The following is a 55,596-nucleotide window of genomic DNA, read 5'->3' as shown; positions in this document are numbered from 1 at the left end:
CAAGGCCGCGGTCCCGGCGGATCTGAACGGACAGACGGTGCAGCTCAGCTATAACACCGGATCGGGCGGCACCATTGCCTTCGCCACCGACGGCCGCTCCCTCACCTACACCGCCGCGGGCACCGGGCGGCAGACCAGCACCCCGGTCGCGATCGAGCCCATCGAGGCGGGCATCTTCCTGGTTACCTGGACCGACGACACCGGCGCGGTGGTCAGCCAGGTGCAGGACTATCGCACCGGCAAGGTCGAGGGCACCTGGACCCGCCGCGACGCCAGTGGCCAGGCCGTGATCGAAACCCGCACCGGATCAGTCCATTTGACGGACTGACCGGCGGGCGCACCGCTGTTCGGGGTGGTGAACGCCGCCGCTTCGGGCGGCGAAACCGATTCGGTGGTATCGCTTAGCCGAGGCAACAGTTATGGTCCGACTGTGAGCGAAGCAATTGCCCAGCCCGAATCCCAGCCCGCCGCCGCGCCCGTCAAGGACGCTTCCACGGTGATGTTGATGCGCGACGGAGCGCACGGGCCCGAGGTGTTCCTGCAGCGTCGAGTCGGCGGCATGGCCTTCGCGGCCGGTATGACCGTTTTTCCCGGCGGCGGCGTCGACGCCTCGGACGCGTCCATCGCCCTGGACTGGGCCGGACCCGAAGCCGCCTGGTGGGGAGAGCGTTTCGGCATCGACGCGGGCCGCGCGCAGGCGCTGGTGTGCGCGGCGGTCCGCGAGCTGTTCGAGGAGTGCGGGGTGCTGCTGGCGGGACCGACCGCGGACACCGTGGTCGGCGACGCCTCCGTCTACGCCGAGGCGCGCGGGCAGCTGGAACGCCGCGAACTGTCCTTCGCCGAATTCCTCACCCGCGAGAACCTGGTGCTGCGCGCCGATCTGCTGCGGCCCTGGGACAACTGGATCACGCCGGTGATCGAGCCGCGCCGCTACGACACCCGCTTCTTCGTGGGTGTCCTGCCCGAAGGACAGCTGGCCGACGGCGCGACCTCCGAGGCCGAGGTCGTCACCTGGTGCACTCCGGCCGAGGCCATCGACCGCTGGCATCAGGGAGTGGACGTGCTGCTGCCGCCCACCTGGACCCAGCTCGCGGCCCTGGGCGAATTCGCCTCCACCGCCGAGATTCTCGCGGCCGAGCGCACCATCGCGCCGATCATTCCGGTGTACGACCCGTCGGGTGGCGGTCCGGCCCTGGCCTTCCCGAACGCCGACCGCTACTTCGCCGAACTGCCCGACAACTCGCGCATTCGCGGCTCGCAGCGACCGGAGTGAGCCGAGTTCGATACCCCGGCTAGGGTGATCGGCTGTGGCCGAATTCGTGACCGTGGACCGGGGTGTGGCGCAGGGGATTGCCGTCCTGCGCATCGCGCGCCCGCCGCTGAATCTGATCGATCTCCAGGTGGCGTTGGAGGTAGCGGGTGCGGCCGAGGAGATCGCCGCGGATCCCGGAATCTCCGCCGTGGTGGTCTACGGCGACGAGCGGGTTTTCTCCGCCGGTGACGAAATGGCCGAGCTGGCGAAGTTCACCCCCGAGCAGGCGCAGGCCATGGTCGCGGATTTCCAGTCGGCATTGAACTGCCTGGCCCGGCTGCCCCAGCCGACCGTCGCCGCCATCAGCGGATACGCCCTGGGCGCGGGCCTCGAACTGGCGCTGGCCGCCGACCGCCGCGTCATCGGCGACAATGTGAAACTCGGCCTGACTCAGATCAAGGCCGGTCTGATTCCGCTGGCCGGGATCCGCCGCCTGAGCCTGCTGATCGGCCCGTCGCACGCCAAGGATCTGGTCTACAGCGGCCGCTTCGTGGATCCGAAGGAGGCCGCCGCGCTCGGTCTGGTCGACGAGGTCGTCGCCCCCGACGATGTCTTCGCCGCCGCCCTGCGCTGGGCCGAGCAGTTCACCGGCGGCCCGCGGCTGGCTCTGGCGGCCGCCAAGCGGGTGTTCGAGGCGGGCACGCACGGCCACGATCGCGCCCGCCGCGAGTGGGCCGAGCTGTTCGGCACCGAAGATCAGCAGGTTGGAACACGTTCCTATTTGGTCGACGGTCCGGAAGCGGCCCGGTTCACCGGCCGTTAAGCGGCCCGATAACACCGTTCACCGGGGTATTCATTAGGCTGCCCTGCATGACAGTTGGTCCTGAAGACCCCGCGCCGAACCCGCACGCCACCGAGGCGGAGGTCCAGGCCGCATATAGCGACAACAAGCTGGCCCAGGTGCTGTACCACGACTGGGAGGCCGAGACCTACGACGACAAGTGGTCGATCTCCTACGACGAGCGCTGCATCGAATACGCGCGCGGTCGTTTCGACGCCGTCGCCCCCGCCTCCGAGGTGCCCTACGACCGGGCCCTCGAACTCGGCTGCGGCACCGGCTTCTTCCTGCTGAACCTGATGCAGGCGGGGGTGGCCAAGCGCGGTTCGGTCACCGACCTGTCGCCGGGCATGGTCAAGGTCGCCACCCGCAACGGTCAGAACCTGGGCCTGGACGTGGACGGCCGGGTCGCCGACGCCGAGACCATCCCGTACGAGGACGACACCTTCGACCTGGTCGTCGGCCACGCCGTGCTGCACCACATCCCCGATGTGGAGCTGGCGCTCAAGGAATGCCTGCGGGTGCTCAAGCCGGGCGGGCGCTTCGTGTTCGCGGGTGAGCCGACCACCATCGGCAACCTGTACGCGCGCAAGCTGGGGCAGCTCACCTGGAAGATCACCACCAACGTCACCAAGCTGCCGTTCCTCTCCGACTGGCGTCGCCCGCAGGAGGAGCTCGACGAGTCCTCCCGCGCCGCCGCCCTCGAGGCCGTCGTCGACCTGCACACCTTCGACCCGGCCGACCTGGAGCGCATGGCCACCAGCGCCGGTGCGGTCGACGTGCTGGCCAAGACCGAGGAATTCGCCGCCGCCCTGTGGGGCTGGCCGGTGCGCACCTTCGAGGCCGCCGTCCCCGACGAGAAGCTGACCTGGCGCTACCGCATGGCCCAGTACAAGGCCTGGCTCGCCTTCTCCGCCCTCGACGAGAAGGTGCTGCGCCACGTGGTGCCCCGCCAGTTCTTCTACAACGCCATGATCACCGGCGTGAAGCCCGGCATCGCCGCCAAGTAGGCCCACCCCCACGAATCCCCGTGGCCTACACCTTCTCTCACGACGACATCGCCTACCTCGCCAGTGCCGCCGGCGCGGCCGCCCTGGCGCAGGTGGGCGATTTCGCCCTCACACCCGCCACCCTCCTCAAGGACCTCGAGCGACTGCGCCGCACCCACGGCGACCACGCCCCGGCCCTGGTCGAAACGGTCCGCCTCCGCCGCCGCGCCACCGCCAAACTCGATGGCGCACAGGACTGGTTCTTCACCGACGACGCCCTCCAGCAGGCGACCCCGTCGGCCGTCGCCCGCCACCGCGCCCAGCGCCTCACGGGCCGCGCCGTCCACGACGTCACCTGCTCCATCGGCGCGGAGCTGTCCGCCCTCGCCGAAACCTGCCCCGCCGTCATCGGCAGCGACCTCGACCCGGTCCGCCTGGCCATGGCCGCCCGCAATCTCGCTCGATCGCGAAATGTGCTGCTGGCCAAGGCCGATGCCCTCGTTCCGTGCAGCATCGCGGACGTCGTGATCGCCGATCCCGCGCGCCGGGCCGACGGACGCCGCACACATGATCCGGCGAAACTGCAACCGCCGCTGCCGGACCTGCTGAGCGCGTACGCCGGGCGGGATCTCGCCGTGAAGTGCGCTCCCGGACTGGATTTCGACAGGCTCGGGTGGGCGGGGGAGATCGAGGTCGTCTCGCTGGACGGTGCGGTGCGCGAAGCCTGCCTGTGGTCATCGGGGTTGGCGGAGTCCGGTGTCACTCGCCGGGCCACCGTCCTGTCGTCGGCGGCCGATCCCTGGACGCTCACCGATGCCGATCCCGACCACATCCCCGAGCGTGAGCCGGGGGAGTGGATCATCGACCCCGATGGCGCGGTCGTGCGCGCGGGTCTGGTTCGTCACTACGCCGCGAAACACGGTCTGTGGCAGTTGGATCCGCGCATCGCCTACCTCACCGGCGATCAGTTGCCCGAGGGGGTGCGCGGTTTCCGCGTCCTCGACCGGATGGAGTTCCGGGAGAAGCCGCTGCGCGCCGAATTGCATCGGCGCGACTGCGGCCCCCTGGAGCTCCTGGCGCGCGGCGTGGACATCGATCCGGACGCGCTCCGCAAACGCCTCAAACCGCGCGGCTCCCAACCTCATACGCTGGTTGTCACCCGAATCGGCAGCACGGCAACGGTTTTCCTCTGCGCTACGCCCTGACCGCCCGGCTCTGGTCGGTTCAACCCTGGTAGGTGGCGTGGGTGGGGCGCATGACCAGGACGCCGCGGTCGGGGTGATCGCCGACCGGTTCGGTGTAGGGCAGGCCGTAGCGCTGGGCCAGGACATCGAAGAACTCGCCCTCCGGGTCGTGTCGATGCGTTCGATGACGCCGCGGACCTCGAGGTAGCGGTAGGGAGACTCCGGGTCGTTGATGCTCACCGCCACGTGGGGGTCATGAGAAGTGTTGCGGTGCTTGGCTCGGGTGGTGGTCGTGGTGAAGCGGAGGAATTCGCCGTCCCAGATCTGCCAGATCGGGGTGACCTGCGGGGTCCCATCGGGATTCAGGGTAGCGAGGTGGCCGAAGAGCGGGCGGGTGAGCAGGTCGGTGTACTTCGCGGGGATGACGGTCATGGGGTGCTCCTTCAGAGCTGGGAGATCTCGACGATGCGGAAGCCGGCGGGGGTGCCGGTGCCGTAGGGGCCGTTCTTGTCGAATTGGGAGACCGTGATCAGTGCCCGGTCGCCGGTGTGCGCGATCGCGGTGGGGATGTCGAGGGCGGGGTCCGTGACGCGGTGGCGGGGTTCGGCTTTCGTGCCGTCGGCGGTGAGCTGCCAGCGGGAGACGGCATTGCCCTTGTTGTGGACCACCCAGAGCGTGTCCGCGTGCAGTTCGAGTCCGTCGGCGTCGAGTGCGTCTCCGCCGGTGAGCGTGACACGGTGTACGACCGGCTGCGGTTCGGTCGTGACCCGGTACAGGTCGCCGTCGGTCATGTCGGCCACGATCAGGTACTCGCCCGCGTCATCGGCGGCAATCCCGTTGAGGGTCATGGGGTTCCGTGCGGCCGGATCCTTCGTCGCGCTGAGGTCGGCGTAGTCCCGCAGGGTGCCTCCCTGTCCGCCGTGGGCCAGGGCGTCGGCGAGCTGCTCCGCTCCGACGCGGTAGACCACGTTGCGCACGTGGTCGATGACCCAGAGTCGGCCGTTCGCGTCGACCTTCACCCCGTTGGCCGTCGTGCGGCCGTCCGCACCGGCCGGGAGAAAGGTCTCCGCCGCGGTGGTGCCGGGCCTGCCCCGATACACCGTGCCGGTGCGGAACGAGCTCGCGTAGATGTCCCCGGTGCGCGGATCGACGGCGATGCTCTCCGGATACGCGCGGTCGGGCAGTTCATACGCACCCCGCACGCCTGGCACCGCAATGTCCTCGAGGCCCGGCTCACCGACGCCGGTCGAAAGGTCATGCACGCCGCCGACAAACGGGCGGTCCCGGTGGAACGCGCCCTCGCCGCCGAATTCACCGACGCCGAGCGCGAAGCGCTGATGGGCATGCTCGAACGTGCCGTGCAGGTACTCGATTCGGTGCGGCCGGACTGATCGGGTTCCGCTGGACTGATTCGGTACCGTATGTCGGCGCGCTGCTCGATCGCGGCTGGATCGTCGAGGACGCGGCGAGCCGGTACGCGCTCACCCCGGCGGGCATCGACGCGCACGCGAAACTGTTCGCGCGCATCCAGATTCAACGCACCGCCGCCACCGAGGGCCTCAGCGCCGACGACTACCGCACGCTGCTGGATCTCCTGCGGCGCGTATCGGCCAATGTCGACGCCTTCGCGCAAACTCTGCGTTGACCGTCCGCGCAGCACCGCGAGCTTCCCGTAGGACTTCTCGAGACCGCGCACGCGGATCGCCGCGGCGGGAATCGATGCGGTCGTCATGATTCGCCTCCCTCCTGGAAGAGCCGTTCCTCGCCATGAGGAAGGCTCCCGAAATCAGGATGGAGGGTTGACCCAGGGGCAAGGTCAAGCGTGAAATCGCGCCCGCTATTTCTCGGGCTTGAAGACGAACAGCTCGCCGATGCGGGTGGTCACCACGACCTCGCCCTTGTCGCCCACCGCGGTACCGACGGTGGTGCCCTCCGCGCCCGGCAGCTCATTGGACTGCACGGTCGCGCCCGTGCGGGTGTCGAAGGTGACCAGGGTCAGCTTGTCGCCGATCGGCGCGACCGTGTACCCGGTGCCGCCCGCGGTCTGCACCGGCCGCCCCCGCAGCTCCAGATCCTTACGCTCCCAGGCGATCTCGGCGCTGTCGCCCTTGTCGCGCAGCGCGACCAGGTGCCCCTCGTCGCCCGCGGGCACCAGCAGCCCGTCGGCCACCGAGATCCCGCCGCGCGCCGGGAAACCGAGGTCCTGCGTCCATTTGGTGCGCCCGGTCGCGGCGTCCACGGCGATCAGCCGGTTCGTATTGTCGCCGACGTAGACGGTGTTCCCGTCCGCCGAGAGCGCCGGGCTGGTGGCGCTGCCCTCGTTGAGCATCTTCGCGTCCCAGTCGACGCGGACTACCTTGCCGTCGTAGGTGAGTGCGAGCAGCGCCGCGGTGCCGTCGCCGGGCTTCCACAGCGTCGCGTAGAACCGTCCCGACTTCTGGTCCACCGCCGACACATTCGCGACCGGGCACTGCGGCCCGCCGGTCGCGCAGTCCTCCAGACCCTGGCTGTCCGGCGGGCGGTTCAGCGACGGATTGGCCAGGAAATCCGGTTCACCGAGCAGCTGGAAGGTGGGGACCTCGCGTTCGCCGGTCTGCCGCGCGAGCACGTCGATCTGCCCGGACTGCGTCACGGACAGGACCTTTCCGTCGCCGGTGAACTGCACCGACACCGGCGTCCCCGCCGCGGGCGTGCGCCAGCGCGGCTGACCCAGATTATTGAAGGAGTTCACCGCGCCGTCGTCGCCGACATAGATATTGCCGGTGCCGTCCACCGCCGCGCCGCCGTCGATGGCGCTGGGACCCAGCGGATTGCAGAAGCGCTTGCGGCCGGTCGGCATCTGGAACGACAGAATGTTGCACGCGGCGGTGCGGGTGGTGACGTACAGCTGCCCGTCGCCGCCCACCATGACCGGCTGCGCGACCGGACCGCCCACCGGCCGTGACCAATTCAGCGCCAGCTTGCGCGATCCGGTCACCGGGCTGGACCCGCTGTTGTGGGCGTCGCGGAAGGCCAGCGGCCAGCCCTTGCCGGGCCCGACGCCGATATCGTCGACCTTGGTGCTGCCGTAGGTGCACGCGCTGAGCGTGAATAGCCCGGCCGCCGCGGTGGCCAGCACCTTGGCCCCGGTCCGGGTCCGTCGTTCACGTCCGGTCTGCCGCCTGCCGTTTCGCACCTGCTGGTGTCCCTTCTGCCAGTACGGAAGTCTGTAGATTTACCCCGGGCCGCTACAGCCGGAGCACAGCCTACTTTCACGCCCCGCGAAGGGGACGGATACCCTCATCGAAACGACCGGTGAACACAGGGAGCAGTACGTGACGAGCATGTGGGGCGCACCGCTGAGCGCGCGTTGGCGGGGTTCGCGCCGCCGGGATCCGGAGCAGGCCCGTTTCCTCACCCCCGCCTCGCTCAAGTGGGTGCTCGCCAACCGCGCGTACACGCCCTGGTATCTGGTCCGGTACTACCGGCTGGCCAAGTTCAAGCTGGCCAACCCGCACGTGGTGTTGCGCGGCATGGTGTTCCTGGGCCGCAATGTGGAAATCCACGCCACCCCCGAACTCGGGCGTCTCGAGATCGGCCGCTGGGTGCACATCGGCGACGGCAATGCCATTCGCTGCCACGAGGGTTCGCTGCGCATCGGCGACAAGGTGGTGTTCGGCAAGGACAATGTCGTCAACACCTACCTCGATATCGAGATCGGCGAATCCACCCTGGTCGCCGACTGGTGCTACATCTGCGACTTCGACCACGTCACCGACGACATCAATATGCCCATCAAGGATCAGGGCATCGTGAAGTCCCCGGTCCGGATCGGCCCCGACACCTGGATCGCCGCCAAGGTCACCGTGCTGCGTTCCACCCTGGTCGGCCGCGGCTGTGTCCTGGGCGCCCACGCGGTGGTCAAGGGCGACATCCCCGACTACTCCATCGCCGTCGGCGCCCCCGCCAAGGTCGTCAAGAACCGCAAGGTCACCTGGGACGACGCCGCCGAGAAGCGCGCCGCCCAAGCCGCCGCCCTCGCCGACATCGAACGCAAGAAGAACGGCGTCACCGCCTCCTGATTCCGTCACCCCGCGCAGGTAGCTTCTAGCCCATGCACAGCTACGCCGCCTTCCTGCGCGGGATCATGCCCTCCAACCCCAATATGCGCGGCGAAAAACTCCGCGGCGTCTTCGAGGGCCTCGGCTTCGAGAAGGTGAGCACCCTCCTCTCCAGCGGCAACGTCGTCTTCCAAACCCGCGAGTCGAACGTCCCCGCCCTGGAATCCAAAATCCAGCAGGCGCTGAACACCGAACTCGGCATCCCCGGCGGCACCCTCATCCGCACCCGTTCCCAACTCCAAACCCTGGTCGACTCCGACCCTTTCGCAGGCCTCACCCACTGCCGCGAGACCTACCTCGTCGTAACCTTCCTCCGCGAGACCCCCAACTCCCTCCCGAATTTCCCCGCCGACGACACCGGCACCGTCCGCATAATCCGCTTCGACCCCGAAGCCGCGGCCCTCCTCTCGGTAATCGACAACACCAACCCCAGCACCACCAACTTCATGGCCGTAGTCGAAAAGACCCTCGCCAAAGACATCACCACCCGAACCTTCCTCACTGTCCAGAAGGTGCTGAAGAAGATGGATGCTTGATCTATTTCGCTCTGCGGAGTCGGAATCACCGCGCTAGCGTGAGCCCGTGACTCGCGGATTTCGAGCTGTGCTGACCGGTTTGGCGTCCGTCGCGCTGGTGGGAGCGTGCACCGCGACCGCACATGCGACGCCGTCGAGCGGGATCACCGCGGTGATCCTGTCGCAGACCACCATCGGCGGCAACGAATACATTCTGCGTGAGATCACCATTGCGCCAGGGGGTTCCACGGGGTGGCACTATCACGACGGCGCCTTGTACGCGTATGTGCGGCAGGGGCAGACCGCCCACTATGACTCGACCTGTGCGGTGGATCAGACCGGTGGGCCGGGTACCGCGTTCGTAGAGCGGGCCGGAACCGGCAATGTTCATATCGAACGGAATCTCGGCAGCGAACCGCAGATTCTCGACGTGTTGTATGTGCTGCCCGCGGGCAGTCCGCTTGCCGAGGACGCCTCGAACCCGGGCTGCGACTTCAACTGACGCCTACCCGGTTACAGTGCCGCGCAGATGGCTACGACTCGTCTCGGAAGAGCTCGTCCACCTCGACGGCGGTCGTGGCCACGTCCAGCCAATTCAGCAGACGCTCGGAATCCGCACAGGACATGATCCGCGTGCGTGCGTCGGCGGATACGGCGATTCCGCGGCGATCGAGAGTGTGAAGAACGGCCTGGGCGAGCCCTTCGGTACGTCCTTCTACGAGCCCTTCGCTGCGGCCCTGGGCACGGAGGCGTTGGGATGTCTCGGAGCGGAAGAATGAGAGGTCCACGGTCATCAACTGTCTCCGGGGTTGCCAGCCGGGCTCTTGCCCAGTCCGAGTTCGGTGAGTTCGGCGAAGATCAGGGCGTCGTCCTCGTCGATCTTCTGCAATGCGGTGGCAAGCGTCTTCAGTATGTCACCGATATTCGCATCGTTGGCGTGAGTGATGGCGGAGAGAGTGGTCAGCGGGATGTCGTTGACAGCGTCACACACATCGGTCACCGGAGCGACGTTGTGCGGGCCCAAGACCAGAGGGTGCACGACGAGGCTGGTCCACTGGCGCGGGCCGATGCGAAGCGGCCCTGTGGCCCAGGCTGCGGTCGCGGTGTCCTGACAGACGACAAGCAGGACCGGATGCAGATCGTACTTCGCATACACGTGCGCAAGGTAGTAGGCCCACGAGCTCGGCTTCCGCTTGTCGTCGCGGCCTTGAGCCTCTACCAACAGGAGGAACGGTCCCTCGTCGGTGTCGACGCGCAGTAGCGTGTCCACGCGTCGTTCCAACGGCTCGATCTCGGTCAGGTCGTTCGGCAGCAAGGCGACCGAAAGGGGTTTGGGGAATGGGAGATTCAGCGCGGTGAAGGCCCGCTCGAATACCTCGGGATGGCTCTGGAAGAGCCGATGCATCGCCTCGTGCTTCGAACTGACCATCTGCTGACGGTATGACCATGAATCGAAAATATGTCCGAACCGGATGAGCTGGTCCGAACTCGCCCGATTCACCGCCCGGGTCGGCGGGCCCCGGGCACGATTCAGTACGGCTGGTTCGGATCCCGTTCCGGCAGTGGGCGTTCCGAGATGGCGGGGCGGCCCAGTGGAGTGCGGACGCGGCGCTTGGCGGACTGGTAGACCAGGGCGGTCTCCTGTGCGACCACGTCCCAGGCGAAGTCGGCGGTCAACCGTTCGCGGGCGGACCAGGCGCGGTCCTGGGCGGCGGCCGGGTCGTCGAGGACCGAGATGACCGCTTCCGCAACGCCGTTCACGTCGGCCGGTTCGAAGGACGCGCCGGTGACGCCATCGGTGACCAGGTCGCCGAGACCGCCCGCGGTGGAGGGGACCAGTGGGGTGCCCGCGGCGGCGGCTTCCAGGGCCACGATGCCGAAAGGCTCGTAGCGCGAGGGCAATACGATCGCGTCGGCGCTGTGCAGCCAGCCGAGGAGGTCGGTGTGGTCGAGCTTGCCGACGAAGCTGACGGCGCGGGCCACGCGGTGGGCGCGGGCACGCTCACGGAGCCAATCGAATTGGGTGCCGATGCCCGCGACGGTCAGAGTGGTGCCGGGGTGGGCCTTGCGGATGCGGGGGAGGGCGGCGATGGCGTCCTGGATGCCCTTCTCGTATTCGAGGCGGCCGACGTAGAGCAGACGCGGCGGGCCTGAGCGGGGGGCGCGCTCGCGGAAGGTCCACGCGCCCACGTCGATGCCGTTGCGGATCACCGTCATCGGGACGCGTTCGGCACCGTAGAGCCGGTGCACCTCGTCCTTCATGGACTCCGAACACGTGATGAGCGCGTCGGATTCGTGCGCCAGCCACCACTCGACCGAATGCACCTGACGGTTCACCCGCCCCGAGACCCAGCCGGAATGCCGTCCGGCTTCGGTGGCGTGAATGGTGGAAACCAAAGGCACGTCGTAATACTCGGCCAGCGTGATGGCCGGGTGCGCCACCAGCCAGTCGTGGGCGTGCACGACGTCGGGCGTCCAGCCCTCGCCGATGCCCGGCTTGTTCAGCGCGATCCCGGCCCGCACCATGGCGTGGCCCATGGCCAGCGTCCAGGCCAGCATGTCCTCGCCGAAGTCGAAGGCGGGCGGGTCCTCGGCGACCGCGACCACCAGTACGCCCTCCTCGATGAAGGAGTGCGTCGGGTGGGTGGTGGCGTCGGTGCCCATGGGCCGGCGCGCCAGCACGACGACTTCGTGCCCGGCGGCGGCCAGTTCGACGGCGAGGTGATGGACGTGGCGGCCCAGCCCACCGACAACAACCGGTGGGTACTCCCACGACACCATCAAGATCTTCATGCGGGTCCTTCTGAGGCGGGGCCGAGCCTGCGCGCGTCGAGCGCGGGGAAGAGTCCGTCGGCCGCGTACCATCCTGCCGCCAACTGCCCCGCTTTGGCGAGTTGCCCGGCGGCAACCGCCGCGGCGATCTCGCGCACTGCGTGGGCGTGCTGATGGGCTCGGTCACGTGCGTACCCGGCCGCGGAATCCTTGGACACCATGAACGCCCAGTCGCTGGAGACGGCGAGAATCGCCTCCCGCAGCAGCTGATCGGCAACGCTGTCGCGCAGCCCGGACGCGTCCACGCGCATCTTGTCCAGGGTGTCCAGCGCCAGCCGCACCACCTCGGCGTTCAGCTCCACCAGATCCGCGACCTGGTCCCCGGCCCACACCCGCCAGTCCTTGCCCGAACCCCAGGAGGAGTCGGCCAATTCGACCGGTTCGCCCACGTAGCCGCGGGCTCGCGCGTCGGCGAGGGTGCCGACGGTGACCCCGGCCTCGGGCAGGGCGCGCAGCACCTGCGCGAGCCACTGCGGGCCCTCGTGCCACCAGTGCCCGAACAGTTCGGTGTCGAAGGCGGCCACCACCAGAGCCGGGCGGCCGATGCGCGCCGACTCCGAGATCAACCGCTCGCGCACCGTCGCCACGAAGTCCGCGACATCCTTCTCGATGGCCGCGGCGGCGAGTTCGGGATCGTAAGGGGCCTTGTCGGGACCGGCGACGGTCTTGCCCGTGACGCGCGCGGGTTTGAGCCCGGTGGCGTGATCGTAGTGATGGAAATCACGGTAGTAGGGCTGCCCCGGATACCCGGATTTCGGCGACCACACCCGATAGCTGACGGTCAGATCCCGCCCGAAGGCGACCACATCCGAATCCCAGACCGGCCGCCCGAGCGTGGTGTCGCCGCGCAGCGCGGGACCGTCCACCATGAAGTGCGAGATGCCGACCCGGTCGTAGGTGCGCTCCATGCCGGGCGTGAATCCGCATTCGGGAGCCCAGATGCCGGCGGGCGTGTGCCCCCACCGCGCCCGCGCGTCCGCGAGTCCCTCGACCAGCTCGTACTCCCGCAGCCGCGAGTCCAGCAGCGGCTGGAACGGATGCGAGAGCGGACCGCCCAGCAGCTCGATGGCCTCGGCGTCGATGAGTTCGCGCCACACCGGCGAGGCCCCGTGCATCCACCGCGTCTCGAAATCGTCCAAGGCCGCATCGGCGAGCCGATGTTCGTGCCCGCCGAGCGCGGTATTGCCCGCCATGGACGCCTCGTCCGCGCGCAGCCGCCAGTTCCCCAGCCAGTGATGCATACCCTTCAGACAGTGCGGATCGTCCAGCTGCGCGGCCAGCACCGGCGTGATCCCCAGGCTGAGCAGATGCGAACGACCTTCGGCCGCAAGGGTTCTCAAGACCTTCGCGACGGGCAGGTACGACGCCGCCCACGACTGGTAGAGCCACTCCTCGCCGACCGGCCAGCGCCCGTGATGGGCCAGCCACGGCAGGTGCGAATGCAGCACCAGCGTGAACTGGCCCGGCACCTGGGAAGCGTTGTCGCTCACGGCTTCACCGCTGTGACTCACGGCTTCACCGCGATGGCCAGCAGATCCAGGCTGGCATCGATATCCCGCTCGGAGTCGGCGACCAGCTCGAAATCGTCGATGCGCACGGCAGCCACATCCGCCGCCAGATCCGCGGGCCACGGCTCGCCCGCGAGCGCCCGTTCGATCTGCGCGTCGATGATCGACCCGCCCCACTTCCGGTCCAGCGCCACGAGTTCGGGGCCGTGGAAGATCCCCGCCATCAATTCGACGGTGAAACCGGCCTCGGCGAGAAGTTCGGTCATCTCCGCCGCGTTCAACTCACGGGTGTGGAAAGGGTTGAGCGGCGTGTCGCGCCCCGGCGAGAAGGTGATCCGGTTCGGCGTCGAGATCAACAGCTTGCCGCCGGGCCGCAGCACCCGCAGGCACTCGCGCAGGAACTGCGACTGATCCCAAAGGTGCTCGATCACTTGGAAGTTCACCACGATGTCGACCGAGGCGTCGGCGAGCGGCAGTTCGGCCAGATTGCCCTGCACCATCTCCACCCGCGGGTACTTGGCGCGCACGTGCGCGACCGCGCTGTCGTCATAGTCCAGGCCCGTGACCTGCGCCGCGACGCCCGCGATCATGTTGGCCCCGTAGCCTTCTCCGCTGCCCGCCTCCAGCACGACCTGGCCCGCGCACTGCTCGAGCATCCGCACGTAAGCGATCTCGTGCCGCCGGAACCAGTAGTTTTCCTCGGCGATGCCGGGCACGGTCCGCTCACCGGTCAAAGGCAGGGGATCGGTGGGGTTTTCAACAGGACTCACGGCGTCACTCACCGCTCCGACGTTAGCGGTTGCGCATATCACACCCGCGACCGGATCAACCGATGCAGAAACTCACACCGTAAGTTACCCACGAGTAACTTAACGTAGGGTAATCTCCCGAACGAGCTACTTGTGGACGTACGGCGAACGATCGTGCGACCGCCACCCCAGTGCCACCAGAACAGGAGGTCGACGAAGACCCATGCCGAACATCGTCGTACTGATCAAGCAGGTTCCCGACACCTGGTCCGAGCGCAAGCTCTCCAGCGGGGACTTCACGCTCGACCGCGAGGCCGCCGACGCCATCCTCGATGAGATCAACGAGCGCGCCGTCGAAGAGGCGCTGTTGATCAAGGAGGCGCAGGGCGGCGAGGTCACCGTGCTGGCCGCCGGTCCGGAGCGGGCCACCGAGGCCATCCGCAAGGCGCTGTCCATGGGCGCCGACAAGGCCATCCACATCAAGGATGACGCCATCCACGGCTCCGACGCCGTGCAGACCGCCTACATCCTGGCCGCCGCGCTCGGCCAGATCGAGGGCATCGAACTGGTCATCGCGGGCAACGAGGCGACCGACGGTCGCGCCGGTGCCGTTCCGGCCATCATCGCCGAGTACCTGGGCCTGCCGCAGCTGACCCACCTGCGCAAGCTGACCGTCGACGGCGAGCGCATCGCCGGCGAGCGCGAGACCGACGAGGGCGTGTTCAAGCTCGAGGCCACCCTCCCGGCCATCGTCTCGGTCACCGAGAAGATCAACGAGCCGCGCTTCCCGTCCTTCAAGGGCATCATGGCCGCCAAGAAGAAGGAAGTTCAGACCTTCACCCTGGCGGATCTGGGCGTCGACCCGGAGACCGTGGGCGTTGCGAACGCCGGCACCCAGGTGACCGGTGTGACCCCGAAGCCGGCGCGCACGGCGGGCGAGAAGATCGTCGACGAGGGCGAGGGCGGCAACCAGATTGCCACCTACCTGGTCGGCCAGAAGATCATCTAAGTCCCCCGGGCACAACGACTTTCAGGAGAAGGAAAAATGGCAGAAGTACTGGTGCTCGTGGAGCACGCTGACGGTGCGCCCAAGAAGGTGACCACCGAACTCCTCACCGCCGCGCGTTCGCTCGGCACCCCGGCCGCCGTCGTGGTCGCCGCCCCCGGCACCGCCGACAAGCTGGGTGACGCCCTGGCCGCCGCCGGCGCCGAGAAGATCTACGTCGCCGAGGGCGACGACGCCGAGGGCTTCCTCGTCACCCCCAAGGTCGACGCGCTGGCCGCCCTGTCCGAGTCCGCCGCCCCGGCCGCGATCCTGGTCGCCGCCACCGCGGAGGGCAAGGAGGTGTCGGGTCGCCTGGCCGCCCGCATCGGTTCCGGTCTGCTCATCGACGCCATCGCCGTGAACGGTGACGGTTCGGTGCAGCACTCCATCTTCGGTGGCGCGTTCACCGTGGACGCCAAGGCCACCGGCGACGTGCCGGTGATCTCGGTGCGCCCGGGAGCCATCGAGGCCGCCCCGCAGGCCGCCGCCGGCGAGAAGGTCGCCGTCGAGCTGGCCGCGCAGGAAGAGGGCGTCACCAAGGTCGTCTCGCGTGAGCCGAATGTGGGCGGCGACCGCCCCGAGCTCACCGAGGCCGCGATCGTGGTCTCCGGTGGCCGTGGCGTCGGCTCGGCCGACAACTTCGGCAAGGTCGTCGAGCCGCTGGCCGACGCCCTCGGTGCCGCCGTCGGCGCTTCGCGTGCCGCCGTCGACTCCGGCTACTACCCGGGCCAGTTCCAGGTCGGCCAGACCGGTAAGACGGTCTCCCCGCAGCTGTACATCGCCCTCGGCATCTCCGGCGCCATCCAGCACCGCGCCGGCATGCAGACCTCGAAGACCATCGTGGCCGTCAACAAGGACGAAGAGGCCCCGATCTTCGAGATCAGCGACTACGGCATCGTCGGCGACCTGTTCAATGTCGCCCCGCAGCTCACCGAGGCCGTGAAGGCCCACAAGGGCTGATGCCCCCGCGGTGAAACGCAATTGAATGTCCCCCGGCCGGAATGGCCGGGGGACATTCGTTTTGTGCGGGGGTCGGAGTTCCTGCGCGACCTAGGTTTGGGGGCCAACGCCCCTGCCGCTGACCGACATGCCCGCGACCCCGGTGGCCACCGACACCGCGGACTCTGGTTCCACGCTGACCGGCAGCGCGTCGCAGAGCGCTCAATCGCTGAGCTTGCTGTGGTGCGTGCTGACCAACCCCCACTGCTGGAGTGCCGGGGCACACGTCGGCTAGCTGCGGTTGCCCGGGCGGCGGCGGTCGGGCACGCTGAGCCGGTGCGTGGGCGATTCGATCCTCGGCGACGGCGGGCCGAGGAGCCGGTCGCCAAGAAGGCTGATGATGTGGCGGGGCTCGGGTCCGATGCTGCCGAGCTGACCGCGATCGTGGCGGCGCTGCATTTCGATCTGGCCGAATGGCTGGGCTCGGACGCGCCGCTCAAGGTGTTCGACCGGATCTCCGGGGCGCTGGACGAGCAGTTCACCTCGGTGGTGACGACCGGGCAGGCGGTGGATCGGGAGACCTTCCTCTCCAGCCTGTGGTCCGCTCGAAATGTGCTGGCAGGAGTGCGGATCGAGGTCTCCGAAGGCTCGGAGGTCGCGCGCAGCGGCCAGTTGATCGTCGTCCGGTTCATCGCCGAGAACCGGGTGGGCGACGCCCGGACCGGTCGCCGGACCGTCACCGCCGCGCTGGTCACGGACGGCCGCACCCACCTCTGGCGCACCGTCCACGAGACCCCCCTCCCCGAGGTGCCGCAGTCGGCGACATCGCCCGAACCCGTCGGCTCACCGGCAGCCGAAATCGATGCGCCGCAGGAGGCTGTGGTCTCCGGTTCGGCCAGTGCGGAAGCCACCGACGCGGCTACCGGAGCAGGCGAGAACGGTGACGGGAGCGAGACCGCAGCCGCCCCGGAGTCACCGGAGGAGCTCCGATCCACCGACGAAGACGTCGCCGGGGCCGAAGCGGACGTCGCCGGGGCCGAAGAAGACGCGGCCGGAGGCGAGGAGGATGTGGCGGCGACCGAGCCGGAGGTCGTCGATGCGGTACCTGAACCGGCCGCCGGCGTCCGTGGTGGAGACCTCGACGACCTGGCGGGCGAGCTGGTGGCGCTCGGATTCGTCAGTGCCGAGCAGGTATTCGGGGCGGGTGGCGAGGACGGCGGCCGAGCGGGTGCCGACGCTGCGGAATAGGCCGTGTCCGGGTGGGCCCACGGAACTCGGGGCCCTCGGGAGACACGAACCAGTCCGTTCGCCGGGTGGTGCGAGGCTGCGGCAAGCTGGGCCGATGGAGATCTCACTGCCGCCCGACGTTGCCGAGAACATCGCGGAGAGTTTCGCGGGCCGCGGGCCGCGGTGGCTCGCGGCACTTCCCGGGGTGGTGGAGCGGCTGTGCGCGGTGTGGGGATTGGAGGTCGTCGGCGCGAGCTTCGGTGGTGGCACCCATTCCTGGGTCGCGCCGGTGCGGCGCGCGGACGGTTCGGTTGCCGTGCTGAAGGTTCCGGTGGTCGATGAGGAGAACTGAGGGGAGCCGACCGGGCTGTACTGCTATGGCGGGGACGGGGCGGTGCGGCTGTACGAGTTCGATCCGGAGACCGGTGCGATGCTGCTCGAGTGGGCGCGGCCGGGGACGGAATTGCTGTATCAGCCGGGGTTTCCGAGTCTCGAGGGGCGCGCGGAGAATATCGGGAGGGTCGAACAGGCGTGCGGGTTGTACCGGCGGCTGCGGCGGGAACCGGTCGCGGTGCCGGAGGGGTTTCCGGAGTTGCCGACCGCGGCGGGGATGGTCGCGGAGTGGGAGCGGATGTTCGGCGAGCCGGAAGCCGAAGTCGCCGAGGTGATTCCGGCTCGGCTGCTGGCGGGGGCCGCTCAGCGCTGTGCCGAGCTGGCGGTGCCGGACGGGCCGTTGCTGGTGGTCAACAGGGATACCCATCTGGGCAATGTCGTTGCGGCGGAACGGGAGCCGTGGCTGCTCATCGATCCGAAGGCGTATCTAGGGGAGGCCGCGTTCGATGCCGGGTTCCTGGTGATGATCCAGGTGCAGAGCGATCCGGCACCCGAGCATGCCGGGGTGGTGGTCGGGCGGACGGCCGCGGCGCTGGGGGTCGATGCCGATCGCGCCCGCGCCTGGGCGTTCATGAGGGCGATGGAGGAAATCGCCTGGGCCGTCGAGGACGAGGAGCCCGAGGATCTGCGGCTGCACCGCGCGGTCGCGACCGCCCTGGCGTGATCGGCGAATCCGGCCTGATTGCCGAAAGTTATTGCCGCCCATGTTGTTCGCGTGCGGCCCGGCGGCGGTTCCCGTCCCGCTGCACGAGCACGCCCACCGTGGTGGGGATGAACAGCGCCAGTCCCCACGGCACGGCCACCCAGATCGGCCAGAAGTAGCCCATGCCGGTGGCCAGCCAGATCACCAGGCACAGCGCGTTCACGAAAACCCATGGCGTCCACATGATCTTGACCCAGACCGGGACGCTCGCCGGATCGGTCACGGCGGCCCGGCCGGGGGCCCGTGGCACCGGCAGGTCGGACAGGATCGGCGTGAGTTCCCCGTAGGTCTTGGCCGAATACACCTGCTGCAGCCGGGAATCGAATTCGTAGAGCGTGATCCGCCCCTCGTCCATGGCCACCCGTAGCCGGTCGACGATCTGTTCGCGGTCCTTGTCGGAGGCCCGCATGCTGTCCTGCCCCACGATCTCAGCCTAGGACGGCGTGGCCGCGCGTGCCTACCCAATCGCGTGGCGGCTCAGGAACAATGCAGCGCGGCGAGCAGGGTGGTGACGATCGGGGAGGTGCGGCCCTCGCTGCGGGTCACGGCGGAGACCGGGATGCGCAGCGGGTGATCGGAGAGGCGGAGGGTGGCGATGCCCTCGGTCTGGCTGTCGGCGTAGAGGATGGTCCAGGCGTCGGGGCGGTTGATCAGTTCCATGGTGGCGGTGTGGTCGGGCGGGATGGGCGGGCCGAAGACCGGTCCGGTGGGGAGGTCGGCGAACGCGCCGCAGACGACGTTGTGCAGCAGCACCTGTTCGGACTCCGGCGGGAGCAGCAGGGGATAGGCCCCCAATTCGGCGAGGGTGACGTCGCCGCCGCGCTGGACGAGGGGGTGCGAGGTGGAGGTGCCGATGACCGGATCCTCGACCCAGAGCTGTTCGACGGTCAGCCCCGGCTGGTCCACGCTGCCCCGGATGAGAGCAAGATCACAGTCGCCGTCGGCTACGGCCTGAATGCGCTGGCGGAAGGGCTTGATGACGAATTCGATCTCCGCGCCCGGATGCGCCTCGCGTGCCGCGGCAATGGCGGAGAGCGATCTTGTTGCGAAGCTCATATTGGCCGCCAGGCGAATTCGTGGTCCGGAAGCCCGTACAGCTGCGCGAATGGCGGATTCCAGGCTCAGCATTTGCTTCGCAAGAGGAAGTAGCCGGGTGGTCGCATCGGTGGGTACGACCGATCTTGTCGAGCGCTCGAAGAGGTTCACGCCGAGGTCGCGTTCCAGCCGGGCGATCTGATGGCTGATGGCCGACTGCGAGATGAAGCAGCGGCTCGCGGCCCGGCTGAAGCTCAGCTCCTCGCAGACCGCCACGAAGTAGGCCAGTTGGCGCAGCTCCATGGCATCTCTCCAATTCATGATCAACGTAGATAAGAGTCATCTTGATTATGCGCCCTGACCCCTGGAACAAGCGCGTTCCGAATCACGGTTAGTCATGACAGAAGGGAGCAGTCATGTACAACGTGGAGGCGGAGATCGAAACCGCCGATGTCGTCATCGTCGGATCGGGCTTCGGTGGGCTGGCCGCCGCGAAGCAGTTGAACAAGTCGGGGATCCGCTACGTCCTCATCTCGGGTACCCCCGAGCATCTTTTCCAGCCGCTTCTCTATCAGGTAGCGACCGGTGTGCTGGCCTCGGACGAGATCGCCCCACCCATCGCGAATATTCTCCGGAATCACAAGCAGGGCGAGACCCGTCTGGGCAAGGTGACCGCGGTCGACGCTCCCAACGCGATCCTCACCTACGAAACCCCCGAGGGCCCGCGCAAGATCCGCTACGGCAAGCTCATCGCGGCCACCGGCGCTAGCCAGTCCTACTTCGGCCGCGACGATTTCGCGGACAAGACCTTCTCGCTCAAGACCATCGACGACGCCCGCGCCCTGCGCGCGCAGATCGAGCGGGTCTTCGAGCAGGCGAAGACCGCCGACCCGGAGACCCGTCGCCGCCTGCTCAGCTTCGTGGTGGTCGGTGCGGGCGCGACCGGCGTCGAGGTCGCCGGTCAGCTCAAGGAACTCGCGAAAAGGTATTTCCACCTGGAGGATTCGGTCACTCTCGTGGAGGGTGCGGGGGTCGTGCTGCCGCCCTTCGGCGGTCGGCTCTCGGAGTATTCGAAGCAGTCGCTGGAGAAGAGCGGCGTGGAGGTCCTGGTCGACACCTTCGTCACCGATATCGACGACGGCAAGGTCACCGTCAAGAGCAAGGACGGCGTGGAGCGCGGCATCGCCGCCGAGACCGTGGTGTGGTCGGCGGGCGTCGCCGCGGGCGCCTTCGCCCAGGTCCTGGCCGAGGCCACCGGCTGTGAAACCGATCGCGCCGGACGCCTTCTCATCAATCCGGACTGCACCGTCGGCGGCCACGCCGACATCTTCGCCATCGGCGACATGACCTTCCTCAACGGCTACCCGGGCCAGTCGCCGGTCGCCATGCAGGAGGGCCGCCACGTGGCCGACATCATCCGCGGCAAGACGGCCGCCGCGACTCCGTTCAAGTACTGGGACAAGGGTTCGATGGCGGTGATCAGCCGATTCGCCGCGGTCACCAAGATCAATGACAAGGTGAAGTTCACCGGCTTCCTGGCCTGGGTCACCTGGCTGGCGGTCCACCTGTTCTACCTGGTCGGCTTCCGCAACCGCTTCGCCGCGGTGGCGTCGTGGCTGGTGGCCTTCATCGGCAGCGGCCGCCCCGGCTTCAACGAGGTCGAAAAGAGCGCCGCGGCAAAGGATTCGGATCGGCAGCGACTAGCCGCCTGATCCACGCGTGCCAGCGGGCCGCCCGGTTCTCGGACCGGGCGGCTTTTTCTTTGTCCCCGGGACGTCCGGTAGGTGCGCCGGGCCGGGCGGGCTAACCTGCGAATATGTCTGTTCCAACAACCAGATTGCTGGTGCTCGCGGTGGTGCGGCTGCTGCAACCCGTGCACGGCTACGACGTTCGCCGCGAATTGCTGTCCTGGGACGCGGACAACTGGGCGAATGTGAAGCCCGGCTCGATCTACAGCGCGCTGAACACGCTGGAACGCGACGGGCTCATCTCGGTGGAGGGCGTCGGGCAGGAGGGGGCGCGGCCGGAGCGGCGGACGTATCGGCTGACGCCGGAGGGAGAGAAGGAATTCGGCGAGATGCTGCGGGTGTCGCTGTTCTCGGCGGACCTGCTCAAGCACCCGTATTTCGCGGCGGTGGCGCTGTTTCCGCATGCGCCCAAGGACGAGGTGGTGGCGGCGTTGAACAGCCGGATCCTGAAGTTCGAGGCGGATCTGGTGTATCTCGACCACGAGGTGGAGCGGATTCTGGCGGGCAGCGGGGATCCGCGCGAGGCGACGCCGCATCACGTGGCCGATTCGATTCGATTGGCGGCGGCCCATGTTCGCGCCGACCTCGAATGGTCACGTCAGACCCTGCACCGGATCGAGGCCGGTGAGCTCGATGCCTGGTCGGGGACCATGGGCGGTGCTCCAATCCCGCCACCGATCAGCTAATCAAGTTTTAATAGTCAAGCTTGACTAATCGGGTGGTCGTTTCTACCGTTGGACGGGTGGAAACGACATCACCCGTTCGTGGTGAACCCACCGACCCGGTGATCCGGGTACGTGGGCTGGCCCGGACATTCAAGACCAAAACCGGTGACGTGCAAGCGGTCTCCGGCATCGACTTCGACGTGCACTGCGGGGAGATCATCGGGCTGCTCGGGCCCAACGGGGCGGGCAAGACCACCACCCTGCGCATGATCTCGACCCTGCTCGCGCCCACCGCGGGCGAGGCGACCGTGGTCGGCGCGGATCTGCGCACCCAGTCGCGGACCGTGCGCTCCCGCATCGGGTACGTGCCCCAGGGCGGAGCGACCAACGAATACGAGCTGGTCGAGGACGAATTGGTGCTGCAGGCACGGCTTTTCGGGCTCACCAAGGACGATGCCCGGCGCAATGCGGCCGAGCTGGCCAAGGCCCTGGAGTTCGACGGGCTGGAGCGGCGCAAGTGCTCGCAGCTCTCGGGTGGGCAGCGGCGGCGGGTGGATATCGCGCTCGGGCTGGTGCACCGGCCGACGCTCATCTACCTCGACGAACCCACCACGGGACTGGATCCGCAGAGCCGGGCCAATCTGTGGGATCACATCCGGCGGCTGCGGGACGAGGGGACGACCATCGCGCTGACCACGCACTACCTGGAAGAGGCGGACGCGCTGTGCGACCGCATCCTGGTCATGGATCACGGCACCATCGTCGCCGAGGGCACGCCCGACGAGCTCAAACGGCGCATCTCCGGTGATGTGATCAGCCTCGAAATCGACTCCGCCGGTGCCGACCTGGCCATGGATGTCGCCGCCGAGGTGCTCCAGCTGCGCTCCCGGCTGCGCACCGAGGGGCACGAGAACGGCCATGCCGGAAAGAGTCTCGTGCACCTGACCGTCGAACACGGTGACGCCGCGGTGGTTCCGCTGCTACAGGCGTTGACCGACAAGGGCATCACGCCCGGCTCGCTGACCGTCAAGCGGCCCAGTCTCGACGACGTATTCCTCACGCTCACCGGGCGTTCGCTCCGGGAAGGAGACCGGTCATGACATTCCTGCGCGACACCGGACTGATCTACTGGTCGCAACTGCGGGCCAATCTGCGCAATCCGGTCTGGGTCATCATCGGGCTGATGCAGCCGATCATCTACCTGGTGCTGTTCGGGCCACTGGTGAAGGGCGTCGCGCCGGCGCTGGGTCCGGGCGCGGATCCGTGGAAGATCCTCACCCCGGCGCTCGTCATCCAAACCGGCCTGTTCGGTGCGCTGTTCGTCGGTTTCGGCATCGTGGCCGAATGGCGGGCGGGTGTGATCGAGCGGCAGCGGGTCACCCCGGCTCCGCGTGGCGCGCTGCTGCTGGGCCGGGTGCTCAAGGACATGACGGTGCTGACCGTGCAGGCGCTGGTGCTGGTCGGGGTGGCCACGGTGGCCTTCGGCCTGCGGCCCGACCCGCTGGGCCTGGTGCTGTCGCTGGCGCTGATCGCGGTCATGGGTGGTGGCCTGGCCGCCGCGTCCTACGCCCTGGGTCTGTGGGCGCGCTCGGAGGACACCCTGGCCTCGCTGCTGAACTCGGTGTCGGTGCCGATCATGCTGCTGTCGGGCATCCTGCTGCCGATGACGGTCGGGCCCAAATGGTTGCAGAACATCGCCAAGGCGAATCCGTTCTCGCACACCGTGGATGCCGCCCGCGCGCTGTTCCGCGGCGACTTCGGAGCGCGCGAGGTCTACATCGGCACGGTCGTGACGCTGGCCGTCTCGGCGCTGCTGGTCGTCATCGCCGCGCGCAGCTTCGCCCGGGAGAACGCCTGAGCGCCGAACGCGACGCCGATCGCTCCGGCCCGCCACGGGTCGGAGCGATTCGCGTTGTGCTCGGATTTCGTCAGGTGTTCGGTCTTCGTGACGTGTCCGGCCTTCGCTCCCGGAGAAATTCATTGACCTCGAGTGAAGTTCAGGTTTCACGATGGCGGTATGCCTGAAATCAAGAAACGCGCCCTGATCACCGGGGCGTCGGCGGGCTTCGGCCGAGCCGTCGCGCTCGCCCTCGCCGAACGGGACTGGGAGCTGATCATCGTCGCCCGCGGCGCGGACCGACTCGACAAGGTGCGTGCCGCGACCGGCGCGCACGCCATCGCGGGCGATGTCGCCGACCCGGAAGTCCGGGCGCGCATCGCGGAAGCCGTCGGCTCCGTGCGCCTGGACCTGGTGCTCAATAACGCCAGCGCTCTCGGCCCGAGCCCCCTGCCCACCCTGGACCGCTACCCACTCGCGGAACTGGCGTCCGTCCTCGACACCAATGTGATTGCGCCGCTGGCGATCCTGCAACTCACCCTCCCCGCACTCCGAGCCTCCGACGGGACCGTCGTGGACATCAGCTCGGACGCCGCGGTCGGCGGCTACGAGGGCTGGGGCGGCTACGGCGCATCCAAAGCGGCCCTCGACCAACTCACGAATGTCCTCGCCGCCGAGAACCCGTCCCTGCGGATCTACAGCTTCGACCCCGGCGACATGCGCACCGAAATGCACCAGGCCGCCTTCCCCGGCGAAGACATCTCCGACCGCCCCGAACCCGAAACCGTCGTCCCCGCCCTACTCCACCTCCTCGACACCCGCATGCCGAGCGGCCGATACATCGCGTCGGAATTGCTGGTGGCCGCCTCGCCGGAAGGCCCGGTGACCATATGACCGCCGGTCTCGACGCGCACGCCTTCGTCCTGCCCGACGAACTTTCCGCGACCAGCCCGCCGGAGGCTCGCGGTCTCGGCCGTGATGAGGTGCGGCTCATGGTGGCTGACGCCGGAACGCTGACCCACGCCCGGTTCCGGGAGCTTGCGTCGTTCCTGCGGCCCGGAGATCTGGTGGTGGTCAACAACTCCGCCATGATCAATGCGGCGGTGGACGCGCACTACGACGGTGACGCGGCCGTGCTGCACTTCTCGACCCGGCTCGACGATGGCCGCTGGGCCGTCGAGCTGCGCGATCCGGCGGGCGTGCCCTGGCGCGGTCGGCCGCTGGAATGCGGTGCGAGCGTGCGGCTTCCGGCCGGCTATGTCGCCACGGTGTGGGCGCGCTGGCTGCCCGATGGTGATCGCCTGTGGATCGCGGACATCATCGCGCCCGGGCGAACCGCGGGTGAGGACGCCCGGGTCCTGCTGGCGCGGCATGGCAGGCCGATCGCCTATTCCTATGTCACCGAGCGATGGTCGGCTTCCTACTATCGGACGGTGTTCGGCCGCGAGCCCGGAAGCGCGGAAATGCCCAGTGCGGGGCGGCCTTTCACCGAAGGGCTGGTGACCGAGCTGGTGGCCGGTGGGGTGGGGCTCGCGCCGATCACGCTGCATACCGGTGTCTCCTCGCCCGAGTCCGGCGAGCCGCCGAGTCCCGAGCGATTCGCGGTGCCGGAGATGACGGCCAGGCTCGTCAATGCGACGCATGCCGAACGCGGGCGGGTGGTGGCCGTCGGGACCACCGTGACGCGGGCGCTCGAATCCGCCACGGGGGCCGATGGATCGGTGCATGCGGCGGCCGGGTGGACGGAGCTGGTGCTGGACGGGTCGCGGCCCGCGCGGGCGGTGGACGGGCTGATCACCGGGTGGCATGCGCCCGGGGCGTCGCATTTGCATCTGCTGGAGTCCGTGGCGGGGGCGGGGGTGGTGCGGGAGGCGTATCGGGCGGCGCTCGAGTCCGGTTATCTGTGGCATGAATTCGGGGATTCGGCGCTGCTCTTGCGGGAATGAGCCCGTGTTGTTTCGGGGTTGGGCCCGTGTTGTTTCGGAGGACGGACCCGGCGATGCAAGGTTCGGAATGGGGGCGTAGGCTAGCGTCTTCCGCTCGTTGCCACGGGCTCGCGGCGCTCGCGCGTCGTTCCCGGAACGGTTCGGGAAGGTGTCGCCGAGGGCCTCGGGCCCGCTCGGTGCCCCGCCAGAATACGAGCATTTGTCCTGGTAGAGAACGTTGCGAGGCGCTCGGATGAACTCCGGGTGCGGTCTGTGTCACGTTCACCGGACTGGCATCGGCAGGTAATCCGGCGGTCGCTCCAGCGCAGTGTGGGACTGGCTTGATCAAGCCATGACCACCATGGCAGCGTCGAATTCCAGCCTGCTGGCAGCCGCGTCGAAGCCCGCCCCGGAAGCGCCCCGCACCACCGGGCGTTCCCAGTACTCCCTGGTCGTCTCCTCCGATGCCGAGCATCGCGAGGCCGCGCAGCGCCTGCGCTACCAGGTGTTCGCGAATGAGCCGGGATTCACCATCCCCGACAATGGAACCGGGCGCGATGCCGACCGGTTCGACGAGCACTGCGATCACCTGCTGGTGCGCGACGAGCTCACCGATCAGTTCGTCGGCTGCTACCGGATGCTGCCGCCGGACCAGGTGGCCGCGGCGGGCGGGTACTACACCGCCACCGAATTCGATTTGGCCGCACTGGATCCGGTCGGCAACCGGATCGTCGAGATGGGCCGCGCCTGCGTGGTACCCGACCACCGCAACGGCTCGGTGCTGACCCTGATGTGGGCGGGCATCCTGCACTACATCCAGCTCACCGGCTACGACTGGGTGATGGGCTGCGTGTCGGTGCCCATGCGCATGACCCCCGAGGACGAGCCCGGCGTGAACGTGCGCGGCGTGCGCGACCTGCTGCTGCGCAAGCACGCGCTGGAGTCCGAACGCCATGTGCGCCCGTACAACCCGGTGATCGTGGACGGCCGCGGCCTCGACGAGCTGACCGCCCCGGCCCGCCCCAAGCTGCCGCCGCTGCTCAGCGGCTACCTGCGCCTGGGCGCGCAGATCTGCGGTGAGCCTGCCCACGACCCGGACTTCGCGGTGGCCGACTTCGTCGCCCTGCTCGGTCTCGAGACCATCAATACCCGTTACCTGGAGCGCCTGCAGGGCGCGGCCAACAGCCTGGACGCCCGGTGATGCCCCATGATGCCCGCTCTGCTCTCCCCTGAGGCCGGATCGCTGTCCTGCCCGCCCGCCCAGGCCGAGGCCCACGCCTGGATGCCCCACAGCCCTTGCGGCCCTTCGTGTGTCGATGCTCCCGCCACGGCGGGCACGCTGCGCGTGGCGGCCCGCGTCGCCGGGATCGCCGGTGTCCTGCTGAGCTTCCCGGTCGCCCACCTGGCCACCCCGCGCCGCCGCCGCGCCGGGCTGCAGCGCTGCTATGCGCGAGCCCTGCTGGCCTGCTGCGGAATTCGGGTGCGCGTGGTCGACAACCGCGGCGACGCGGTGCCCGAAGGCGGACTGCTGGTGGTGGCCCGCCACGTCGGCTGGACCGACATCATCGCGCTGACCGCCGTGGAGCCCATGGGTTTCGTGGCCCGCGCCGACCTGATCGACTGGCCGATGCTCGGCGATGTCGCCAAGCGGGTCCGCGTCATCCCCATCGAACGCGAACGGCTGCGGGCGCTTCCGGCCGTCATCGACACCATGGCCCGCCGGGTCGTCGCCGGTGAGCGGGTCGCCTTCTTCCCGGAGGGCACCACCTGGTGCGGCCGCGCCCACGGCACGCTGCGCCCTGCCCTGTTCCAGGCCGCCATCGACGCCGACACCCCGGTGCAGCCGCTGCTCCTGCGCTATCTGGGCCGCGACGGCGAATTGTCCACCGTCCCGGGCTTTGTCGGCGTCGACTCGCTGGCGGACTCGATCCGGCGGGTGCTGCGCGCCAAGGGCGTCGTCGCCGAGATCACCCTCCAACCGCTGGAACAGCCGGGCACGGACCGCTTCGACCTGGCTCGCCGCTGCGAGCGGGCGCTCGAGGACGGCACCGTGAACCGCGCGTTCACCGATGTCATCCACGGCAGCGAGCACCTCGAGGCCGTCGGCACCGGTGCGGTGCGCCGCACCACGGTGACGGAATCCGTTCACGCATAAGGGTTTCCGTGCGGGCCGCCCGTCCTCGGGCGGCCCGCACGGCTCAGCTCACGTAGGACAGGATGCTCATCATCCCTGCCTCGCCGTGATAGGCGTTGTGGCAGTGGACCATCCACTGTCCGGGGTTGTTCGCTTCGAAGTCGGCCTCGACGGTCTGCATGGGCCCCACGATGGAGGTGTCCTTGCGGGCCCCGGTGCCGGCCGGGTTCACCACCTGGAAGGTGTGGCCGTGCAGGTGCATCGGGTGGAACATCATCGTCCGATTGGCGAAGCGGAGCCGGATGCGTTCGCCCGCGGCCACATCCAGCATCGAGTGGTCCGGGTAGGACTTGCCGTTGATGCTCCAGACGTACCTGTGCATGTCCATGCCGAGCGCCACGTCCAGCGTGCGGTCGGGTTTGCGCGCGGGTAGTCGCACCGACTCGGCCGCGACCAGCCGGTCGCCGGTGAGCGGCGGCGCGGACAGTTCGGCCGGGCGGATATCGGCGGCCGGGGCGGTGCCGCCGCCGGTGCGGATCAGCGCGAAGGCCTGGCCGGTCTTGCCTTCCGCCGAGGCCACCAGCGGGAAGACGCCATCGGCGAGATCGATGACGGCGTCGTAGCGTTCGCCCATGGCGAGCACCAGGCTGTCGGTGGTGACTGGCTGCACCGGGAAGCCGTCGCCGTGGGTGACGCGCAGTTTGTGGCCGCCGACGGCCACCCGGAAGGCGGTGTCGGAGGCGGCATTGATGATGCGCAGCCGCAGACGCTGCCCGGGGCGGCCGGTGAAGGTCACCGGGTCCGTGCCGATCCGGCCGTTGAGCAGGTAGTAGGGGTAGTCCTTCACATCGCCGGGGTCGGAGCCGAGGGGCGCGTCGGGATCGCCGCCCATGCCCATGGAACCGTGGTTCATGCCGCCCATGTCCATGCCGCCCATGCCCATCCCGGACGTGCCCCGCTCCTGGAGCTTGCGCAGCTGCTGGTCGGGATCGCGGCCGTTCACGCCGTCGAGCCAGTCGTCGAGCACCACAACGGCTTCCAGGCCGTAGTCCCTGCCGTCGGCGGGGTCCTCGACGATCAGCGGGGCGTACAGGCCGCGGTCGAGTTGCAGGCCGACGTGCGGATGGAAGAAGTAGGTGCCGGCATCGGGCACGGTGAACTCGTAGCGGAAGCTGCCGCCGGGCGCGACCGCGGGCTGGGTCACCCCGGGCGCGCCGTCCATGTCGTTGCGCAGGGCGAGACCGTGCCAGTGCACGGTGGTGGGCGCGGGCAGGGCATTGGTGAGATCGGCGCGCAGCACCTCACCCTTGGCCAGCCGAATCTCCTTGCCGGGCAGCGCGCCACCGTAGGTCCAGGTCGGTACCTGGACGCCGCCGAGGTCCACGGTCGTGGGCTCGGCGCGCAGCGTCACCTCGCGGGTGGCCGCGCCCGCGATACGGCGGGCCTGCTCGGCGGCGCGGACCGGGTCGGAATCGGGTTGTACGAGCTTTTCCGCGCCCGGCGCGTTCTTGGTGCACGCGGCGAGCGCGACCGCGGTGGCCAGGCCGGTGCCGAGCGCGAAGAAGCCGCGCCGGGTCAGCGGGGTGGGGAAAGCATTGGGGGACATGCGATATCTCCTGGATTCGAGACGGATCGAGAGCCGCCGCACCGAAAGCGGGCGGGCACAGCGAAGCCACAGCGCGATGTGCGAATCGCGTTGGCGCGCAGATCCATCAGATGCGGAGAATCGAGAGTTGTGAGAGTGACGGGAAGGTCCAGGGCGGTGGTCGTTCCCGGTGTGCCGGTCGGGAATCGCGGCTGGCCGGGAGACCGATGTCGGCCGGGCGGCTGAGCCAGCCCAGCAGTACCAGCCCGATGGCGAAGGCGACCGCGGCGAGGGTGAAGACCTCGCACGCGTGCCGCACGTGGATCGGGGCGGGGTGCTCGTTCATGGCCGCGGCGTGCGCGGGGGTGACGGCGTCCTGGGGCATCGCCATCGGCGCCGCCATCACGTGCGCCGGGCCACCCATGTCGTGGGCGGCACCCGTGGCGACGGAGAACGCCCCGGCGTGCATGGCCGCGATCCCGACCAGCAGCGCCAGCACCCCGAGCCACCGGACAGCTCCGGAGGCTCGCTGGGAAAGGCGCTGGTCGGCCACGTCTGCCAGCATAACCCCGTTCGCTCCCCACCAGAACAGGAACCCCTCGGGGGTATCTCGACTCACATTCCGTTAGGGGGTCGCGGGCGGGGATTAGGGAGTTGCGCAGGCGTCCAGTCTCGAATCCTCCTGGATTGCCGCTAACTTTCGGAATCCGGGCTATACGGGGTAACACACCGGCCGGTCCGATCGACGGAAAGGCATCGAACAAGAACTTCTGGAAGCGAATTCATAATGTCGGCAAGGACATTCACGGCTGCCGCGCTCGCCGCGGCCGCCGTTGCGCTATGCGTGTCGTCGGCCTCGGCCGACCCCACCCCGACCACGACCCCCGGCCCGGGTGTCGGTCTGGGCGTCGATGTGGGCGTCGGTGACGGGGGGAGTCAAGGTGGGTGTGGACGTGCAGGCCGGAGGCGGCGGCAATGTCGGCGCGTCGGCGCAGCCGGGCAATACCGGCGGCGGCGTGCAGGTCGGCGGCAATGCCGGGGGTGGCGTGCAGACCGGTGGCGGTGTCCAGGTCGGCGGCAACGCCGGGGGCGGCGCCCAGGTCGGCGGTTGCGTGCAGACCGGCGGCAATGCCGGGGGTGGCGTGCAGGTCGGCGGGGACGCGCAGACCGGAGCGAATACCGGGGGCGGCGTGCAGGTCGGCGGCGGCGTGCAGACCGGCGGCAACGTCGGTGGCGGCGTGCAGGTCGGCGGGGACGCCCAGGGCGGGGCCAACACCGGCGGCGGTGTCCAGGTCGGTGGCAATGCCGGGGGTGGCGTGCAGACCGGTGGCGATGTGCAGTTCGGTGGCAATGTCGGCGGCGGTGCGCAGACCGGTGGCGATGTCCAGGTCGGTGGCAACGCCGGGGGTGGCGTCCAGACCGGTGGCGGCGTGCAGGTCGGCGGCAACGCCGGGGGCGGCGCCCAGGTCGGCGGCGGCGTGCAGACCGGCGGGAACCTCGGGGGTGGCGTACAGGTCGGTGGCGGCGTGCAGACCGGCGGGAACGTCGGCGGCGGTGTCGAGGTCGGCGGGAACACCAATATCGGCGGCGGCGTGGCGGGCGGTGGCCTGGGCGGCATCGACCTGGTGACCGCCGGAGCCGGTGCGGCCGGTGCGGACACGGTGCAGGGCATGGCGATTCCCGTGGGCGCGACCACCGGCATCCCCGGCGGCACCGCGGTCACCGACCAGGTCCCGGCGGGCGGCTACGTGATCCCCAAGGGCGCACCGGAAACCGGCGCGGGCGGCATGGCGCACGCGGTGAGTGCCCGGTGATCGCACTGCCCCGAAACACTCCGAACGCCCGGAACACCCCGGGCGCTCGAAACATCCGGCGCGCCCGGAGTTTCCGTCGTGCCCTGACAGGTGCGCTGGCCGCCGTGACGATCGTCGCGCCGCTGGTCTCGGGCTGTTCTTCCAGCAGCACCCCGTCGGCATCGACGACGACCGCGGCGGCGACCCCCGCCGCGGTGAAGACCGCCCCGGCGATCAGCCGCTCCACCCCGACGTCGTTCATCATCTCCTCGATCAAGGCGTCGGGCTCGCTGATCTCGGTGGGCCTCAATACCGACGGCACCGTCCAGGTCCCCGCCGACTACCAGCAGGCGGGCTGGTACCAGAAGGGCCCCGCCCCGGGCGAACAGGGCTCGGCCGTCATCCTCGGCCACGTCGACTCCTACAAGGGTGAAGGCATCTTCTTCTCCCTCAGGAAGGTCAAGCCCAACGACGTCATCGACGTAACCCGGGCCGACGGAAAAACCGCCCACTTCAAGGTCACCGACGTCCGCATGTACCTCAAGTCCCAGTTCCCGGACCAACTCGTCTTCGGTCCCCGAGGCGGCGCGACCCTCCAGGTGGTCACCTGCGGCGGCAACTTCGACCAGGCCGCCAAGAGCTACGAATCCAACGTCGTGGTCTTCTCCTCCCTGGACTCGGTGACATAACCCCACCGCGACTCCCTCCACTACGAGTGTTGCGGTGGATCCGTGGTTCAGAGTGCGCCTTCGATGAGGGTCCAGCCGGAGGAGACTCCGGGGAGCGGGCCCACATTGGCGTAGTTGCCACCGGAGAGGGTCGAGATCCAGGCGGTGCCATCGGTTTTGTAGAAGAAGAGGCTGTCGGCGGTGCGGGCGACCATGTCCCAGTGGGGGGAGTCGCCGGTGTTGCGGACCGGGCCGACGGTGCCGTCGATCATGGTGGCGATCTGGTAGGTGTCGCCGGAGAAGGACTCGACTCGCGGCATCAGCGAGTCGGCGGTCGCGATCAGGTCGCTGCCCTGGGCGTCGGGGATGTCGGCCTTGTGGAAGTACTGGCCGTTGGTGAGCATGCCGTAGCCGGTCACGTAGTTCGACAGGTCGCCGTGGCCGACGTCCTTGATGAAGGCCATGGTGTCCCAGGACCCCGCGATTCCGGCCTGGTGGCGTCGATCTATGACGCCGCGGTGGATCCCTCGCGGTGGCCGGAGACTCTGGTGGCCGTCATGCGCGCGTTCGACGGTGCGGCGGCATCGTTGAATCTGACCGTGCTCGGCGATCGGCACATGGCGATCGCGGCGGGCATCGAGCGTGCCGCGACCGCAGTCGACAGCGGCGCGGCCGCCGCGCTCCTCGACAAATGGTCGGCGCTGACGGCATCGAACCCGCGGGACCGTAGAGCCCGCTGAACGCCCGGTGCGGGCACAACGGAGTTCGGGTGAACCGTCCGGCCCCGGATTCGTGCTACGAGCGGCAGCGAAATCGTGGGTTCGGGGATGGGCTCGACATCACCGGGAACGGAGGCCGCGGTGCGGATGCGCGGCCGGGTACGGCGTGTGGGACGGTGGGTGCGTGACTTGGCGTGGGTATGGCGGGAATATCGTCTCGGCGGCGGCTATCCTTCAGTGGTCATGAAGTCGGCTTTCCCGGGTCCGGTCGGTGCCCAGACGGTCTACCTCGATCACGCGGCCACTGCACCCATGTTCCCGGTCGCGGTCGAGGCGATGTGTGCTGCGCTGGGGATGACGGGGAATGCGTCGTCGTTGCACGGGTCGGGGCGGGCGGCGCGGCGGTTGCTCGAGGAGGCTCGGGAGTCGATCGCGGCGGGGCTGGGGGCGCGGCCCTCGGAGGTGATCTTCACCTCGGGTGGGACCGAGAGTGACAATCTCGCCGTCAAGGGGATCTATTGGGCTCGGCGTGACGGCGATCCGAAGCGGAACCGGATTCTGGTGAGTTCGGTGGAGCATCACGCGGTGCTCGACACCGTGGAGTGGCTCGAACAGCACGAGGGCGCGCGGATCACGTGGCTGGAGTGTGACGACGAGGGCGTCGTCTCGCCGCGCACGCTGCGCGAGGCGCTGGCCGAATACGCCGACGAGACGGCGCTGGTGAGTGTCATGTGGGCCAACAACGAGGTCGGGACGATCCAGCCGATCGAGGAATTGGCCGCGGTGGCACAGGAATTCGACGTGCCCATGCATTCGGACGCGGTGCAGGCCGCCGCGCAGCTGCCGATCGATTTCGCCCGGAGCGGTTTGGCCGCGGCCTCTTTCGCGGGCCACAAGGTCGGCGGGCCGCACGGGGCCGGGGTGCTGCTGCTGGGCCGGCAGGTGCCGGCGGTGCCGCTGCTGCACGGCGGCGGGCACGAGCGGGACCTGCGCTCGGGCACCTCGGACGTGCCCGCGGCGGCCGGGCTGGCCGCCGCGATCCGCGAGACGGTGGCCGGATTGACCGTCCGCACGGTGGAATTGGAGAAGCTGCGCGATCGGCTCATCGAAGGCGTGCGCGCCGTCGTGCCGGACGCGGTGCTCAACGGCCCGGACCCGATGCTCGATCGCGCGTCCGGCGAGCGCCGCATGCCGGGCAACGTCCACTTCACCTTCCCCGGCTGCGAGGGCGACTCACTGCTCATGCTGCTCGACGCCGCCGGGATCGAATGCTCGACCGGATCCGCGTGCAATGCCGGTGTGGCCGGACCCTCCCATGTCCTGCTGGCCATGGGTGTGGAACCGGCGCTGGCCCGCGGATCGTTGCGATTCTCATTGGGACACAACTCGACCGACGCCGATATCGATGCCCTGCTGGCCGCGCTGCCGCAGGTGGTGGAACGGGCGAAGGCGGCCGGACTGGCCGGAGCGAAGGGAGGCTTCTAGATGCGAGTACTTGCCGCGATGAGTGGTGGCGTGGATTCCGCCGTGGCGGCCGCCCGCGCCGTGGACGCCGGCCACGAGGTGGTCGGCGTGCACCTGGCGCTGTCGGCGAATCCGGGCACGCTACGCACCGGATCGCGGGGCTGCTGCTCCAAGGAGGATTCCGGCGATGCCCGGCGCGCCGCCGACGTGCTCGGAATCCCGTTCTACGTCTGGGATTTCGCGGACCGGTTCAAGGAGGACGTGATCGACGACTTCGTCGCCGCCTACGCCGCCGGTGAGACCCCCAACCCGTGCCTGCGCTGCAACGAGAAGATCAAGTTCTCGGCGCTGGCCGACCGCGCGGTGGCGCTGGGCTTCGACGCCGTGGTCACCGGGCACTACGCGCGCCTCGAGGACGGCGTGCTGCGCCGCGCCGTGGACGCCGACAAGGACCAGTCCTACGTGCTGGCCGTGCTCACCCCCGAACAGCTTTCGCGGGCCATGTTCCCGGTCGGCGACACCCCCAAGCCGCAGATCCGCGCCGAGGCCGCCGAGCGCGGGCTGGCGGTGGCCAACAAGCCCGACAGCCACGACATCTGCTTCATTCCCTCCGGCGACACCCAGGCCTTCCTCGGCGCGAAGATCGGCATCCGCCCGGGCGCGGTGCTCGACGCCGACGGCACCAAGCTCGCCGATCACGAAGGCGTGCACGGCTTCACCATCGGCCAGCGCAAGGGCTTGGGCCTGCCGGGCCCGGCCGCCGACGGCAAGCCGCGCTACGTGACCGACATCGACCCGGACTCGGGCATCGTGCGGGTGGGTTCGGCCAAGGACCTCGAGGTGTGGACGGTACTGGCCGAGCGCGCCATCTGGACCTCGGGCGAAATCCCTTCCGGCCCTGTCGAATGCGTGGCCCAGGTGCGTGCCCACGGCGGCACCGCGCCCGCGGTCGCCGAGGCCGTGGACGGCGGCCTGGTGGTCCGCCTGCGTGAACCGCTGACCGGTGTGGCCCGCGGCCAGGCCGTGGTCCTCTACCGCCCCGACGTGGCGGGTGACGAGGTGCTGGGCAGCGGCACCATCAGCGGCACCGAACGCGAACCCCATATGTACGCAAGCGAACTGGTCTCGGATACCGCCCGGTGAGCGACCGTCATTCGCGCAGCGACGCGAAGTCATATGTGGCCCAACCAGTCCGGAAGATGCTGCGCGCCCGGATCGTCTGGCGCACCGGCCTGCCCCAACCGTCGAACCTGCGCCCGCGCCGCGCACCGGGCAAGGCCCGCCTCGGCAAATGGGGTACGCCCAACCGCCCCGCCGCCGAGCAGCCGACCCAGCCCGCCCGCACCGACACCGGCGAATTCCTGCCCGGCGAAGCGCAACCGGGCCCGGAGGGCCCGCACGACCCGGCGACCGGCACCCCCGCCGAGCGACCCGCCGACCACGCCGGGCGCAAGCGCGTCGTCGTCACCGTCGCCCCCTACGCCGAGCGCGGCCGCGCGACGACGGGGCCCGGCGACGTGCCCGAGCGCGCGGGCAAGACCTGGGACTGGTACGTCAATACGACCTGCTGGGACTGGTACACGAATTCGCCCGGCCGAACCGACCGCGGCGATGCCGACGAGTAGCCCCACGGCTCGTCCGCGCGGACCGCGTCACTCGCGCCCGGGCGAGGGTGCACTGTTGCCGGGACCTCCGGTGCGGGTCGAAGGACGATGGTGTCGTGTCCGCGAGTTCGGCGGTGGACCACGGCTTTTGGAGTCGGACGACCGAGTGATTCGGGGTGGCTAAAGTGTCTGAGAACGCGGCCGTGCTGCGCGGCGGGATCGCGACCGGGGTCGGGTCGTGGCCGGGCACCGACGCGCGGGAAGCGGCCGCGACCGTGGTGGGGGAGCTGGGGCAGCTGCCGCATCTGGTGGAGTTGCCCGCTCGCGGTGTGGGTGCGGATATGGTCGGGCGGGTCTCCGGGCTGCTGGTGGACATGCGGTTCGACAGCACCGTGCGCGGGTATCGGCTGACTTCTCGGCCCGGAGGCGTCGCGCGGCGGGCGCACGATCTGCTGCGCACCGATCTGGACGCGCTCGAAGAGGCTTGGGAGACCGGTGGTTTCGCGGGCTCGGGGCGCGCGGTGAAGGTGCAGGTGGCCGGGCCGCTGTCGGTGGCGGCGGAGGTCGAACTGCCGGGCGGTCATCGGATTCTGACCGATTCCGGTGCGCTGCGCGACCTTTCGGAGTCACTGGCCGAGGGCATCGCCAATCATGTTGCCGAGGTGGGTAAGCGGCTGGGCGCACAGGTGCTGTTGCAGATCGACGAACCGCACCTGACCGCCGTGCTGGACGGGACGCTGAAGGGCGTCAGCGTGCTGAACACCGTGCGCGCCATGCCCGAACCGGAAGCCCTCCACGTGCTGGACACGGTGGTCGGCAGCCAGTCGGTGCCGGTAATGGTGCACACCTGCGCGGACAAACCCGCGCTGGGCTTCCTGCGCAAGAGCGCGGCCGTTGCGGTCGGGTTCGACATGGCCACCATCGGCACCCCCGACCTCGACCGGATCGGCGAATTGCTGGACAGCGGAAAGCATCTGGTGCTCGGCCTGGTGCCGACCACCGCGCCGGTGCCCGCGACCAAAGCGCCCGCGCCGCCGATCACCTGGCGCGATATCGCCGAACCCGGTGTGCGCCTGATCGATCGGCTCGGATTCCCGCGCCGCCGGCTGGCCGAGCGGATCCTCGTATCCCCGGCCTGCGGACTGGCCGGAGCCCCGCTACCCTGGGCCCGCCGCGCCCTGACCCTGGCCGCCGAGACCGCCCGCGCCTACACCGAGGAACCGGAGTCGCTCACCTTCGAGTGAGGCTCGCCCGCAGCGCATTTCGCCGTCCTCGGCAGCGCCGTACTCCGGCTAACATGCGGGCGAGTACTCGCGACGACGCGCGCGGTCGCGACCTGCCACCGCCACGTAGTCATCGCCGACCTCCGCGGAGACTGGCGAAAGCTCCTGCTGTCCAGCGGTTTCCAGCCGAACGTACCGACCTGCTGGGTCGACGAGGTTTCCCTCGGCCACCTGAACCAGGACTGGAACCGGCGGGTCGTCCGCACCCTCACCGAACTGTCCGCCCCCGGCAGCCGTTTCGGCGCGGCCCGCCTCGTCGTGGACCCCGACGCCCCGCGCTATCGCGACCTGCGCCGCCTGGTCGCGGGCGACGACGCCCCGGCACCCGGCGATGTCACCGCACCGGCCCCGCCCGACCCGAATTTCGATGTCGAGCGGTGGCTCAACGAGATCGGCTGGGACACCGAGTTCCACAGCTGGAACGAAATGACGGCCCACCTTGGACGGCCGACGGGATCACCGGATCCGCGCATCGGCAATATCGCGGCCGTACGCCGCTGACCGACGGCCCGGTGGTCAGGAACTCTGATCCTTCGGTCGCTTCGAGCCGAAGTAGGGGCGTGCGCCGGGGTGTTCGAGTTGCCATTTGTCGGGTTTGCCTGTGGGGTAGGCGACGGGGATTTGATCTCCGACTGCGGGCCACTGGAAGGTGTCCCAGGCGAAGCGGCCGTAGACCTCGTGGGCGACCACCGAAGGGCCGGAGATGCTGCCGCTGATGGTGACGTACTGTTCGCCCGGCATGTCCGGGCGGGGGCTCACGCCGGTGACGTGGAGGGTTCCGGACTCCAGTCCGATCGGGGCGGCATTTCGCCACGCTGAGATCGGGTCGCCGCCGAGGGCTCGTGAACCGCCGCCGTTGCCGCGGCGGAAGTACACCAGCGTGGCGGCGAGGGCGGCGCCGATCAGCAGGACGAACATCAGCTGGGTGAGCATGACGTCCATGCTAGGCGGGCCGGGATTCGAGCACGTTCGTCCGGTCCGCGGGCCCTCGTGCGATCACTGGGCGGTGAGTTCGGAGACCCCTTCGTGGCGGCGCAGCTGCCAGACCGTGGTGCGCTTGGACTGGGAACGGCCGTTGCCGCGGTCGATGAGGGTGCGGTTGGCGGTGGTGAACACCAATTGCGCGCCCTGGGTGTTGGTTTCCGGGTTCTGGAACAGCTGGATGAGGCTGTCGGCCGTCTCCGGGGTGAGGGCGGCGTCGATGTCGTCCACGGCCAGCACGCCGCCGGTGTCGAGGGCGTCGAGCATGGGCGGCAGCAGGCGCAGCATGGCCAGGGTGGCGCTGGATTCGTCGGTGATGTCGAAGGCGGTCTCGATGCCCTCGTGGGACAGGCCCAGGCCGACGCCGCGGCGGGCCACCATGCGGGAGTAGAGGGCGTCGCGGGCGGCGTAGAGGTTGGCCAGTTCGCGCTGTAACAGGGTGACGGTGATGCCGTGTTCGAGGAACAGCTCCTCGGCGTAGTTCGCCGAGACGGTGCAGGACTCGATCTCCTTTGTGGTGGAGGCGATATCGGTGTCCAGGTCGCGCAGGTAGTCCGCGTACACCGGATCGTCCGAGGGCAGCAGCAGATCGGTGATGCCGAGGTCGGCGGCGCGCAGCAGGGTGAGCAGGCGTACCGCGTGGTCGGTGGAGCGGGAGATGTGCGAGCCCACCCGGTGCGCGATCTCGGCGGTATCCGGTTGCCCGCACTGCACTTCCAGCAGCGACTGGAACCAGCGGTAGGCGGGCACCAGGGGTTCGGCGTAGAGCTGCCCGGACAGGCTGAGCAGCAGTGCGTTCGGGCGCACCAGCGGCACCACCGCACCCAGACCGTACCGAGCGGCCTCGAACATCGGCCCGATCCGGATATCGTCCCCGGCCCGCTCGAACACCACCCGCTTGCGATTGTGCGGATGCGAGTGCAGCCATTCCGCGGCCACATCGGCATTGTCGAGCCGGAAGCCGTAGGTGTACGGGCAGCCCTCCGCCACGAAGTTCGCGACGAATTCCGAGGGCCGGTCCGCGAATCCGAGATGCGGGGTGCGGGCCGGGCCGGAATAGGGATCCCAGCCGCTGACCGAATTCAGCACCGCGTCGCGCATCTTCTCCAGCGCGTCGATGAGCCCGGTCTTGCCCGTGGCGGCCGCGCCGTACACCGCGGTGACCGGTGTGGCGACCGGCCCGCTACCCCGGGTCAGCCGCAGTTCCTGCGGTTCGGCGAGGGACCGATGATTCGTCACCTGAAAACTACGCAACACCTTGGACATCCTGCCGCTCGCGGGTCGGAAATGCGACTCACCTTATTCGGGCGATTCCGGCGGTCATCAGCCGGAGGGCGACATCCGGATATTCGATGCGGCCGAATAGCGGTGTGCGGCAACCGCGTCAGCGGAAAAGACCGTAGGCGCGGGTGGGAGTCAGCCGGAGCACGACGCGACGATCGGCGACCATGGCGCGGCGGTAGTCGTCCCAGTCGGGGTGCTCGCCGCTGATGGCCCGGTAGTAGGCGATCAGTTCTTCGACCGTGGCGTCGTGCGGGTCGGCGGCGACGGGGGTGAGGTCGGCGGTGGCCTCGAGGACCGCGTAGGACCAGAAGTCGTCGCTCGAGACATGCAGTGCGGCCCAGGGTTCCCGCCGCAGGTTGTGGTACTTCGCACGATCGGCGGTGATGGAGACGCGCACGATGCCGTCGTCGGCGACCCAGTGCGTCACATTGGACAGTTGCGGGCGGGTGTCGCGGCGGATGGTCGTCAGTACCGAACGGTGGTGGGAGCGCGCGAAATCGACTGCCTTGTCCAGGTCCATACGAGGTGGAACCCAACCGGTTGCGGGGGTGTTCCCGGGGCGCGGAAAACTCTCCGAACACGGTGCGACGTGCGGGAATGTTGATCAAAGGTGTCGGTGGTGAGCGATAGAGTGCCTGGTGTGAGCGAATCGGGCATGGAGATCACCGCGGCGAGCGGGGACGAGCGCGTCGAGTGGCAGCGGCTGGCGGAGGAGGTCCGCGACCACCAGTTCCGCTACTACGTGCGGGACGCGCCGATCATCAGCGACGGCGAGTTCGACGAGCTGTTCAACCGGTTGGCGGCGCTCGAGGAGGCGCACCCGGATCTACGCACCCCGGATTCCCCGACCCAGCTGGTCGGCGGCGGATTCACCACCGAGTTCGCGCCGGTCGATCACCTGGAGCGGATGTACTCGCTGGACAACGTCTTCAACGAGGACGAGATGCGGCAGTGGATCGCCAAGGTGGAGGCCGACGCCGGCGCCGACATCGACTACGTCTGCGAGGTGAAGATCGATGGTGTCGCGCTCAATCTCGTCTACGAGGACGGCAGGCTGGTGCGCGGCGCGACCCGTGGTGACGGCGCCACCGGCGAGGACGTCACCCTCAATGCCCGCACCATCGAGGACATTCCGCACGAGCTGACCCACAGCGCCGACTTCCCGGTCCCGAAGCTCCTGGAAGTGCGCGGCGAGGCGTATATGACGCTGGCCGACTTCGCGGCGCTCAATGCCGGGATCGTCGCGGAAGGCAAACCGCCGTACGCGAATCCGCGCAATACCGCGGCCGGTTCGCTGCGGCAGAAGGATCCGGCGGTGACGGCCCGGCGGCGGCTGCGCATGATCTGCCACGGCTTCGGGCGGCTCGAGGGTTTCGCGCCCGAGTCGCAGCACGAGGCGTATCGGGCGCTGGCCTCCTGGGGCCTGCCGGTCTCGGCGCACACGGTGCTGGTGCAGGGTGCCGACGCGGTGGTCGACCGCATCAACTACTGGGGCGTGCACCGCCACGATATCGAGCACGAGATCGACGGCCAGGTCATCAAGGTCGACGAGTTCAGCCTCCAGCGCCGCCTGGGCGCGACCTCGCGCGCGCCGCGCTGGGCCATCGCCTACAAGTACCCGCCCGAGGAGGCCACCACCAAGCTGCTCGACATTCAGGTGAATGTCGGTCGCACCGGCCGGGTTACGCCGTTCGCGGTGATGGCGCCGGTGACGGTCGCCGGTTCCACCGTGGCCATGGCGACCCTGCACAATGCCTCCGAGGTGCAGCGCAAGGGCGTGCTCATCGGCGATACCGTGACCATTCGCAAGGCCGGTGACGTGATCCCGGAGGTGCTGGGCCCGGTGGTGGACGCCCGCGACGGTTCCGAGCGCGCGTTCGTCATGCCCACCCACTGCCCCGAGTGCGGCACCGAGCTGGCCCCCGCCAAGGAGGGCGACGCCGACATCCGCTGCCCCAACCAGCAGTACTGCCCGGCGCAGTTGCGCGAGCGGGTATTCCACGTGGCCGGGCGCGGCGCCTTCGATATCGAGGCGCTGGGCTACGAGGCCGCCATCGACCTGCTCAAGTCGGGTGCGATCGCCGACGAGGGCGACCTGTTCTCGCTGGACGAAGACAAGCTGCTCACCACCACGCTGTTCACCAACAAGAACGGCACCCTGTCCGCCAATGGCAAACGCCTGCTGGAGAATCTGGAATCCGCCAAGGACCGCCCGCTCTGGCGCGTACTGGTCGCCCTCTCCATCCGTCACGCCGGACCCACCGCGGCCCGCGCCCTGGCCACCGCCTTCGGCAGCATGGACCGCATCCGCGAAGCCTCGCCCGAGGAACTCGCCGCCACCGACGGCGTCGGCCCCACCATCGCCGCTGCGGTCACCGAATGGTTCACCGTGCCTTGGCATCTCGACATCGTCGACAAGTGGGCCGCGGCCGGGGTCCGCATGGAGGACGAGCGCGACGAGTCCATCGAACGCAACCTCGAGGGCCTGTCCATCGTGGTCACCGGTTCCCTGGAGAATTTCACCCGTGACGGGGCGAAGGAGGCCATCCTCATCCGCGGCGGCAAGGCGGCCGGATCCGTCTCCAAGAAAACAGCTTTCGTCGTCATCGGCGACTCCCCGGGCTCCAAGGCCGCCAAGGCCGAGGAACTGGGCGTCCCCATCCTCGACGAGGCGGGCTTCGTCAAGCTTCTCGCGCAGGGCCCGGACGCGTTCTCCGCGGACCTGGAAGTCGCCGACTAGCAGGAAATCCGACGGCGCGGGTGCCCCGGCATCCGCGCCGCCGCGAAAGATCGGCCGTACGTGGTGTTCCCGGAGCGAGGGCGGAGTCGTGGTGATGAGTACGCGTTCCAGGGATTACGACCTGGAGGTCGAGGCCGGAGAGGTGCTCTCGGGTGTGTGTAGGGCGGTGTGCGATCGCGCCGTGGGATCAGGAATCGGGATGGAGTTGTGGTGATGGGTGCGGATGAGCGTGGCGTGGTGATCCGGGATGCCGAGGCGGCGGATTTCGCGGCGGTCGGGGAGCTGACCGTCGAGGTGTATGTGGGCGAGGGGCATGTGAATCCCCGAAGTCTGTATGTCGCAGAGCTTGCCGATACCGCCACCCGTGCGGAATCGGCGGAGATCCTGGTGGCGGTCCGCGGTGCGGAGTTGCTCGGCTCGCTGACCGTGGCCCGTCCGGGTACGCCGTTCGCCGATATCGCCCGGCCGGGGGAGTTGGAGTTCCGGATGCTCGCGGTGTCCAAGCGGGCCCGCGGGCTGGGTATCGGCACGGCCCTGCTGCGCCGCGTGATCGACATCGCCCGCGCCGAGGGCTTCGATGCGGTGGTGCTCACCACCATGCCGACCATGCAGGATGCTCGGCGCATGTACGACCGCCTGGGCTTCGCTCATGTCCCGGAACGGGATTGGCGCACCGACGCGGGCACCCCGCTCACGGTCATGCGCCTGACCCTCTGACGCTGCGTCGAGTGGCACACCAGTGAGGGGAATCGGGGGCAATTCCCTCGCTGGTGTGCCACTCAGGGGTCGGCGGACCGGCTCGACCGTCACGGCCGAGCCAGCCAACCTCGCGGGCCCGCGAGGAGCGCGGGCGTGGATTCACATGAGTTGGCCGTCGCGACACAGGGAGGCGGTACGCCAGGTGGGGGCGGGTTCGTCGCCGTTGAACGTCCAGTTGGAGATGGGGGCGGCGGCCTTCCAGAGCAGGGTCCCGCCGGAGACCCGGACCGCCTGGTAGATGTCGTCGGTGCCGGGTATCAGTTGGTTGCCGACGCAGTAGTCGGTGTGACTGGTGCCGGGTTGTCTTGCGCCGGGGGAGAATCGGCCCGCGGGGGAGCTGATCGCGCCGGGGTTGGGGACCGGCTGGGCGGGGCCGTCGGACCGGTTTGCGAACCAGTATGGGCCGGTGTTGTCGGTTCCGCAGACGAAGGTGGTGCCGCCCGCGGCGACGGTGGTGCCCTGCGGGTAAGTCGTTCCGGCCCAGAGACATCCGACGCCGGGACGGCGTTCGGTGGGGTCGGGTTCGGCGGCCTCGGCGAAGGGCAGACCCGCGGTGGTCAGGGCGGCGACGGCGAGAGGGACGGTGGCCGCGCGGTGCAGGTGGCGGGTGCGGGGTGTACTGACCGTGGTGGACACGAGGGCTCCCTGGAATCGATTGCGGGTCAGCAGAAACTGGCGAGCGGCGGGCAGACGGTGTAGGCCGCGCCGTCGTCGCTCCAGGTCGGGGTCCAGGTGGCGGGGTTGTCCGCGCGGGTGTTGAGCGGTTGGTCCGCCGGTTCGGTGGCGGGTTCGGGGGTGCGCGGATGCTGGTTCTGCAGAACGGGATTCATGTCCGAGTGGTAGTAGCCGAAGGGGTCGCCGGCGTGTACGCCGGTGGGGTCATTGCCCTGGGTCAGGATTCCGCCGGAGCTGTTGCCGTCGGATCGGTCGCCGCCGGTCGCACTGTCGCCGGTCAGGCCGCGGCCGCTGACTGTTCCCGTCGAGTTGGAATGGTCGGAAGCCGTTCCGCTGGAAAGGGATTCCGCGGCCGCGGGCCCGGCCATGAGTACCACGGCGGCCGCGCCCGCCAGGGGGGCCATGATGACTCCCAGGCGTCGGAGGGCTGGGCGTGATCGTTGGGCTTGCTGCATGGCGTCGTTGCCTTTCTGCTTGCCGATACAGGTCACGTCGGTGACTTATCCACTAAGTACGACCGTAGATCTCCTACGTAGTTGAATAGTAGGTAAACCCTGTGAATCTACTGAGTTCGACCGTAGATGGCGGAGTGGTGATCGGGCCGGATCCGGCGCACGAGAACGCCCCCACCCGAATTCCGGTGGGGGCGTGAAACGCTATGCGCGAGAAGGTGTCAGCCGAGCACGGTCGCGATTATCCCGGCCAGGTAGCCCAGCCGCGCGACCTCCGACGGCCGGAAGTCCGGCCCGCCCGGACGGCCCAGCAGCAGCGCCTTGCCGGTATTGCCGAGCGGCGCGGCGGCCAGCTTGGTGTCCATGTCCTTCCACAGCTGCGGCACCCAGTCGCCTTCGCCGTCGAGGACCGCCGGCTTTTCCAGGGGCATCCACGGCGCCGAGCCCGCCTGGGTGGAGGGCGCGCTCTGGGAGCCGACCACCCGGTAAGCCCCTTGCGGCCCCATGTCGATCACGGTCGACCAGCCCACCCGCCGCACCCGCGGCACGCCGTCGACCAGGACCTGCAGTCGATCGTCGCGGGCATTGGCGACCTGATCGATCAGCTCGAGCTCGCGGTGGGTGTCCAGCATTCCGGAGTAGGGACGCAGCGAATCGACCTGCACGTCGTGCAGCGACTCGGCCGCGGTGATCAAGGTGTCGGGCAGTGCGCCCGAGGGGACCTCCACCACGATGTCGTCGATCGCGAAGCCGTCCCCACGTTCGACGACGTCCAGCGAAAGGATGTCCGCGCCGACGGAACCCAGCGCGAGGGCGAGCGATCCGAGACTTCCCGGGCGATCCGGAAGTTGCACGCGAAGCAGGTAGGACACGTGCCTTCCTTTCTTTCTTTTGCCACCGAAACTTTCGGACGGGTACCCGAGTCCCGCAATACTTACACCCTCGAGAGCTGGTTATCGAATCGAAGGTTTGGTGTGAGGCGGGCCACTTACCCATCGGTTACGTATCGATGGTGCCAGGTCCGGCCGACACCTGCGACCGGTGGCCCAGCGCGACCCACTAGGCTGTCGGATGGCCAATCACCAAGCTCGAACCATGCCGAAAGGGGTCCCGCGGTGCCCGCCATCTCCAGGGACGAGGTCGCTCACCTCGCCCGGCTGTCCCGGCTCGCTTTGACGGACGACGAACTCGATCTGTACGCCGGTCAGCTGGATTCCATCCTGACCCACGTCGCGCAGATCTCGCAGGTCGCCGCCGCCGATGTGCCCGCCACCGCGTCCCCGAACCCGGAGACCAACGTCACCCGCCCGGATGTGGAGCAGCCCTGCCTGACTCCGGAGCAGGCGCTGGCCATGGCTCCGGCGGTCGAGGAGCAGCGGTTCATGGTTCCGCAGATTCTGGGAGAGGGCGAATGAGCGACCTGACCAAGCTGTCCGCGGCCGATCTCGCGGACAAGATCCACACCCGTGCCGTGTCCGCGGTCGAGGTGACCGAGGCGCACATTCAGCGCATCGCCGAGGTCGACGGGGAGATCAACGCCTTCCTGCACGTGGCCGGTGAGCAGGCGCTGCTGACCGCCGCGGAGATCGACCGCCAGGTGGCCGGGGGCGAGATCGCCTCTCCGCTGGCCGGTGTTCCCTTGGCGCTCAAGGACGTTTTCACCACCACGGACATGCCGACCACCTGCGGGTCGAAGATCCTCGAGGGCTGGGTGTCGCCGTACGACGCGACGCTGACCACCAAGCTGCGCGCGGCGGGCATCCCGATCCTGGGCAAGACGAACATGGACGAGTTCGCCATGGGTTCGTCGACCGAGAACTCCGCGTACGGGCCCACTCGCAATCCCCGGGATACCGACCGGATTCCGGGCGGTTCGGGTGGTGGCTCGGCCGCGGCGCTGGCCTCGTACCAGGCTCCGCTGGCCATCGGCACCGACACCGGCGGCTCGATCCGCCAGCCCGCCGCGGTCACCGCGACCGTCGGCACCAAGCCGACCTACGGCACCGTGTCCCGCTTCGGCCTGGTCGCGTGCGCGTCCTCGCTGGATCAGGGTGGCCCGTGCGGACGCACCGTGCTGGACACCGCGCTGCTGCACGAGGTCATCGCGGGTTACGACCCGCGCGACTCGACCTCGCGCAATGTGCCCGTGCCGCCGGTGGTCGCCGCCGCCCGCGCGGGCGCGAAGGGTGACCTGAAGGGCGTGAAAGTCGGTGTGGTGAAGGAACTTCACTCCGACTCCTACCAGCCCGGCGTCATCGCCTCCTTCGACGCCGCGGTCGCGCAGCTGAAGGACCTGGGCGCCGAGGTGATCGAGGTGTCGTGCCCGCACTTCGAGTACGCGCTGCCCGCCTACTACCTGATCCTGCCGTCCGAGGTGTCCTCGAACCTGGCCCGCTTCGACGCCATGCGCTACGGCCTGCGCGTCGGCGACGACGGCACCCGCTCCGCCGAACAGGTCATGTCGCTGACCCGTGAGGCCGGGCTGGGTCCGGAGGTCAAGCGCCGCATCATGATCGGCACCTACGCGCTCTCGGCCGGTTACTACGACGCCTACTACGGCCAGGCCAACAAGGTCCGCAACCTGATCGCGCAGGACTTCGACAAGGCCTACGAGACCGTGGACGTGCTGGTCTCCCCGACCAGTCCCTTCACCCCGTGGAAGCTGGGCGAGAAGGTCAACGACCCGCTGGCCATGTACCTGTCGGACCTGTGCACCCTGCCCACCAACCTGGCCGGGCACTGCGCCATGTCGGTCCCGTCCGGCCTGAGCGCCGAAGATGGCATGCCGGTCGGTCTCCAGATCATGGCCCCGGCCCTGGCCGACGACCGCCTGTACCGCGTCGGCGCGGCCTACGAGGCGGCCCGCGGACCGATCGCCTGATCAGCGGCATCCGGCAAGCGAATTCGGCCCCCGATGGTAGCAACCGTCGGGGGCCGATTGCCATCCGCACGGCGTGTCCGATTCCGGACGGTCGAGTTCCAAGCGATACGGCAATGTCTGCGAGCCGTCGGTTCCGACCGGTAGGCTGGCAGCCGGTTCGTCGTGTGTGAAGGGTTTTCTTGGGGATGTTGCGACGCGGCGAGGTCTTCGCTGGCTACGTGATCGAGCGCGAAGTGGGCCGTGGCGGAATGGGTTCGGTCTACGCTGCCCGCCACCCGAGGCTCCCGCGGCTGATCGCGCTCAAGCTGTTGCACCGGGAGCTGTTCGGTGAGAACGAGACCCGCACCCGGTTCGAACGCGAGGCCGACGTCATCGCCCAGCTCGACCATCCCAACATCATCACCGTGTACGACCGCGGGGATGAGGACGAGCAGCTGTGGATCGCCATGCAGTACGTGGACGGGGTGGACTGCGCCTCCATCGACCCGTACGACCTCACACCGGACCGGGCGGTCGAGATCATCGTGCAGACCGCGGCCGCACTGGATTACGCGCACCAGCGCGGCGTGCTGCACCGGGATGTGAAGCCCGCCAATATCCTGCTCTCGCGCTCGGGCGGCATCGGCACCGGATTCACCGAGCGGGCCCTGCTCAGCGACTTCGGCATCGCGCGCGTGCTCGACGACACCGCGCACCTGACCCGCACCGGCATGCTCAACGCCACTCTCGCCTACGCCTCGCCCGAACAGCTCACCTCCGCGCCCATGGGCCCGCGCTCGGACCAATACTCGCTGGCCTGCACGCTGTTCCGGCTGCTCACCGGGCGCGGGCCCTTCGACGCGCCGAATATCGCGACCGTCATGCTCGGGCATCTGCAATCCCCGCCGCCATCCGCCCGCGCGCTGCGCCCCGGGCTGCCCGCCGACCTGGACGCGGTGCTGCGCAAGGCCCTCGCAAAGGATCCGCGCGACCGCTACGAGACCTGCTTCGAATTCGCGCAGACCGCCTGGGAGACGGTGGCCGAACCGGTCTCGCTGGTGCGGCGGCCGCGCGCGGCCGGCTCCGCGTGGATACCGCGCGAGGACACCGTGCTCGGCTGCCTGTTCGGCGGGGCCGTCGGGGACGCGCTCGGCGCGCCCATCGAGACCATGCTGCTGCCGAACATCCGGCAGCGCTACGGAATCTCGGGCGTCACCGGGGAGGGCAGCGGCTACAAGGCGCGGATCTCCGACGAGACGCAGCTGGCGCTGTTCAGCATGGAGGCGATCATCCGCGGCGCGCGGGCGCGCGAGGCCGGGACCGCCGCCACCGTGGGCATGATCCAGGAGAACCTGCTGGTGTGGCTGCGTGGACAGGGGCAGGGGGCGCTGCCGGAACAGCCGGTGCCCTTGCAGAGCGGACTGACCGGGTACCCGGAGCTGATGACCAATCGCGGGCCGACGCAGACCACCATCTCGGCCATGCGGCGGGTGGCGGCGCGGCAGCGGCCGGGGGTGCCGCTGGGCACGCGCGAGCATCCGATCAACGACTCCAAGGGGTGCGCGGCCGTGGTGCGTTCCGCGCCCTGCGGGCTGACGCCCTCGCTGGAGTACGCCTTCGAATTGGCCTGTGACGCGGCCGCGCTCACGCACGGCAATCCCAGCGGCTGGCTGCCCGCCGGCGCGCTGGCCGCCATGGTGTTCGGGCTGTGCCGGGGACTGGATGTGCGGGCGGCGGCCGAACAGGCGCGGGCGCAACTGATCCGGCACCGCGATCACGAGGAGACCACGCAGGCGCTCGACGCGGCCGTGCGACTGGCCGACACCGTGGCCTTCCGCGGTCGGCCGATGCCGCCGCCCGGACTGCTGGAGAAGCTCGGCACCGGGGTGATCGGCTCGGAGGCATTGGCGATGGGGGTGTGCGCCGCGATCTGCGCCGAAAACGTCGGCGGGACACCGGAACAGGTCTTCCGCAACGGGGTGCTGTTGGCGGTCAACCACTCCGGTGACAGCGACTCGACCGGCGCGATCTGCGGTGCGTTGCTGGGCGCGCGGCTCGGGGTGCACGCCATCCCGCAGCTCTGGCGCACCCGCCTCGACGCGGCGGCCGCCATCGAACGCCTCGCCGCCGACTTCGGCCGCGAATTCCGCAGCGCCCCTCAGCAGCCCGGCAGCACCGTGCCCTGGTCGGTGCCGTAGCGGTGACCGTGCCCGGCCGGAGCGTCGAGCGCGCCCAGCAGGTCGGCGGTGGTCTGCAGGAAGCTGATCACCGGAAGCCATTGCGGGACCGGGGCGTCCGGGCGGATGCCGGTGAGATCCGGTGCGCGCCACAGCAGCGACGGTGACCAGCGCACCACGGGATCGGAGGCGTTCGCCAGCACCGTGGCGCGGCCGTGATGGACGTTCCCGGCGGGCGGGCCCGCCCACAGCGCGCCACAGGTGCGGCGGTCCTGGTCGGCGTCATCGGTGAACACCGAGCTGCCGCCCAGTGCGCCCAGGCTCTGACCGTAGATGAACAGCTTCGGCGGATCCGGCAGCGTCGAAATCCGTTGCTCCACGGGCCGGAACAGCGCGCGGGCGGATTCCTCGGCGGCATTGCGGCCGAACATGAAGGTGACCCAGCTCGGCGCGTCCGAATACTGGAGCCCGACCAGCGCCACATCCCCGCCGAACCGGGCGTCGAGGCCCTTGGCGGCATCGCTGTCGATCCAGCCCGACCCGGTCGGGACGGTCACCACCAGGTTGCGGCGTTGCAGTCCGCCGGTGCGCTCCAGCTCCCGAATCGCCAGCGCCACCCGGGAATCCAGATCGGGAGCGGAGTCCAGCCCGACATAGACCCGCACGGTGCGCGCCGGTGTCCCGGCCACGAACCGGCGGCCCTGCGCCCCCAGCGACGGCCAGCTCGCCATCGACACCGGACTGCCCGAGCGAGTCGGCGAATCCGGTTGTACCAGAGCGGGATCCACATACGAGTTCGCCGCCGCATAGGCCGTCTGCCGCCACTCGATCACCGTCGGCACGAGGACCAGCTGCCCGGCCACCAGCAGCGCCACCCCGGCCGCGATACTCCGCGTCCGGCCCAATCGTCTTGTCACCCAGCGCACCCAGCGTGCGAAGGTCACCACGATCAGGACCAGCGGAACCGTCCACGCCAGCCACTGCGCCCAATACCAGGGACCTATCCCACCGACTCCCATGGCGGCCCGCAGCTCGTTCTGCCAGTGCTCGGCACAGCCCATCGAGGCGCCGATCAGCGCCATCGCCACGACTGCGGCCGGTACCCGCGGCACATGAACGATTCCGAACATCGTCCACCGCAACACCATTCGAACAATCGCGGCCGAACCCAAGGCGATCAGCACCACCAGCGCGGTCACGATCGCCTGCGCCGACGGCGTGCGCGGCAGCAGCCCGGGCGCGAGCGACACCACCGTCCCGCCCGCCACCGCCGCACTCGTTCCCACCCGGGGAGCCCGGAACGCGGCCCACCCGAACGACATCCGAGGTCCCCGCGCCGAACGTTCCGGCGCGTCGGACCCGCGACGGTCGTCGGATCTGTCGCCGAAGTTCGCGGTATCGGACGCGTGGTCCGGGTGGTGGACGGTCGGGTCGCCGTCGATTGCGGAGCGGGCCGCGGCACGAGCCTTGCCGGAGGGTATTGCCGCGTCGTCGGCGCGGGCCGGTCCGCCTCGGCGGCGGGGTGTCGCGACGGTCTGGGACGAGCGCGTCATAGCGCCACCGCCACGAAATCGGAGTTGCCGCGAACGGGTTTCGCGGTCGGCATCGTCCGCCGGGCGCGTCGGCGGATGAGAATGGTTGCGGCGGTGGCGGATCCGATGGCGAGGCCGATGCCGGAGAGTGTGAATGCCGCGGGGGAGGGGGCGTCGCCGGTGCGCTCGAAGAACGGCTCGGGGATCGGATTGCCGTAATCCTGGCGGATCGAGTTCAGGTCCACGGCCGTGGTGGCGATGTCGGCCATGACCTGGCAGCGGGCGCGCGACACCGGATTCGCGCGGCCGTCGCAGGCCGCGTGCATGCGCTGTTCGAGGACGGCGTCCACCCTCTGGCGGGCCCACGGCCCGAGGGGCTGGCCGTGCGCGGCGGCGTAGCGCAGCAGGTCGTAGCCGAGATCGTGGGACTTGCAGGCCAGGTCGAACTCGGCGGGCAGCGGGACGGGGGAGGAGCAATCACCCTGCGGGTTGACCAGCATCCCCGCCTCGACCACCGGCCGGTATCCGGCCGTGTTCACGAAGTCATCGGGAATCAGGCCCGGATTCGGTTGCTCGGCCACCGATTCCACGATTCCGATGCGAGCGGCGGCGTTCTCGGGCATTCCGGGCCCCGTGCTCGCCGCACCCGCGCTCGGAGCGAAGGCCACACCGACCGAGCACATGACCGCAGCGGTTGCCGTGAGCGCACCGTAGCGGGGCAGCCGGGCTGCGCGGCCGGTGGACCGGGGTGGGGTGGAACGGGTCGAGATCCTGCGGGAGATCGGGAGCGCTCTCATGGGTCTCGACGGTAGGAATCGGGTTCCGACCTGGGCCTCAGCCCGCGGGGCGGTTCTCGGATGGGCGGCACGGGGTAGGGGGAGTGGCGGTGTCGTACCGGGGTATGGGGAGGAGATCACTCGGGGGTATGAGGTGCGGGCGGCGGGGAGTCTCTACCGTCGAAGGCATGGCTGGAAAGAGGTCTGGGCAGGCCCGTGTCCTGCGGGCGCGGCAGATGTTCGACATGTTCACGGTGCTGCTCGCGATCGTCTTCATCGCGGTGGCGTGGCCGACGCTGCATGTCACGCATCGGGTGCCGGCGGCGGCAGCGCCGTTCATCGCGGGGTTCGCCGCGTTCCCGATTCTCCTACTACGCGTGAATCCGCTACTCGGATGGGCGGTTTCGGCCGGATCCGCGCTGCTGATCGGACTCGCGGTGCCGAATCAGCCGGGCAACACCATCCCGTTCCAGGTGGTGCACATCCTGGCGCTGTTCGCGCTGGTCTTCGCGGTGGCGGTGCGCGCGCCCATCCGGATGGTGGCCGTGGTGTGGGTGGCGACCTCGCTGCTGTTCGCCACCACCATGGCCCAGACCGGGGACAGCTTCGCCGAATCCGGGTTCGGCTGGCCGCTGGCCATCACCGGGCTGGTGGTGTTCGGGCTGCTCATCCGATGGGTGGCGGTCTCGCGGCAGGCGCTGCTCAAGTCCGAGGAGGAGACCGAGCTGGAGCGGGCCCGCCGCGCCATCCTCGAGGAGAAGGCGCGCATCGCCCGCGATCTGCACGATGTGGTGGCCCACCACATGTCGATGGTGGTGGTGCAGGCGCAGACCGCGCCGTACCGGATCGGCGGGCTGTCGCCGGACGCCCGCGCGGAATTCGAGTCCATCGGCACGGGGGCGCGGGCCGCGCTCAATGAAATCCGCGGCATGCTGGGCGTTCTGCGCAGCGACGGGCAGCTGCCCGAGCACGCCCCGCAGCCGTCCGCGGCCGACGTGCCCGACCTGCTCGAGGGCGCGCAGCGCGCCGGGGTGCCGATCACCTGGACCGTGGACGGCAGCCTCGAGACGGTGCCGGACACCACCGGGCTGGCGCTGTATCGAATCGTGCAGGAGTCCTTGGCCAATGCGTCGCGGCACGCACCCGGGGCGGCGGTGCGGGTCCGCATCGCGTGCGGTACCGAGCTCACCCTCGATGTCGGCAACGACCGCCCGATCGCGGTGCGATCCGGGGAACAGTCGGGTACCTCCGGCAGCGGTATCGCCGGGATGCAGACGCGCGCGTCCGCGGTCGGCGGGATGCTTACGGCCGGGCCGCGCCCGGACGGCGGATTCCAGGTGCACGCCGAATTGCCGCTGGCGTCGGTGCCGATCGCCGCGGGGTAGTGCCGATCGGCGCGAGGTGGTTCGACGGCCGGGGTGCGAAGTTGCTGTCGCGGGAGCCGCCACGCCGGTGACATGGCAAACTCGGGTGCGTGCGTGAGGTGGGACTGTGGCGATAACCGTGTTGATCGCCGACGATCAGGCGATGGTGCGGCAGGGGTTCGGGGCGCTGCTGGCGGCGCAGCCCGATATCAGTGTCGTCGGTGACGCGGCGGACGGGAAAATCGCTGTGGCCGAGGCGAAACGGCTGCGCCCGGACGTGGTGCTGATGGATGTGCGCATGCCGGAGATGAACGGGCTGGACGCGGCCCGCGCCATTCTCTCGGCCGGGTTCGAGTCGCCGGTGCGGGTGCTCATGCTCACCACCTTCGATATCGACGACTACGTGTACGAGGCGCTCACCATCGGGGCCAGCGGCTTCCTGCTCAAGGACGCGCCCGCCGAGGAACTGGTGCGCGCGGTGCGGGTGGTGGCCGCCGGTGACGCCCTGCTCGCGCCCACCGTCACCCGTCGGCTCATCGCCGATGTGACGCGCCGCCGGGCCCGGCGCGCGCCCGCCCCGCAGCTGGCGGTTCTCACCCCGCGCGAGCGCGAGGTGCTGGAGCTGGTGGCGCGCGGCATGTCCAATGCCGAGATCGCCGAAAGTCTTTTCGTCGCCGAACAAACGGTGAAGACGCACGTGTCGAAGGTCTTCACCAAACTGAACCTGCGCGATCGCGCGCAGGCGGTGGTGCTGGCCTACGAATCCGGACTGGTGACCCCCGGCTGACCTGCCCGGACGGCGTTTCGGCGGGTAGGCTCACGGACTGGTACGTCACCGGAAGGGGGTCGAAAGACAGTGCTGAACAGCGGGGACGTGTTCGCCGGGTTCACCATCGAACGACTGCTCGGCCAGGGCGGGATGGGCTCGGTGTATCTGGCCCGGCATCCCCGCCTGGGCAAACTGACGGCGCTCAAGCTGCTGAATCGGGAACTGTACGCGGACAGGGAGATCCGCGCCCGCTTCGAGCGTGAGGCGGATCTGGTCGCGCGGCTGGACCACCCCAATATCGTCGAGGTGTACGACCGCGGCACCGAGAACGACATGCTGTGGATCTCGATGCAGTACGTGGACGGGGTCGACGCCGCCAGCGTCAATGTGGCCACGCTGCCGCCCGAGCGCGCGGTCCAGGTGATCGAAGGCGTCGCCAGCGCACTGGATTACGCGCACGGTATGGGCGTGCTGCACCGAGACGTGAAGCCCGCCAACATCATTCTGGCCCGGGCCGTGGCCGGTCACGGTGAACGCGTGTTCCTCACCGACTTCGGCATCGCCCGCCTGCGCGAGGACTCCACCCACCTGACCCAGGCGGGCATGTTCACCGCCACCCTCGCCTACGCCTCCCCGGAACAGATGACGGGCGCCCCCCTCGACCCCACAACCGACCAGTACTCCCTGGCCTGCGCCCTCTACTGGCTCCTCATCGGCGCCGGCCCCTTCGACTCCCCCCACCCCGCCGAACTCATCCGCGGCCACCTCCAACTCCTCCCACCCCCCGTGAGCCTGCGCCGCCCCGGCCTGTCCCCGGCCATGGACGCCGTCCTCACCAAGGCCATGGCCAAACGCCCCGCCGACCGCTTCCCCACCTGCACTGCCTTCGCCAAGGCCGCCCGCCAGGCCCTCGCCGGCCCCAAGGCCCCCCACCCCGTCCACCAGCAAGCCGCATACCCCAATCCCCCCGCCCCCCAGGCGAACTACCCGGCCGCCCAGCCCTATCCGGCCCCGGGCTATCCGGCCCCTCCCCAGGGCTATCCCGCCGCCCCGCAGCAGCAGCCGCTCGCCTATCCCGCACCGCCGAATCCCCAGGCTCAGCCCGCGCCGCAACCGATCCCGGCAGCGCCGCCCAATTATCCTGCGCCCCAACCACAACCCGGCGCGCCCGGCTACCCCGTACCCAATTACCTCGCGCCCCAACCACAACCCGGCGCACCCACCCCGCAGCATCCGATCGCTGCCCCCGGTTATCCGGCGTCGCAGAACCCCCAACAGCCCGGCGGCCCGTCCGGCTTTGCCGCGCCTGCGCAGCCCGCGGCAGGGGCTCCACCGCAGTCGCCGCCGGACACCGAACGCGTCAACTCCGGACCGACTGCCCGCCCCGGTCCGCCCGTTCCGGAACCCGCACCCGCCGACTACCCCGCGCCGCAACCGCAATCGGCGCCGCTCGCCCCGCCGGGGCAGGCAGGGTCGGAGCTCGAGCAGGTCGGAACCCGACCCTCGAACCGCCCGCAGGCCGCGGCGGGGGCTCCGCCGCGGTTGCCGCCACCGGCCAGCGTTGGAGCACCCGGCCCTCGGCCGCTGGAACCGGAGGACCCGGCACAGCGTCCCACCGATGTGGTGCCGCAGCCCGTGGTTGTGGCGGGCCGCCAGGATGATTCGGGTGAACAGCGTACCGAGGTCATGGCGCAGCCCGGTGCGCCCACCGGAACGGGTCGAGCGGACGCACCGGAACAGGCTTCGATCGGGCCGGTCGGTTCGCCCGGGTTCGAGGAGCTCATTGCCGAGCCGGTGACAGCGCTGTCACAGCCGATGGCCGGAACCGCCGCTGAGGCCGGAGCCGCTGCCGTCCCGATGGCGCCGATGACGACCGGCGTCGCCGGCAGGGACAGCGGTGTCGGCGCGAAATCCGTTGGGTCCGAGTCCGAATCGGTGGACGGAGATCCGGCGGGGTCGATGGGTGCCGCGAGACCGGCTCCCGCCGAGTCCACTGCGACGAGCGAGCCGACGGGGACGGTAGAGCCGGCGAAGGCGTCTGCGCCCGTGGATTCCGCCGGCACCGAGGTGGCTTCGGGTGACCTGTCGCGACATCCGGATTCGGGGGCGTTCGTGCCCGAGACCGGCGCGGACGCACCGACGGCGGTTGGTGTGCCGGACCTCGGTGAGCCCGAGTCCAGTTCGGCGACCGGTGCGGAATCGGCGGCTGCGAGCGAGATGTACGGGCCTGCCGCCGGAGGATGGGCTGCGCCGGTTGGCAATGCCGAGGCGGCTGTTCCGGGCGGGGAGGCGGGCTACGCGGGTTACCCGGGCGGGCCGGGGTACCCGGCGGCGCAAGGGCAGTCGGTGCCGAATCAGGTTCGGCCGGGGCTGGTTCCGACTTCGCAGCGGGCCGAGGCGTCACAGGTGACCGCGCTGGTGGTGCTGGGATTGGCCGTTGTGGCATTGCTGCTGATGGTTGTGGTGGCTGTTGTGCTGGTGTCGGGTTAGTAC

At 69.4% G+C, this 55,596-nt stretch carries 59 protein-coding genes and 2 pseudogenes (1 of these 61 only partly in view); 40 read left to right on the top strand and 21 right to left on the bottom strand.

All coding sequences use genetic code 11. The annotated features are described in order from the left end of the window. The 5 genes from NS2_RS12565 to NS2_RS12545 all read left to right on the top strand — a co-directional run. Positions 1-328, top strand: partial view of a MoaF-related domain-containing protein gene (locus NS2_RS12565; protein WP_052086230.1) — the 3' portion only. Its footprint begins 167 nt before the window's first position; 328 of the gene's 495 nt are visible here — the last part of the coding sequence; its start codon lies off the left edge, out of view; it ends in the stop codon at positions 326-328. Between the two features lie 171 nt (positions 329-499). Next, the gene (locus tag NS2_RS12560) at positions 500-1,273 is read left to right on the top strand and encodes an NUDIX hydrolase (protein WP_155239874.1); all 774 of its coding nucleotides are present in this window, start codon (positions 500-502) and stop codon (positions 1,271-1,273) included. Positions 1,274-1,307: 34 nt separating this feature from the next. After that, the gene (locus NS2_RS12555; protein ID WP_033087148.1) at positions 1,308-2,075 is read left to right on the top strand and encodes an enoyl-CoA hydratase-related protein; all 768 of its coding nucleotides are present in this window, start codon (positions 1,308-1,310) and stop codon (positions 2,073-2,075) included. Positions 2,076-2,122: 47 nt separating this feature from the next. Continuing rightward, positions 2,123-3,100, top strand: a complete 978-nt coding sequence (locus NS2_RS12550; RefSeq protein ID WP_033087147.1) for a class I SAM-dependent methyltransferase — start codon at positions 2,123-2,125, stop codon at positions 3,098-3,100. A 20-nt stretch (positions 3,101-3,120) separates the two neighbouring features. Continuing rightward, positions 3,121-4,284, top strand: a complete 1,164-nt coding sequence (locus NS2_RS12545; protein WP_033087146.1) for a THUMP-like domain-containing protein — start codon at positions 3,121-3,123, stop codon at positions 4,282-4,284. A 19-nt stretch (positions 4,285-4,303) separates the two neighbouring features. On the opposite strand, the pseudogene NS2_RS12540 reads toward NS2_RS12545, so the two are convergent. Both NS2_RS12540 and NS2_RS12535 read right to left on the bottom strand, forming a co-directional pair. Continuing rightward, positions 4,304-4,695, bottom strand: a pseudogene (locus tag NS2_RS12540) (PPOX class F420-dependent oxidoreductase). A gap of 11 nt (positions 4,696-4,706) precedes the next feature. Further along, complete coding sequence (locus tag NS2_RS12535) at positions 4,707-5,465, bottom strand: SMP-30/gluconolactonase/LRE family protein (RefSeq protein WP_145961799.1); 759 nt, start codon at positions 5,463-5,465, stop codon at positions 4,707-4,709. Positions 5,466-5,519: 54 nt separating this feature from the next. Between NS2_RS12535 and NS2_RS37415 the strand changes: the two genes are divergently transcribed. After that, positions 5,520-5,654, top strand: a complete 135-nt coding sequence (locus NS2_RS37415) for a hypothetical protein (protein ID WP_256255346.1) — start codon at positions 5,520-5,522, stop codon at positions 5,652-5,654. A gap of 446 nt (positions 5,655-6,100) precedes the next feature. Here the strand turns inward: NS2_RS37415 and NS2_RS12530 are convergent, their stop codons facing one another. After that, positions 6,101-7,438: an outer membrane protein assembly factor BamB family protein gene (locus tag NS2_RS12530; RefSeq protein WP_228102471.1), complete on the bottom strand. Its 1,338-nt coding sequence runs from the start codon at positions 7,436-7,438 to the stop codon at positions 6,101-6,103. Positions 7,439-7,586: 148 nt separating this feature from the next. On the opposite strand from NS2_RS12530, the gene NS2_RS12525 reads away from it, so the two are divergent. Genes NS2_RS12525 through NS2_RS12515 form a run of 3 tightly spaced genes read left to right on the top strand, consistent with a single transcriptional unit; the run spans position 7,587 to position 9,380 of the window. Beyond that, positions 7,587-8,324, top strand: coding sequence for an acyltransferase (locus NS2_RS12525; RefSeq protein ID WP_036547441.1), 738 nt, complete (start codon positions 7,587-7,589; stop codon positions 8,322-8,324). Positions 8,325-8,356: 32 nt separating this feature from the next. Then, positions 8,357-8,899, top strand: a complete 543-nt coding sequence (locus NS2_RS12520; protein WP_033087144.1) for a DUF1697 domain-containing protein — start codon at positions 8,357-8,359, stop codon at positions 8,897-8,899. Positions 8,900-8,945: 46 nt separating this feature from the next. Beyond that, positions 8,946-9,380, top strand: coding sequence for a cupin domain-containing protein (locus NS2_RS12515; protein WP_231992994.1), 435 nt, complete (start codon positions 8,946-8,948; stop codon positions 9,378-9,380). A 31-nt stretch (positions 9,381-9,411) separates the two neighbouring features. Here the strand turns inward: NS2_RS12515 and NS2_RS37410 are convergent, their stop codons facing one another. From NS2_RS37410 to NS2_RS12495, 5 genes are all read right to left on the bottom strand, one after another. Next, positions 9,412-9,672 (bottom strand): hypothetical protein, encoded by a 261-nt coding sequence (locus NS2_RS37410; protein ID WP_228102470.1) that lies wholly within the window; start codon positions 9,670-9,672, stop codon positions 9,412-9,414. After that, positions 9,672-10,307: a hypothetical protein gene (locus NS2_RS12510; RefSeq protein WP_228102469.1), complete on the bottom strand. Its 636-nt coding sequence runs from the start codon at positions 10,305-10,307 to the stop codon at positions 9,672-9,674. The genes NS2_RS37410 and NS2_RS12510 overlap by 1 nt, the downstream gene beginning before the upstream one ends. Positions 10,308-10,408: 101 nt before the next feature. Further along, on the bottom strand, positions 10,409-11,671 hold the full coding sequence (locus NS2_RS12505; RefSeq protein ID WP_033087143.1) for a glycosyltransferase family 4 protein: 1,263 nt from the start codon (positions 11,669-11,671) through the stop codon (positions 10,409-10,411). Then, on the bottom strand, positions 11,668-13,200 hold the full coding sequence (locus tag NS2_RS12500; protein ID WP_033087142.1) for a 1,4-alpha-glucan branching protein domain-containing protein: 1,533 nt from the start codon (positions 13,198-13,200) through the stop codon (positions 11,668-11,670). The genes NS2_RS12505 and NS2_RS12500 overlap by 4 nt, the downstream gene beginning before the upstream one ends. A 17-nt stretch (positions 13,201-13,217) precedes the next feature. After that, a complete protein-coding gene (locus NS2_RS12495) occupies positions 13,218-14,000 on the bottom strand; it encodes a class I SAM-dependent methyltransferase (protein WP_235263949.1) in 783 nt (260 codons plus the stop codon). Between the two features lie 190 nt (positions 14,001-14,190). Here NS2_RS12495 and NS2_RS12490 point away from each other — a divergent pair, with 190 nt between their 5' ends. From NS2_RS12490 to NS2_RS12475, 6 genes are all read left to right on the top strand, one after another. After that, complete coding sequence (locus tag NS2_RS12490) at positions 14,191-14,976, top strand: electron transfer flavoprotein subunit beta/FixA family protein (RefSeq protein WP_033087140.1); 786 nt, start codon at positions 14,191-14,193, stop codon at positions 14,974-14,976. 36 nt (positions 14,977-15,012) lie between these two features. Then, on the top strand, positions 15,013-15,972 hold the full coding sequence (locus NS2_RS12485) for an electron transfer flavoprotein subunit alpha/FixB family protein (protein WP_033087139.1): 960 nt from the start codon (positions 15,013-15,015) through the stop codon (positions 15,970-15,972). A 127-nt stretch (positions 15,973-16,099) separates the two neighbouring features. Next, positions 16,100-16,246: a hypothetical protein gene (locus tag NS2_RS35980; protein WP_155240919.1), complete on the top strand. Its 147-nt coding sequence runs from the start codon at positions 16,100-16,102 to the stop codon at positions 16,244-16,246. Positions 16,247-16,287: 41 nt separating this feature from the next. Beyond that, the gene (locus tag NS2_RS12480; protein WP_052086229.1) at positions 16,288-17,199 is read left to right on the top strand and encodes a ribonuclease E domain-containing protein; all 912 of its coding nucleotides are present in this window, start codon (positions 16,288-16,290) and stop codon (positions 17,197-17,199) included. A gap of 94 nt (positions 17,200-17,293) precedes the next feature. Further along, a complete protein-coding gene (locus NS2_RS37405; RefSeq protein ID WP_228102467.1) occupies positions 17,294-17,530 on the top strand; it encodes a hypothetical protein in 237 nt (78 codons plus the stop codon). Positions 17,531-17,545: 15 nt separating this feature from the next. Next, on the top strand, positions 17,546-18,235 hold the full coding sequence (locus NS2_RS12475) for an aminoglycoside phosphotransferase family protein (protein ID WP_228102957.1): 690 nt from the start codon (positions 17,546-17,548) through the stop codon (positions 18,233-18,235). 28 nt (positions 18,236-18,263) lie between these two features. Here NS2_RS12475 and NS2_RS12470 read toward each other — a convergent pair whose 3' ends face one another. Together NS2_RS12470 and NS2_RS12465 are read right to left on the bottom strand one after the other, a co-directional pair. Continuing rightward, positions 18,264-18,698, bottom strand: a complete 435-nt coding sequence (locus NS2_RS12470; RefSeq protein WP_228102466.1) for a DUF1707 domain-containing protein — start codon at positions 18,696-18,698, stop codon at positions 18,264-18,266. A gap of 53 nt (positions 18,699-18,751) precedes the next feature. Further along, on the bottom strand, positions 18,752-19,612 hold the full coding sequence (locus tag NS2_RS12465) for a LysR family transcriptional regulator (protein WP_033087137.1): 861 nt from the start codon (positions 19,610-19,612) through the stop codon (positions 18,752-18,754). 113 nt (positions 19,613-19,725) lie between these two features. Here NS2_RS12465 and NS2_RS12460 point away from each other — a divergent pair, with 113 nt between their 5' ends. From NS2_RS12460 to NS2_RS12425, 8 genes are all read left to right on the top strand, one after another. Beyond that, on the top strand, positions 19,726-21,021 hold the full coding sequence (locus NS2_RS12460) for an NAD(P)/FAD-dependent oxidoreductase (protein WP_033087136.1): 1,296 nt from the start codon (positions 19,726-19,728) through the stop codon (positions 21,019-21,021). Positions 21,022-21,125: 104 nt separating this feature from the next. Beyond that, positions 21,126-21,743 (top strand): PadR family transcriptional regulator, encoded by a 618-nt coding sequence (locus tag NS2_RS12455; RefSeq protein WP_147207171.1) that lies wholly within the window; start codon positions 21,126-21,128, stop codon positions 21,741-21,743. Between the two features lie 56 nt (positions 21,744-21,799). After that, positions 21,800-22,822, top strand: coding sequence for an ABC transporter ATP-binding protein (locus NS2_RS12450; protein ID WP_228102465.1), 1,023 nt, complete (start codon positions 21,800-21,802; stop codon positions 22,820-22,822). Then, entirely contained in the window at positions 22,819-23,580 is a 762-nt protein-coding gene (locus tag NS2_RS12445; protein WP_033087134.1) for an ABC transporter permease, read from the top strand. The genes NS2_RS12450 and NS2_RS12445 overlap by 4 nt, the downstream gene beginning before the upstream one ends. Before the next feature lie 159 nt (positions 23,581-23,739). Continuing rightward, on the top strand, positions 23,740-24,453 hold the full coding sequence (locus NS2_RS12440; protein WP_033087133.1) for an SDR family NAD(P)-dependent oxidoreductase: 714 nt from the start codon (positions 23,740-23,742) through the stop codon (positions 24,451-24,453). Further along, positions 24,450-25,505 (top strand): S-adenosylmethionine:tRNA ribosyltransferase-isomerase, encoded by a 1,056-nt coding sequence (locus NS2_RS12435; RefSeq protein WP_071344485.1) that lies wholly within the window; start codon positions 24,450-24,452, stop codon positions 25,503-25,505. Before NS2_RS12440 ends, NS2_RS12435 begins: the two co-directional genes overlap by 4 nt. 331 nt (positions 25,506-25,836) lie before the next feature. Further along, positions 25,837-26,685, top strand: a complete 849-nt coding sequence (locus NS2_RS12430; protein ID WP_081985802.1) for a GNAT family N-acetyltransferase — start codon at positions 25,837-25,839, stop codon at positions 26,683-26,685. A 9-nt stretch (positions 26,686-26,694) separates the two neighbouring features. Beyond that, positions 26,695-27,639: a lysophospholipid acyltransferase family protein gene (locus NS2_RS12425; protein WP_045437461.1), complete on the top strand. Its 945-nt coding sequence runs from the start codon at positions 26,695-26,697 to the stop codon at positions 27,637-27,639. Between the two features lie 43 nt (positions 27,640-27,682). Here NS2_RS12425 and NS2_RS12420 read toward each other — a convergent pair whose 3' ends face one another. Both NS2_RS12420 and NS2_RS12415 read right to left on the bottom strand, forming a co-directional pair. After that, positions 27,683-29,224, bottom strand: coding sequence for a multicopper oxidase family protein (locus NS2_RS12420; RefSeq protein ID WP_033087131.1), 1,542 nt, complete (start codon positions 29,222-29,224; stop codon positions 27,683-27,685). A gap of 106 nt (positions 29,225-29,330) precedes the next feature. Beyond that, a complete protein-coding gene (locus tag NS2_RS12415; protein WP_231992996.1) occupies positions 29,331-29,756 on the bottom strand; it encodes a DUF6153 family protein in 426 nt (141 codons plus the stop codon). A 388-nt stretch (positions 29,757-30,144) separates the two neighbouring features. Between NS2_RS12415 and NS2_RS12410 the strand changes: the two genes are divergently transcribed. After that, positions 30,145-31,017: a hypothetical protein gene (locus NS2_RS12410; protein WP_121556074.1), complete on the top strand. Its 873-nt coding sequence runs from the start codon at positions 30,145-30,147 to the stop codon at positions 31,015-31,017. Positions 31,018-31,121: 104 nt separating this feature from the next. Then, entirely contained in the window at positions 31,122-31,685 is a 564-nt protein-coding gene (locus NS2_RS12405) for a class F sortase (protein ID WP_228102463.1), read from the top strand. Positions 31,686-31,732: 47 nt separating this feature from the next. On the opposite strand, the gene NS2_RS12400 is transcribed toward NS2_RS12405, so the two are convergent. Then, complete coding sequence (locus NS2_RS12400; RefSeq protein WP_033087129.1) at positions 31,733-32,128, bottom strand: hypothetical protein; 396 nt, start codon at positions 32,126-32,128, stop codon at positions 31,733-31,735. Between the two features lie 30 nt (positions 32,129-32,158). Between NS2_RS12400 and NS2_RS12395 the strand changes: the two genes are divergently transcribed. The 7 genes and pseudogenes from NS2_RS12395 to NS2_RS37395 all read left to right on the top strand — a co-directional run bounded on the left by NS2_RS12395 (position 32,159) and on the right by NS2_RS37395 (position 37,235). Beyond that, entirely contained in the window at positions 32,159-32,404 is a 246-nt protein-coding gene (locus NS2_RS12395) for a hypothetical protein (RefSeq protein ID WP_033087128.1), read from the top strand. Positions 32,405-32,626: 222 nt separating this feature from the next. After that, positions 32,627-33,868, top strand: coding sequence for a cysteine desulfurase family protein (locus NS2_RS12390; RefSeq protein WP_033087127.1), 1,242 nt, complete (start codon positions 32,627-32,629; stop codon positions 33,866-33,868). Then, positions 33,869-34,990 carry a tRNA 2-thiouridine(34) synthase MnmA gene (gene mnmA, locus NS2_RS12385; RefSeq protein ID WP_052086227.1) on the top strand — a complete coding sequence of 374 codons (1,122 nt, stop codon included), beginning with the start codon at positions 33,869-33,871 and terminating at the stop codon, positions 34,988-34,990. Between the two features lie 35 nt (positions 34,991-35,025). Next, positions 35,026-35,472 (top strand): hypothetical protein, encoded by a 447-nt coding sequence (locus tag NS2_RS12380; RefSeq protein ID WP_143161240.1) that lies wholly within the window; start codon positions 35,026-35,028, stop codon positions 35,470-35,472. Between the two features lie 164 nt (positions 35,473-35,636). Further along, the gene (locus tag NS2_RS12375; RefSeq protein WP_052086226.1) at positions 35,637-36,695 is read left to right on the top strand and encodes a methionine synthase; all 1,059 of its coding nucleotides are present in this window, start codon (positions 35,637-35,639) and stop codon (positions 36,693-36,695) included. 72 nt (positions 36,696-36,767) lie between these two features. Continuing rightward, positions 36,768-36,932, top strand: a pseudogene (locus NS2_RS37400) (class I SAM-dependent methyltransferase); the annotation flags it as partial. 60 nt (positions 36,933-36,992) lie between these two features. After that, entirely contained in the window at positions 36,993-37,235 is a 243-nt protein-coding gene (locus tag NS2_RS37395) for a hypothetical protein (RefSeq protein ID WP_052086225.1), read from the top strand. 15 nt (positions 37,236-37,250) lie between these two features. Here the strand turns inward: NS2_RS37395 and NS2_RS12365 are convergent, their stop codons facing one another. The 3 genes from NS2_RS12365 to NS2_RS12355 all read right to left on the bottom strand — a co-directional run bounded on the left by NS2_RS12365 (position 37,251) and on the right by NS2_RS12355 (position 39,519). Next, positions 37,251-37,667 carry a hypothetical protein gene (locus NS2_RS12365; RefSeq protein ID WP_033087163.1) on the bottom strand — a complete coding sequence of 139 codons (417 nt, stop codon included), beginning with the start codon at positions 37,665-37,667 and terminating at the stop codon, positions 37,251-37,253. Between the two features lie 63 nt (positions 37,668-37,730). Continuing rightward, positions 37,731-38,954, bottom strand: a complete 1,224-nt coding sequence (locus NS2_RS12360) for an AAA family ATPase (RefSeq protein ID WP_228102462.1) — start codon at positions 38,952-38,954, stop codon at positions 37,731-37,733. Between the two features lie 145 nt (positions 38,955-39,099). Then, positions 39,100-39,519 (bottom strand): PPOX class F420-dependent oxidoreductase, encoded by a 420-nt coding sequence (locus NS2_RS12355; RefSeq protein ID WP_036548271.1) that lies wholly within the window; start codon positions 39,517-39,519, stop codon positions 39,100-39,102. A 135-nt stretch (positions 39,520-39,654) separates the two neighbouring features. Between NS2_RS12355 and ligA the strand changes: the two genes are divergently transcribed. Together ligA and NS2_RS12345 are read left to right on the top strand one after the other, a co-directional pair. Next, positions 39,655-41,739, top strand: coding sequence for an NAD-dependent DNA ligase LigA (gene ligA, locus NS2_RS12350; RefSeq protein ID WP_103557321.1), 2,085 nt, complete (start codon positions 39,655-39,657; stop codon positions 41,737-41,739). 213 nt (positions 41,740-41,952) lie between these two features. Further along, on the top strand, positions 41,953-42,456 hold the full coding sequence (locus NS2_RS12345) for a GNAT family N-acetyltransferase (RefSeq protein WP_033087122.1): 504 nt from the start codon (positions 41,953-41,955) through the stop codon (positions 42,454-42,456). Positions 42,457-42,597: 141 nt separating this feature from the next. Here the strand turns inward: NS2_RS12345 and NS2_RS12340 are convergent, their stop codons facing one another. From NS2_RS12340 to NS2_RS12330, 3 genes are all read right to left on the bottom strand, one after another. Continuing rightward, the gene (locus NS2_RS12340) at positions 42,598-43,134 is read right to left on the bottom strand and encodes a hypothetical protein (protein WP_033087121.1); all 537 of its coding nucleotides are present in this window, start codon (positions 43,132-43,134) and stop codon (positions 42,598-42,600) included. 26 nt (positions 43,135-43,160) lie between these two features. After that, positions 43,161-43,577 carry a hypothetical protein gene (locus tag NS2_RS12335; protein ID WP_033087120.1) on the bottom strand — a complete coding sequence of 139 codons (417 nt, stop codon included), beginning with the start codon at positions 43,575-43,577 and terminating at the stop codon, positions 43,161-43,163. Between the two features lie 269 nt (positions 43,578-43,846). After that, positions 43,847-44,497: an ACT domain-containing protein gene (locus NS2_RS12330; protein WP_033087119.1), complete on the bottom strand. Its 651-nt coding sequence runs from the start codon at positions 44,495-44,497 to the stop codon at positions 43,847-43,849. A 243-nt stretch (positions 44,498-44,740) separates the two neighbouring features. Here NS2_RS12330 and gatC point away from each other — a divergent pair, with 243 nt between their 5' ends. The 3 genes from gatC (at position 44,741) to NS2_RS12315 (ending at position 48,683) form a co-directional block, all read left to right on the top strand. Next, complete coding sequence (gene gatC, locus NS2_RS12325) at positions 44,741-45,040, top strand: Asp-tRNA(Asn)/Glu-tRNA(Gln) amidotransferase subunit GatC (RefSeq protein ID WP_033087118.1); 300 nt, start codon at positions 44,741-44,743, stop codon at positions 45,038-45,040. Next, entirely contained in the window at positions 45,037-46,506 is a 1,470-nt protein-coding gene (gatA, locus tag NS2_RS12320) for an Asp-tRNA(Asn)/Glu-tRNA(Gln) amidotransferase subunit GatA (protein WP_033087117.1), read from the top strand. The genes gatC and gatA overlap by 4 nt, the downstream gene beginning before the upstream one ends. Before the next feature lie 185 nt (positions 46,507-46,691). Beyond that, entirely contained in the window at positions 46,692-48,683 is a 1,992-nt protein-coding gene (locus tag NS2_RS12315) for an ADP-ribosylglycohydrolase family protein (protein ID WP_083415019.1), read from the top strand. Here NS2_RS12315 and NS2_RS12310 read toward each other — a convergent pair. Continuing rightward, the gene (locus NS2_RS12310; protein WP_308640195.1) at positions 48,644-50,215 is read right to left on the bottom strand and encodes an alpha/beta-hydrolase family protein; all 1,572 of its coding nucleotides are present in this window, start codon (positions 50,213-50,215) and stop codon (positions 48,644-48,646) included. The two genes, NS2_RS12315 and NS2_RS12310, sit on opposite strands and share 40 nt — an antisense overlap. After that, a complete protein-coding gene (locus NS2_RS12305; protein ID WP_147207169.1) occupies positions 50,212-50,991 on the bottom strand; it encodes a hypothetical protein in 780 nt (259 codons plus the stop codon). Before NS2_RS12305 ends, NS2_RS12310 begins: the two co-directional genes overlap by 4 nt. A gap of 167 nt (positions 50,992-51,158) precedes the next feature. Here NS2_RS12305 and NS2_RS12300 point away from each other — a divergent pair, with 167 nt between their 5' ends. The 3 genes from NS2_RS12300 (at position 51,159) to NS2_RS38210 (ending at position 55,593) form a co-directional block, all read left to right on the top strand. Then, a complete protein-coding gene (locus tag NS2_RS12300; RefSeq protein WP_045437458.1) occupies positions 51,159-52,355 on the top strand; it encodes a sensor histidine kinase in 1,197 nt (398 codons plus the stop codon). Positions 52,356-52,461: 106 nt separating this feature from the next. Next, positions 52,462-53,121: a response regulator gene (locus tag NS2_RS12295; RefSeq protein WP_033087115.1), complete on the top strand. Its 660-nt coding sequence runs from the start codon at positions 52,462-52,464 to the stop codon at positions 53,119-53,121. A 69-nt stretch (positions 53,122-53,190) separates the two neighbouring features. Further along, entirely contained in the window at positions 53,191-55,593 is a 2,403-nt protein-coding gene (locus NS2_RS38210) for a serine/threonine-protein kinase (protein ID WP_083608323.1), read from the top strand. Positions 55,594-55,596: the final 3 nt, after the last annotated feature.

Origin of the sequence: Nocardia seriolae NBRC 15557, from assembly GCF_007990715.1 — a bacterium.
Classification (GTDB): Bacteria; Actinomycetota; Actinomycetes; order Mycobacteriales; family Mycobacteriaceae; genus Nocardia; species Nocardia seriolae.
This window is presented reverse-complemented; position numbering and strand designations above follow the sequence as displayed.

Bases quoted from the DNA above. Each gene is read 5' to 3' on its own strand.
- NS2_RS12560 (WP_155239874.1), top strand. From the start codon at position 500: ATGTTGATGCGCGACGGAGCGCACGGGCCCGAGGTGTTCCTGCAGCGT.
- NS2_RS12550 (WP_033087147.1), top strand. From the start codon at position 2,123: ATGACAGTTGGTCCTGAAGACCCCGCGCCGAACCCGCACGCCACCGAG.
- NS2_RS37415 (WP_256255346.1), top strand. From the start codon at position 5,520: ATGCACGCCGCCGACAAACGGGCGGTCCCGGTGGAACGCGCCCTCGCC.
- NS2_RS12525 (WP_036547441.1), top strand. From the start codon at position 7,587: ATGTGGGGCGCACCGCTGAGCGCGCGTTGGCGGGGTTCGCGCCGCCGG.
- NS2_RS12520 (WP_033087144.1), top strand. From the start codon at position 8,357: ATGCACAGCTACGCCGCCTTCCTGCGCGGGATCATGCCCTCCAACCCC.
- NS2_RS37410 (WP_228102470.1), bottom strand. From the start codon at position 9,672: ATGACCGTGGACCTCTCATTCTTCCGCTCCGAGACATCCCAACGCCTC.
- NS2_RS12510 (WP_228102469.1), bottom strand. From the start codon at position 10,307: ATGGTCAGTTCGAAGCACGAGGCGATGCATCGGCTCTTCCAGAGCCAT.
- NS2_RS12505 (WP_033087143.1), bottom strand. From the start codon at position 11,671: ATGAAGATCTTGATGGTGTCGTGGGAGTACCCACCGGTTGTTGTCGGT.
- NS2_RS12490 (WP_033087140.1), top strand. From the start codon at position 14,191: ATGCCGAACATCGTCGTACTGATCAAGCAGGTTCCCGACACCTGGTCC.
- NS2_RS12485 (WP_033087139.1), top strand. From the start codon at position 15,013: ATGGCAGAAGTACTGGTGCTCGTGGAGCACGCTGACGGTGCGCCCAAG.
- NS2_RS35980 (WP_155240919.1), top strand. From the start codon at position 16,100: ATGCCCGCGACCCCGGTGGCCACCGACACCGCGGACTCTGGTTCCACG.
- NS2_RS37405 (WP_228102467.1), top strand. From the start codon at position 17,294: ATGGAGATCTCACTGCCGCCCGACGTTGCCGAGAACATCGCGGAGAGT.
- NS2_RS12465 (WP_033087137.1), bottom strand. From the start codon at position 19,612: ATGGAGCTGCGCCAACTGGCCTACTTCGTGGCGGTCTGCGAGGAGCTG.
- NS2_RS12460 (WP_033087136.1), top strand. From the start codon at position 19,726: ATGTACAACGTGGAGGCGGAGATCGAAACCGCCGATGTCGTCATCGTC.
- NS2_RS12455 (WP_147207171.1), top strand. From the start codon at position 21,126: ATGTCTGTTCCAACAACCAGATTGCTGGTGCTCGCGGTGGTGCGGCTG.
- NS2_RS12445 (WP_033087134.1), top strand. From the start codon at position 22,819: ATGACATTCCTGCGCGACACCGGACTGATCTACTGGTCGCAACTGCGG.
- NS2_RS12440 (WP_033087133.1), top strand. From the start codon at position 23,740: ATGCCTGAAATCAAGAAACGCGCCCTGATCACCGGGGCGTCGGCGGGC.
- NS2_RS12435 (WP_071344485.1), top strand. From the start codon at position 24,450: ATGACCGCCGGTCTCGACGCGCACGCCTTCGTCCTGCCCGACGAACTT.
- NS2_RS12430 (WP_081985802.1), top strand. From the start codon at position 25,837: ATGACCACCATGGCAGCGTCGAATTCCAGCCTGCTGGCAGCCGCGTCG.
- NS2_RS12425 (WP_045437461.1), top strand. From the start codon at position 26,695: ATGCCCGCTCTGCTCTCCCCTGAGGCCGGATCGCTGTCCTGCCCGCCC.
- NS2_RS12420 (WP_033087131.1), bottom strand. From the start codon at position 29,224: ATGTCCCCCAATGCTTTCCCCACCCCGCTGACCCGGCGCGGCTTCTTC.
- NS2_RS12400 (WP_033087129.1), bottom strand. From the start codon at position 32,128: ATGGCCTTCATCAAGGACGTCGGCCACGGCGACCTGTCGAACTACGTG.
- NS2_RS12390 (WP_033087127.1), top strand. From the start codon at position 32,627: ATGAAGTCGGCTTTCCCGGGTCCGGTCGGTGCCCAGACGGTCTACCTC.
- mnmA (WP_052086227.1), top strand. From the start codon at position 33,869: ATGCGAGTACTTGCCGCGATGAGTGGTGGCGTGGATTCCGCCGTGGCG.
- NS2_RS12365 (WP_033087163.1), bottom strand. From the start codon at position 37,667: ATGCTCACCCAGCTGATGTTCGTCCTGCTGATCGGCGCCGCCCTCGCC.
- NS2_RS12355 (WP_036548271.1), bottom strand. From the start codon at position 39,519: ATGGACCTGGACAAGGCAGTCGATTTCGCGCGCTCCCACCACCGTTCG.
- ligA (WP_103557321.1), top strand. From the start codon at position 39,655: ATGGAGATCACCGCGGCGAGCGGGGACGAGCGCGTCGAGTGGCAGCGG.
- NS2_RS12345 (WP_033087122.1), top strand. From the start codon at position 41,953: ATGGGTGCGGATGAGCGTGGCGTGGTGATCCGGGATGCCGAGGCGGCG.
- NS2_RS12335 (WP_033087120.1), bottom strand. From the start codon at position 43,577: ATGGCCCCCCTGGCGGGCGCGGCCGCCGTGGTACTCATGGCCGGGCCC.
- gatA (WP_033087117.1), top strand. From the start codon at position 45,037: ATGAGCGACCTGACCAAGCTGTCCGCGGCCGATCTCGCGGACAAGATC.
- NS2_RS12315 (WP_083415019.1), top strand. From the start codon at position 46,692: ATGTTGCGACGCGGCGAGGTCTTCGCTGGCTACGTGATCGAGCGCGAA.
- NS2_RS12310 (WP_308640195.1), bottom strand. From the start codon at position 50,215: ATGACGCGCTCGTCCCAGACCGTCGCGACACCCCGCCGCCGAGGCGGA.
- NS2_RS12305 (WP_147207169.1), bottom strand. From the start codon at position 50,991: ATGAGAGCGCTCCCGATCTCCCGCAGGATCTCGACCCGTTCCACCCCA.
- NS2_RS12300 (WP_045437458.1), top strand. From the start codon at position 51,159: ATGGCTGGAAAGAGGTCTGGGCAGGCCCGTGTCCTGCGGGCGCGGCAG.